At 52.6% G+C, this 42,968-nt stretch carries 44 protein-coding genes (1 of these 44 running past the window's edge); 22 read left to right on the forward strand and 22 right to left on the reverse strand.

The annotated features are described in order from the left end of the window. The 9 genes from ACT6RZ_RS04625 to ACT6RZ_RS04665 all read left to right on the forward strand — a co-directional run. On the forward strand, window positions 1-94 hold the 3' portion of the coding sequence (locus ACT6RZ_RS04625) for an ATP-binding protein (protein WP_444701016.1). The gene continues 1,058 nt to the left of window position 1, outside the view; 94 of the gene's 1,152 nt are visible here — the last part of the coding sequence; the start codon falls outside the window, past its left edge; its stop codon occupies window positions 92-94. A gap of 75 nt (window positions 95-169) precedes the next feature. Beyond that, a complete protein-coding gene (lysS, locus tag ACT6RZ_RS04630) occupies window positions 170-1,714 on the forward strand; it encodes a lysine--tRNA ligase (protein ID WP_444701017.1) in 1,545 nt (514 codons plus the stop codon). A 163-nt stretch (window positions 1,715-1,877) separates the two neighbouring features. Further along, a complete protein-coding gene (locus ACT6RZ_RS04635) occupies window positions 1,878-3,317 on the forward strand; it encodes a porin (RefSeq protein ID WP_444701018.1) in 1,440 nt (479 codons plus the stop codon). A gap of 154 nt (window positions 3,318-3,471) precedes the next feature. Beyond that, a complete protein-coding gene (locus ACT6RZ_RS04640) occupies window positions 3,472-3,663 on the forward strand; it encodes a YezD family protein (protein WP_444701019.1) in 192 nt (63 codons plus the stop codon). Between the two features lie 60 nt (window positions 3,664-3,723). Beyond that, window positions 3,724-5,421 carry an alginate export family protein gene (locus tag ACT6RZ_RS04645; protein ID WP_444701020.1) on the forward strand — a complete coding sequence of 566 codons (1,698 nt, stop codon included), beginning with the start codon at window positions 3,724-3,726 and terminating at the stop codon, window positions 5,419-5,421. Window positions 5,422-5,434: 13 nt separating this feature from the next. After that, window positions 5,435-6,442: a sulfate ABC transporter substrate-binding protein gene (locus ACT6RZ_RS04650; protein WP_444701021.1), complete on the forward strand. Its 1,008-nt coding sequence runs from the start codon at window positions 5,435-5,437 to the stop codon at window positions 6,440-6,442. A gap of 66 nt (window positions 6,443-6,508) precedes the next feature. Further along, the gene (locus ACT6RZ_RS04655; protein ID WP_029146612.1) at window positions 6,509-6,787 is read left to right on the forward strand and encodes a DUF2325 domain-containing protein; all 279 of its coding nucleotides are present in this window, start codon (window positions 6,509-6,511) and stop codon (window positions 6,785-6,787) included. 172 nt (window positions 6,788-6,959) lie between these two features. Beyond that, window positions 6,960-8,621 carry a putative bifunctional diguanylate cyclase/phosphodiesterase gene (locus ACT6RZ_RS04660; protein ID WP_444701022.1) on the forward strand — a complete coding sequence of 554 codons (1,662 nt, stop codon included), beginning with the start codon at window positions 6,960-6,962 and terminating at the stop codon, window positions 8,619-8,621. A 314-nt stretch (window positions 8,622-8,935) separates the two neighbouring features. Next, window positions 8,936-10,519: a putative bifunctional diguanylate cyclase/phosphodiesterase gene (locus ACT6RZ_RS04665; RefSeq protein ID WP_444701023.1), complete on the forward strand. Its 1,584-nt coding sequence runs from the start codon at window positions 8,936-8,938 to the stop codon at window positions 10,517-10,519. 5 nt (window positions 10,520-10,524) lie between these two features. Here the strand turns inward: ACT6RZ_RS04665 and ACT6RZ_RS04670 are convergent, their stop codons facing one another. The 4 genes from ACT6RZ_RS04670 to epsC all read right to left on the reverse strand — a co-directional run bounded on the left by ACT6RZ_RS04670 (window position 10,525) and on the right by epsC (window position 15,773). Then, the gene (locus tag ACT6RZ_RS04670) at window positions 10,525-11,889 is read right to left on the reverse strand and encodes a TAXI family TRAP transporter solute-binding subunit (protein ID WP_444701024.1); all 1,365 of its coding nucleotides are present in this window, start codon (window positions 11,887-11,889) and stop codon (window positions 10,525-10,527) included. A 147-nt stretch (window positions 11,890-12,036) separates the two neighbouring features. After that, complete coding sequence (locus ACT6RZ_RS04675) at window positions 12,037-13,941, reverse strand: family 2A encapsulin nanocompartment cargo protein cysteine desulfurase (protein ID WP_444701025.1); 1,905 nt, start codon at window positions 13,939-13,941, stop codon at window positions 12,037-12,039. Continuing rightward, window positions 13,928-14,842: a family 2A encapsulin nanocompartment shell protein gene (locus tag ACT6RZ_RS04680; protein WP_379054968.1), complete on the reverse strand. Its 915-nt coding sequence runs from the start codon at window positions 14,840-14,842 to the stop codon at window positions 13,928-13,930. Before ACT6RZ_RS04680 ends, ACT6RZ_RS04675 begins: the two co-directional genes overlap by 14 nt. Before the next feature lie 28 nt (window positions 14,843-14,870). Then, window positions 14,871-15,773: a serine O-acetyltransferase EpsC gene (epsC, locus tag ACT6RZ_RS04685; protein WP_444701026.1), complete on the reverse strand. Its 903-nt coding sequence runs from the start codon at window positions 15,771-15,773 to the stop codon at window positions 14,871-14,873. A gap of 405 nt (window positions 15,774-16,178) precedes the next feature. Here epsC and ACT6RZ_RS04690 point away from each other — a divergent pair, with 405 nt between their 5' ends. From ACT6RZ_RS04690 to ACT6RZ_RS04710, 5 genes are all read left to right on the forward strand, one after another. Beyond that, window positions 16,179-17,159, forward strand: coding sequence for a sulfate ABC transporter substrate-binding protein (locus tag ACT6RZ_RS04690; protein WP_444701027.1), 981 nt, complete (start codon window positions 16,179-16,181; stop codon window positions 17,157-17,159). 39 nt (window positions 17,160-17,198) lie between these two features. Beyond that, a complete protein-coding gene (locus tag ACT6RZ_RS04695; protein ID WP_444701028.1) occupies window positions 17,199-18,068 on the forward strand; it encodes an EAL domain-containing protein in 870 nt (289 codons plus the stop codon). Between the two features lie 192 nt (window positions 18,069-18,260). Then, on the forward strand, window positions 18,261-19,091 hold the full coding sequence (cysT, locus tag ACT6RZ_RS04700; RefSeq protein ID WP_379054976.1) for a sulfate ABC transporter permease subunit CysT: 831 nt from the start codon (window positions 18,261-18,263) through the stop codon (window positions 19,089-19,091). A gap of 81 nt (window positions 19,092-19,172) precedes the next feature. Next, complete coding sequence (cysW, locus tag ACT6RZ_RS04705; RefSeq protein WP_444701029.1) at window positions 19,173-20,063, forward strand: sulfate ABC transporter permease subunit CysW; 891 nt, start codon at window positions 19,173-19,175, stop codon at window positions 20,061-20,063. 1 nt (window position 20,064) lies between these two features. Next, window positions 20,065-21,042 (forward strand): sulfate/molybdate ABC transporter ATP-binding protein, encoded by a 978-nt coding sequence (locus ACT6RZ_RS04710; RefSeq protein ID WP_444701030.1) that lies wholly within the window; start codon window positions 20,065-20,067, stop codon window positions 21,040-21,042. An 83-nt stretch (window positions 21,043-21,125) separates the two neighbouring features. On the opposite strand, the gene ACT6RZ_RS04715 is transcribed toward ACT6RZ_RS04710, so the two are convergent. The 4 genes from ACT6RZ_RS04715 to ribA all read right to left on the reverse strand — a co-directional run bounded on the left by ACT6RZ_RS04715 (window position 21,126) and on the right by ribA (window position 23,172). After that, complete coding sequence (locus ACT6RZ_RS04715; RefSeq protein WP_442586071.1) at window positions 21,126-21,341, reverse strand: DUF4287 domain-containing protein; 216 nt, start codon at window positions 21,339-21,341, stop codon at window positions 21,126-21,128. A 58-nt stretch (window positions 21,342-21,399) separates the two neighbouring features. Beyond that, window positions 21,400-21,912, reverse strand: coding sequence for a superoxide dismutase [Cu-Zn] SodC (sodC, locus tag ACT6RZ_RS04720; RefSeq protein WP_444701031.1), 513 nt, complete (start codon window positions 21,910-21,912; stop codon window positions 21,400-21,402). Between the two features lie 149 nt (window positions 21,913-22,061). Next, window positions 22,062-22,445, reverse strand: coding sequence for a phenolic acid decarboxylase (locus tag ACT6RZ_RS04725; RefSeq protein WP_444701032.1), 384 nt, complete (start codon window positions 22,443-22,445; stop codon window positions 22,062-22,064). Between the two features lie 121 nt (window positions 22,446-22,566). Then, window positions 22,567-23,172 carry a GTP cyclohydrolase II gene (gene ribA, locus ACT6RZ_RS04730; RefSeq protein WP_444701033.1) on the reverse strand — a complete coding sequence of 202 codons (606 nt, stop codon included), beginning with the start codon at window positions 23,170-23,172 and terminating at the stop codon, window positions 22,567-22,569. Window positions 23,173-23,364: 192 nt separating this feature from the next. Between ribA and ACT6RZ_RS04735 the strand changes: the two genes are divergently transcribed. The 3 genes from ACT6RZ_RS04735 to ACT6RZ_RS04745 are packed head-to-tail and all read left to right on the forward strand — an operon-like array spanning window position 23,365 to window position 25,723. Further along, window positions 23,365-23,700, forward strand: coding sequence for a PepSY domain-containing protein (locus ACT6RZ_RS04735; protein WP_444701034.1), 336 nt, complete (start codon window positions 23,365-23,367; stop codon window positions 23,698-23,700). Next, window positions 23,700-24,380 carry a response regulator transcription factor gene (locus tag ACT6RZ_RS04740; RefSeq protein WP_444701035.1) on the forward strand — a complete coding sequence of 227 codons (681 nt, stop codon included), beginning with the start codon at window positions 23,700-23,702 and terminating at the stop codon, window positions 24,378-24,380. Before ACT6RZ_RS04735 ends, ACT6RZ_RS04740 begins: the two co-directional genes overlap by 1 nt. Next, the gene (locus tag ACT6RZ_RS04745) at window positions 24,377-25,723 is read left to right on the forward strand and encodes a sensor histidine kinase (protein ID WP_444701036.1); all 1,347 of its coding nucleotides are present in this window, start codon (window positions 24,377-24,379) and stop codon (window positions 25,721-25,723) included. The genes ACT6RZ_RS04740 and ACT6RZ_RS04745 overlap by 4 nt, the downstream gene beginning before the upstream one ends. Before the next feature lie 33 nt (window positions 25,724-25,756). Here ACT6RZ_RS04745 and ACT6RZ_RS04750 read toward each other — a convergent pair whose 3' ends face one another. The 4 genes from ACT6RZ_RS04750 to ACT6RZ_RS04765 form a co-directional block, all read right to left on the reverse strand. Continuing rightward, window positions 25,757-26,083 (reverse strand): PepSY domain-containing protein, encoded by a 327-nt coding sequence (locus tag ACT6RZ_RS04750; RefSeq protein ID WP_444701055.1) that lies wholly within the window; start codon window positions 26,081-26,083, stop codon window positions 25,757-25,759. A 103-nt stretch (window positions 26,084-26,186) separates the two neighbouring features. Further along, on the reverse strand, window positions 26,187-26,651 hold the full coding sequence (locus ACT6RZ_RS04755) for a response regulator (RefSeq protein WP_444701037.1): 465 nt from the start codon (window positions 26,649-26,651) through the stop codon (window positions 26,187-26,189). Between the two features lie 28 nt (window positions 26,652-26,679). Continuing rightward, complete coding sequence (locus tag ACT6RZ_RS04760; protein ID WP_444701056.1) at window positions 26,680-28,647, reverse strand: ATP-binding protein; 1,968 nt, start codon at window positions 28,645-28,647, stop codon at window positions 26,680-26,682. 8 nt (window positions 28,648-28,655) lie between these two features. Further along, window positions 28,656-29,423 carry a LuxR C-terminal-related transcriptional regulator gene (locus tag ACT6RZ_RS04765; RefSeq protein WP_444701038.1) on the reverse strand — a complete coding sequence of 256 codons (768 nt, stop codon included), beginning with the start codon at window positions 29,421-29,423 and terminating at the stop codon, window positions 28,656-28,658. Between the two features lie 140 nt (window positions 29,424-29,563). Between ACT6RZ_RS04765 and ACT6RZ_RS04770 the strand changes: the two genes are divergently transcribed. The 4 genes from ACT6RZ_RS04770 (at window position 29,564) to ACT6RZ_RS04785 (ending at window position 32,668) form a co-directional block, all read left to right on the forward strand. Beyond that, a complete protein-coding gene (locus ACT6RZ_RS04770) occupies window positions 29,564-29,833 on the forward strand; it encodes a hypothetical protein (RefSeq protein ID WP_444701039.1) in 270 nt (89 codons plus the stop codon). Between the two features lie 96 nt (window positions 29,834-29,929). After that, window positions 29,930-30,220: a hypothetical protein gene (locus tag ACT6RZ_RS04775; protein ID WP_444701040.1), complete on the forward strand. Its 291-nt coding sequence runs from the start codon at window positions 29,930-29,932 to the stop codon at window positions 30,218-30,220. 142 nt (window positions 30,221-30,362) lie between these two features. After that, a complete protein-coding gene (locus ACT6RZ_RS04780) occupies window positions 30,363-31,949 on the forward strand; it encodes a SulP family inorganic anion transporter (protein WP_444701041.1) in 1,587 nt (528 codons plus the stop codon). 74 nt (window positions 31,950-32,023) lie between these two features. After that, window positions 32,024-32,668, forward strand: coding sequence for a carbonic anhydrase (locus ACT6RZ_RS04785; protein WP_444701042.1), 645 nt, complete (start codon window positions 32,024-32,026; stop codon window positions 32,666-32,668). 79 nt (window positions 32,669-32,747) lie between these two features. Here ACT6RZ_RS04785 and fdx read toward each other — a convergent pair whose 3' ends face one another. From fdx to ACT6RZ_RS04835, 10 genes are all read right to left on the reverse strand, one after another. Then, on the reverse strand, window positions 32,748-33,089 hold the full coding sequence (gene fdx / locus ACT6RZ_RS04790) for an ISC system 2Fe-2S type ferredoxin (protein WP_444701043.1): 342 nt from the start codon (window positions 33,087-33,089) through the stop codon (window positions 32,748-32,750). A 1-nt stretch (window position 33,090) separates the two neighbouring features. Continuing rightward, complete coding sequence (gene hscA / locus ACT6RZ_RS04795; protein ID WP_444701044.1) at window positions 33,091-34,980, reverse strand: Fe-S protein assembly chaperone HscA; 1,890 nt, start codon at window positions 34,978-34,980, stop codon at window positions 33,091-33,093. A gap of 5 nt (window positions 34,981-34,985) precedes the next feature. Then, a complete protein-coding gene (hscB, locus tag ACT6RZ_RS04800) occupies window positions 34,986-35,498 on the reverse strand; it encodes a Fe-S protein assembly co-chaperone HscB (RefSeq protein ID WP_444701045.1) in 513 nt (170 codons plus the stop codon). An 88-nt stretch (window positions 35,499-35,586) separates the two neighbouring features. Continuing rightward, window positions 35,587-35,910, reverse strand: a complete 324-nt coding sequence (gene iscA, locus ACT6RZ_RS04805; RefSeq protein ID WP_379055016.1) for an iron-sulfur cluster assembly protein IscA — start codon at window positions 35,908-35,910, stop codon at window positions 35,587-35,589. Between the two features lies 1 nt (window position 35,911). Further along, window positions 35,912-36,295 (reverse strand): Fe-S cluster assembly scaffold IscU, encoded by a 384-nt coding sequence (iscU, locus tag ACT6RZ_RS04810; RefSeq protein ID WP_379055018.1) that lies wholly within the window; start codon window positions 36,293-36,295, stop codon window positions 35,912-35,914. 307 nt (window positions 36,296-36,602) lie between these two features. Continuing rightward, complete coding sequence (locus tag ACT6RZ_RS04815) at window positions 36,603-37,820, reverse strand: IscS subfamily cysteine desulfurase (RefSeq protein ID WP_444701046.1); 1,218 nt, start codon at window positions 37,818-37,820, stop codon at window positions 36,603-36,605. 25 nt (window positions 37,821-37,845) lie between these two features. After that, on the reverse strand, window positions 37,846-38,991 hold the full coding sequence (locus ACT6RZ_RS04820; protein ID WP_444701047.1) for a cysteine desulfurase family protein: 1,146 nt from the start codon (window positions 38,989-38,991) through the stop codon (window positions 37,846-37,848). Window positions 38,992-39,007: 16 nt separating this feature from the next. Next, window positions 39,008-39,478, reverse strand: coding sequence for an Rrf2 family transcriptional regulator (locus ACT6RZ_RS04825; protein WP_444701048.1), 471 nt, complete (start codon window positions 39,476-39,478; stop codon window positions 39,008-39,010). Window positions 39,479-39,608: 130 nt separating this feature from the next. After that, window positions 39,609-40,343, reverse strand: coding sequence for a serine O-acetyltransferase (gene cysE / locus ACT6RZ_RS04830; protein ID WP_444701049.1), 735 nt, complete (start codon window positions 40,341-40,343; stop codon window positions 39,609-39,611). A 146-nt stretch (window positions 40,344-40,489) separates the two neighbouring features. Continuing rightward, window positions 40,490-41,227 carry an RNA methyltransferase gene (locus tag ACT6RZ_RS04835; RefSeq protein ID WP_444701050.1) on the reverse strand — a complete coding sequence of 246 codons (738 nt, stop codon included), beginning with the start codon at window positions 41,225-41,227 and terminating at the stop codon, window positions 40,490-40,492. 112 nt (window positions 41,228-41,339) lie between these two features. Here ACT6RZ_RS04835 and ACT6RZ_RS04840 point away from each other — a divergent pair, with 112 nt between their 5' ends. Beyond that, window positions 41,340-42,155: an inositol monophosphatase family protein gene (locus tag ACT6RZ_RS04840; protein ID WP_444701051.1), complete on the forward strand. Its 816-nt coding sequence runs from the start codon at window positions 41,340-41,342 to the stop codon at window positions 42,153-42,155. Window positions 42,156-42,968 lie beyond the last annotated feature (813 nt).

A 42,968-nucleotide genomic window follows, 5' to 3' on the forward strand; every position in this document is an offset into this window, starting at 1 on the left:
ACACGGTGGTTATGTCAAAGCGGCCAATCTGTCACCGGTCGGCTTTATGGTGCGTATCCATTTGCCTTACGCCAACCGCTCTTCTGCTGGCTGAAATCGCACGTATTCCGCTGCAACAATGTTAAAATAAGCGGTTTTAAAGATCACTCAGGCCAACAGCCGGATAACTATGACAGCACAATCATCCAATCAACCTTCAGCGGCCCCTATTGAAGCAGCCGTTGACGAAAACCATGTTATCGCAGAACGCAGGGAGAAACTGCGCCTGATGCGTGAGCAGGCCGCGGCCACGCAGGCTGCTGTTTTCCCCAACGATTTCAAACCCGAGCACAAAGCCGCCGATTTACAGGCCGCCTATGCCGAAACCGATAAGGAGACACTGGACCCGCAAGAGATCCCGGTGGTGGTCGCTGGACGTATGATGTTGAAGCGCGTGATGGGTAAAGCCAGTTTTGCGACTATCCAGGATAGCAGCGCACGTATTCAGTTATATGTCGCGCGTGATGAGATCGGCGAAGAGTTGTATGAAAGCTTCAAGCATTGGGATATGGGTGACATTCTGGGCGCCAGCGGCCGTCTGTTTAAAACCCGCACTGGCGAGTTGTCTGTGCATGTCACTAGCCTGCGTTTACTGACCAAGTCCTTACGCCCGCTGCCGGAAAAATTCCATGGTCTCCAAGACCAGGAGATCAAATACCGCCAGCGTTATGTCGATCTGATCACTTCTGAAGAAACGCGCGAGACCTTCAAGGCCCGCTCAAAAGTAGTGAATGCGATCCGCCAGTTCATGAATGAAAACGAGTTCCTCGAAGTGGAAACGCCTATGCTGCACCCGATACCCGGTGGTGCATCTGCCAAACCATTTATCACCCATCACAATGCGCTGGATATGCAGATGTTCATGCGTATCGCGCCCGAACTTTACCTCAAGCGCCTGATCGTCGGCGGGTTTGAGCGTGTGTTCGAGATCAACCGTAACTTCCGCAATGAAGGCCTGAGCGTACGCCATAACCCTGAATTCACCATGATGGAGTTTTACGCTGCTTACACCGACTATCACTGGCTGATGGATTTTACCGAGCAATGCATACGCGCTGCAGCGATCGCAGCCAGAGGCACAGCGGTGCTCAGTTACGCTGGTAAAGAAGTCGATTTGAGCAAACCGTTTGAACGCCTGACCATCATAGGCGCCATTCAGAAATATGCGCCACACTACACCTTGGATCAATTGAATGATGCGGCCTTTGTGCGACAAGAGTTGCTCAAGTTTGGCGTCAAGGCATTTGACCATGCCGGTTTGGGTTCTTTGCAACTGTCTCTGTTTGAAGAGACCGCCGAGAGCCAGCTCTGGCAACCTACCTATATTATTGATTACCCGGTAGAAGTCTCGCCGCTCGCACGTGCTTCAGATAAACAACCTGAGATCACTGAGCGTTTTGAGCTGTTTATCACCGGCCGCGAGATCGCCAATGGCTTTAGCGAGCTCAACGATGCAGAAGACCAGGCCGCACGTTTCCTGTCACAAGTGAAAGCCAAAGAAGCGGGCGACCAGGAGGCGATGTACTACGATGCCGACTTTATCCGTGCGCTGGAATACGGCATGCCACCGACTGGCGGTTGCGGCATAGGCATAGACAGGCTGGTGATGCTGATCACCGATAGTGCCAGCATCCGTGATGTGATCCTGTTCCCGCATATGCGTGCAGAACAATAAGGTATTCATGATGTTAAAAAACCACCTCAGGGTGGTTTTTTTATGCCTAGTCAACGGACTAGTTTTTCTTTAGTACCAAGACATATAGATGTCATCAAATTGTCATATTAGCTGTTCAAAATACGCCCCGTTGCATAGGTGAATATTCAAACAGGGAAAAGATATGAATTCAAAATTACGTCACATCGTGTTGTCCGCCCTAGCGGGAAGCATGCTAGTTGGCTTAACGTTGCCTGCCATGGCAGACTCAACGGTAGATCTGGTACAGGCTTTGGTGAGTAAAGGGGTCTTGACTGAAGAGGAAGGCGCTTTGCTGAGCAAAGGCCGCAGTACCGAGGTCGAAGTGCAAAAGAAAAAAGAAAGCAAAAGCTGGACTAGCCGCGTAAACCTGCGTGGTTATGTGCAGGTGCGCAACACCACCATGCTGGGTGGTGATGATGGCATTAACTTATGGTCAGACCGCTCTGTAGGTGATGATAAGTCACTGGGCGATGCGGATAAAAACTTCCTGATCCGTCGTGCACGTCTGATCATCTTTGGTGACTTTGGTGATCACCTGAGCTACTACATCCAGCCTGACTTCGCCAGCACGGCAGGTACAGGTAATAACAACTTTGCCCAATTGCGTGATGCGTATGGTGATGTTTACATTGATAAAACACGTGTACACCGTGTGCGTGTCGGTCAATCCAAAGTGCCATATGGCTTTGAAAACCTGCAATCAAGCTCGAACCGTTTAGCATTGGATCGTAACGATGCCTTGAACAGTGCGGTGCGTGATGAGCGTGACCTGGGTGCTTTCTACTACTACACACCTACAGATATCCAGGCTTTGTTTGAAGATATCAACAAGCAGGGTCTAAAACACTCAGGCAACTACGGTATGTTTGCACTTGGTCTTTACAATGGCCAAGGCGCCAACCGACCAGAACAAAACGACAATTACCATGTAGTGTCACGCTTTACTTACCCATGGAAAGCGGAAAGTGGCCAGATCTTCGAGGCCGGTATTCAGGCTTACAGAGGTGAGTACGTTTCGTCAACTGGTGCATATAGCCGCCGTAACGCTGCCGGAGCACTTGCAACAGCGACCCCTACATTAGGTACAGGTACACCGCTGTCAGGAAGAAATGGCATTGAAGATGAACGTGTAGGTATCAGCTTTATCATGTATCCACAACCGTTCGGTATTCAGGCTGAATGGAACTGGGGTAACACGCCAGGTCTGGATATCGCCAAGAACGTGATTGAGAAGAAAAGCCTGAACGGTGGTTATATACAGGCAATGTACAAGATCGATAACTTCCAGTTCTTGAGCACCAATGGCACTTTGATACCATTCATTAAATGGCAATATTTTGATGGTTATAACAAAGCTGAAACCAACTCTCCAGAAAACCACGTCAATGACTGGGAATTGGGTGTGGAATGGCAATTGGCTCCAGAAGTTGAAATCGCCATGGTCTACCACCGTATGAATCGTACCAACCTGGTGACGGGTGGTCGAAATGCAGCTACGCCAGCGACTAATTTGCCAGCTCGCGAAGATTACGAACATTTCAAGGCTGATGCCTTGCGCGTTCAACTGCAATACAACTTCTAAATCCTGATTTAGCAGCAAACATCGAATCCCGCCGTCTGGCGGGATTTTTTTATTCTATATATAACAAATTGGAATATAAAAATAATAAATAATTATTTTTTAAAATATACATAGTCTGAAATAATCCTGCTCATTCATTCAAGCGAGATGCACCATGTCGTCAACTCTGACCAAACCGGATATTCAATATGACGAAGCTGTACTGGCGGCTGTCAATGCAGCGATCATTGCTGTGCAGCGTGATACTGGTTATGGCTCTATAGAGGTCACGGTGCATGATGGTCGCGTGACTCAGATCGAGCGCCGCGAAAAAGTGCGTTTCGAAACAGGCAAACCGAAAAAGTAATTCATGATTTTTAAGGCGCTGACCAGTCCGCTGGAAGTTTATATCACTAGGGAGATTTAAATGTATTTAAAAAAAATTACGCTCGCAATGGCTGCGACGGGATTATGGTGGGCAAGTGGTATCGCGGGGATTGCGCAGGCTTATGCTGCGGAAGATGCTACCTCCACACAAGTAGAAGATGCTGAACAAAAGAAAAAAGTTGAGGCACGTCTGGCTGAGATCAAAGCCGAGGAAAAAGCAGCCGCCAAGGCGGCTAATGGTTATTACGTTGAGCGTCGCAGCTACGGTACACAAAAAGAAACCGAGCCACCACGCTATGTAAAACAGCTGAACAAAACCTGGTTGAAAGACTATGACGCGTTTGCTGATGTCGACTGGCTGGATGTAGGCCTGGAATACCGTGCACGTTACGAGTATAGGGACAATGACTTCCGCCGCCCACGCGAAAACCTGGATGAGCCACTCTTGCTGCGCACACGTGCCTATGTAGGTTTGAAAAACATCCTCGACCCTTTCCGTTTTGCGGTCGAGGCACAGGATTCACGTCGTAACAACAGTGACTATACCCGTAGCAACGATACGCGTGACGTCGACAAGGCAGATTTTGTACAAGCTTATTTAGAGCTGTATTTCAAAGAAAGTATCTTCGGTAAGGATGACCTGGGTAACAGCCGTCCATTCTGGGTACGTGGCGGACGCCTGGCCTGGGAAAGCCTGGATCGTCGCCTGATCGCGCGTAACGAATGGCGTAACACCACCAACACCTTCCAGGGTGTGCGTGCCAATATCGGTGAGAAAAAGAATGACTGGCAACTGGAAGCGTTTGCCGTGCAACCGGTACAACGTTTTACCGACAAACTGGATGAAGTGGATCACTCACAGAATTTCTACGGTGTGATCGGTGACTGGCGCCGTTGGTCTGAATACGTGACCATACAGCCGTATTACTTCTTGCTGAGACAAAATGGCGACGACGTGGTGTTTGACACTAACGGTAATTCACTGAGTGACCGCCGCTTTATTACTGCCGCCGCACAGAATCAGGCCAGGATAGACCGTGAGATTCACACTGGTGGTATCCGCGTATTCGGTGTGCTGCCAGGCACGCAGTGGGATTATGACGCTAGCTATGTCAAGCAATGGGGTGACCAGCAACGTTTCATCAGTAATACCATTGGTTATGTGAAGGTTGACCACGATGCTTTTGCCTATAACGCAGAAGTGGGTTACACCTTTAATAAACTGTCATGGAAACCACGATTCAGTACTTCGTATGGTGTTGCTTCCGGCGATAAGAGCCCGGCGACAGGCAATGATTTAACTGATAACGGCCGTTTTGACCGCCTGTTCGGCTTTGCCCGTCCATGGTCTAACAACGATTACATTCAGATGGAAAACATCCGTGCTGCGAAAGTGCGCGTGGAATTCGATCCGAAAGTGCCTTTCCTGGACAATGTGAAAGTGGATACAGGCTTTAGCTGGTACCAGCTGGATGATGCAAGTGACCGTTGGGCTGCCGGTGCCAACCTGCGCGACCGCACAGGCAGTTCTGGCCGGGATTTGGGTCAAGAGTATGACTTGCGCGTACGTTTCCCTATCAATCAATATGCAGCATTAAACCTGGGTTATGCGCACTTCTGGGCCGGTGATTTTGTTCAGGATGCAGTAAAAACAGGGACTAACCCTAACACATTCGATCAAAACCGTTCCAAGAGTTCTGACTTTTTCTACACAGAATTAACCCTGTACGGCTTCTAAAAAGAGGATAGATATGAAACTGAACCAAACATTTAAACAGGCAGTGTTGATCGCTGCGCTGGCCTCGCCGTTCGCGGCCTGGGCAGCGGATGTCAACCTGCTGAATGTGTCATATGATCCGACGCGCGAGTTGTATCAGGATTACAACGTCGCGTTTGCCAATTACTGGAAAGCCAAGACTGGTGACAACGTCATTATCAAGCAGTCACACGGTGGTTCCGGCAAGCAGGCACGGTCAGTGATCGATGGCTTGCAGGCAGATGTGGTGACTTTGGCCTTGTCTTATGACATTGATGAAGTCGGCGCAAAAGGCAAGCTGTTCCCGGCTGACTGGCAGAAACGTTTGCCGCACAACAGCTCACCTTACACGTCTACCATCGTATTTCTGGTGCGTAAAGGCAACCCGAAAAACATCAAGGACTGGGGTGACCTGGTCAAACCTGGTACTTCTGTGATCACGCCTAACCCTAAAACATCAGGTGGCGCGCGCTGGAATTACCTGGCTGCTTATGCTTACGCACTCAAGCAGAACAACCAGGACGAAACCAAGGCCAAAGATTACCTGAAGAAGCTGTTCAAGAATGTGCCAGTGCTGGACAGCGGTGCGCGTGGATCAACCACTACCTTTGTTGAGCGCGGTATCGGTGATGTGTTGCTGGCCTGGGAGAACGAAGCTTTCCTGGCACAAAAAGAGCTGGGCCCGGACAAGTTTGACATCGTGGTGCCTTCACTGTCTATCCTGGCCGAACCGCCAGTCGCTGTGGTGGACAAGAATGTAAAACGCCACAACACCCAGGCAGTTGCCGAGGCATATCTGCAGTATTTATACAGTGAAGAAGGCCAGGAGATCGCGGCGAAGAACTACTATCGCCCGACTCTGGAATCTGTCGCTAAAAAATACGAGAAACAGTTCCCAAAAGTGAATCTGATCAAGATCGATGAAACATTTGGCGGCTGGCAGAAAGCGCAAAAAACACATTTTGCCGACGGCGGCGTGTTTGACGAGATTTACCAAAAATAAGCTGTGACCCCTGAAAAAGGCATTTACCCAATGCCTTTTTCTTTTTCTCTTATAAGGAGAGTATGTATGTCAAAAGCATTAGTCATCGGTGGTGACCGTATAGAAGGCATTAAACAGGTATTACACGCGCAGGGCATAGACAAGATCGATCACTGGACGGGCCGCAAACCTGGCGACGTCAAACGTGAGCTGCCTGCCAATGTGAATGTGATCGTACTGGTGACCGGCTGGTTGAATCACTCCATGATGTACCGTATCAAACATGTAGCGCACAAGCGTGGCTTGAAAGTCGTATACACACGTAACAGTGCTGATGGCATGCAGCGTGTGCTGGAAGCAGCCTGAGCGTTCACAAGCTCACTGTTTAAATTTTTTTACATTTATCTTTGATTTAGTCTAAATTTATCCTCCTTATTAACCGATAAACAATTAGTGTTTTAAGGTTAAATGGCATTACTCATCGGTATTTTGTGTGGCACGCACAATCTTGCAACGTATGAGTTCACAAGGGTAAATAATGAGTCAAAACGGGATTGGCGACAAAACAGCGCCACTCAATGAAAATGCCACGCAGCGCCAGTTCATGCGCCATCGTCTTGTACGTAAAGTACAGGACAATACGCATTTCCTGGCCATGACCAGCATGGTATGTGGCTTGTTGGGCTTCCCGCATTACCTGCTGGACGTGGATAACAACGTCTGGCTGGCACAATTACTCACTTATCTCACCTTTATTCTGGTGAGCTATAACCTGCTGCTGGAAAATGGGCGGACTAACCTGGCCATGCTGACCATGTCGCTGGTCACTGTCAGTTTATTCGTCGTCCAGCTCTCGCCGTATGCGGCCGATTTCAATGACACTGCGCACCTGTTGCGTATGACCAGTGATATACAGGTGCATCATTTCACGCGTGTGCTTGAATATGCGGCCGGCGCATTGCTGGCCTGCCTGATCGCCACTTCTTATCTGTTTCAGCGCTCGGGCTGGTTAGCGACTAGCCAGGCGATCCTGTATGTGGCGGTGATGATCCCGCTGATCCCCTTGTTAGGTTTCTTCTGCGGCGTCGCCCAGCCTTACGGCATCATGTCACCACTGACCACGCTAAGCGGCTTGTTGTGTGCCTTCAGCCTGCTGGCAAAACACGCTTCGCACCCGCCCATGAGCTATTTATTGCTGATGGACGACAACGGCAAGCAGATACGTTTCAGTATCGTGTTTCTGAGTTTTTTTGCCATCATGCTGGCCAGGGCCGGAGTGGAGTTCGGTGACAGCATGCTGCGCGCGCTGCCCGTCGTGGTAGTGGTGTCTATACTCGCCATCATCTATACCATGACCGCTACTTATTACCGCAAAGGGCAGAGCAGCGAACATGTGGTACTGCCTGCTGCAGATATGGATTTTGCCAGCCAGGTCGAAACCGCACTGGATAACAATCAGTTTTATATGGTGTATCAACCGCAGATCGATTTCGAGACTGGCAAGTTAAAAGGGGTAGAGGCGCTGGTACGCTGGCGACATCCGGTCAAAGGCATCATTTCGCCGGACAAGTTCATCCGCGTGGCTGAACTGACCGGCCTGATCGTGCCTTTGGGCAATTGGGTGATGCGCACTGCGTGTGCCGAGGCCGCGAAATGGAACAGTGACCCGCTGCTGGGCGATATTGAAGTGGCGGTGAATGTGTCGGCGCTACAATTGAAATCCGGCACCCTGGTCGACGATATCCTGCAGATACTCAAAGAAACAGGCCTGGCACCGCAACGCCTGGTGGTCGAGCTGACGGAGAGCGCTTTTGTGCAGGACGATGGCCAGAACGCCAGCATGATGCACAAGTTAAAAGATGTCGGCATCAAACTGGCGATCGATGATTTTGGCACCGGCTATTCCTGCCTGTCTTATCTGCGCGATATCCCTGGTGACTATCTGAAGATAGACCGTTCATTTGTCATGGAACTGCCAGGGCATGATAAAGCCGAGGCGGTGATCCAGGCCATAGTCAGCCTGGGCAAGAGTCTGGGTTACCGTATTATCGCCGAGGGCGTTGAAACCGAGGCACAGTCTAAATTCATCAAGGCCATAGGCGGCGACATCGTGCAGGGCTTCTTGTACTCGCGTCCGCTGGAAGCCGAAGCACTGCAATACTGGGCGGCTGAAAACCTGCCTGCCACGATTCCTCATTAATCCTCACCAGCTTTCAATCAGCGGTTTGTGGCAACGCATCCTCTTGCGGCGTTGCCAGCTGCCGTATCTGGTGTTTGTTCGCCTGTCATATGTGTTGTCACAATTATGTTTTACATCAATGCTAATTAAATGAAAAGGAAGATGAATCCAGTGCTACTTGCCCGATAATTCCCTGCTGCCAGCGGCTATAGTTTAGAAAACCATCGGTCAAGCCGAGGATAAAAAACGTCAGGGATAGGGGGCATCATATGTCAGTTTCCAGTATTGACTGGTTAGCTGTGAATGTTCAAGAGTGTGGCACGCAACGGCAGTATATGCGCCATCGTTTTTTGCGTAGTGTGCAGAAGCAGGCACCATGGCTGGCGATTGCCAGTATTGTCACAGTGTTTCTGACATTTCCTTTTATTACTTTTCCCAACGAGTACGGTTTTTGTATCGCCCTGAGCCTGGGATATCTGATTTTTATTACCGTCAGCTTGCGTACGCTGCTAGAAACATGGCGTAAGGACAGACTGACCAAAATCATCTCTGCTTCAGTCATACTGCTGTTCCTGGCTGAAATATTTCTGGTGGTCAGCAGCCACAGGCACATCGATTTTGACCTTGCCAGCGCTTATCCTGATGCCGCCAGCCTTGATCAGTTGACCACAGATCTAGTGATGGCGGCTTTAGTCATGTTTGCGTCTATCCTGTGCCATATTCAATGGAGCAAATGCAGCCAGGCATTGCTGTGCATTGTGATACTGATGCCGGTGAACGGTTTGCTGGCTTCGTTGTATGGCATCCCTGACGCCTATGGGCAACTCTCGCCACTGGCCAGCCTGGGTGGGTTGTTGTGCGCGTCTGCCTTGCTGGCCAAGCAAATCTCGCAAACTTCCATGAGCTATCTGTTATTGCTGGATGACTCAGGCAAACATTTGCGCTGGATCGTCTGTATTTTATTTCTATGCTCGATTGTCCTGGGTGGTGTCGGTGTCTACTTCAAGCATGACCCGCGGGTCACACCGATCATTATTACGATTGCGCTGATGGCCATTGTCAGCATCATGACCACCACTTATTACCGTAAAGGCGTAGTCCACGAACAAGTATTACCGCCAGAGGACCTGGCTTTTGCCAGTGAGCTGGAAGCCGCGATCGCACATGAGGAGTTCTACCTGGTGTATCAGCCGCAAATTGATTTCCAGAGCGGCAGGATGGTGGGCGTAGAAGCGCTGATCCGCTGGCAGCATCCGCAACATGGCGTCATTCCGCCAAACAGATTTATTGGCGTGGCAGAGTTGACAGGTCTGATCGTGCCTATGGGTGCATGGGTGCTGAAAGCGGCCTGCCAGCAAGTCGCTAACTGGAGAAATCACGAGCTGGCGGATGCCAAAGTATCGGTGAACGTTTCACCTCTGCAACTCCAGTCTGAAGGGTTCACTGAGTATGTGGCGCAGGTGTTGCGTGAAACAGGCCTCGCTGCCGAGAGGCTGGTGATTGAGCTCACCGAGAGCGCGTTTGTGCATTCTGATTGCAAAAGCATGGAGAATCTCAAAGCCCTGAAACACATAGGCGTCAAACTGGCGATAGATGATTTTGGCACCGGCTATTCCTGCCTGGCCTATCTGCGGGATATTCCCGGAGATTACCTGAAAGTGGACCGTTCTTTTGTCAACGATGTACCAGGCAAGGAGCGTTCAGAAGCGGTCACCAGTGCCATCGTGGTGCTGGGCAAGAACCTGCATTACCAGATAGTCGCCGAAGGGGTGGAAACTGAAGCACAGGCCAATTACCTGAAAGGGCTGGGCTGTGATTTTGTGCAGGGCTTTTTATATGCCAAACCCATGCCGGAACAGGAATTGCAGCAATGGGTGCAGGCGCGGCCTGATGTCCCGTTTGCGGGTCATCAGGCCTGACGGGCTTACTGCTGGTCCATTACATTTTTTTCTGGCTCATTTTTTTGAGGCGTATATTTTTCATGCTGCAATTTTGATCTGACCAGCTCTATATGCGCGCGTAACTCGTAGGCATATTGCGAGAAAGGCACTGGCAGCTGCACGTTGATGACCTTGGATTCGATCTCATTTAATTTCTCTACGAACAGGCGCTGGTCTTCTGCCGTTTTAATTTCTCTCAGTTGCGTATCCAGGTAACGCAGTTCGCCGTAGTAGCGGAATAGTTTGCGTTTGACCAGCCAGACATAAATCATAGGGATGATCTTGGTCAGCGGGATCAATAACGCCAGTAACGGCAGGATCACGATCAGAGTACGGTTCACAAAGGTGGCCGCCCAGAACGGCAGGTATTTGTCTATGAAAGGCAGGCCGGACTTATAGAAGTTGAGCGCCTGCGTGCTCAGGGGGAAATCGGTGTCCTTGGCTGAAGGGAACTCATCTTTGGCGTTGAACAGGCCGGCGCCGCCATGCACCTGCGCAATGACTTTCATCATTAAATAAACCAGCGCCGGGTGCATATCCTCTTTCACCACCAGGGTCGCTGTCGGTGCCACCATGTGTACATCATGGGCGGGGATGTTATGCGCCAAGTCCATGGCACCTTCAGGCAAGACCAGATGATGCAGGAACGAGAATTTGCGCGAGAACGCCTCTGCAGTGTCCATACTGAGCAGGGTGAGCTGCTTATCTTCCACCATGCTGCGTATCACATACGAAGTCGGCACATCGACAAAAAACGCCGCATCGAGTTTGCCTTTGCGCAATGCTTCTGCGGCTTCTTCGCCGCCTGTTTCAATCAGTTTGCTATTCTCTGCGGTGACACCACTCTCGGCCAGCAGAGTACTCACCAGGGTGTGAGTGCCATTGCCGCTGTAACCGACAGCGATCTTTTTGCCTTTTAATGCCGAGAGATGCGTGGTTTCCAGCTTGCAACGGCAGAAGATCCATACCGGCTGGTAGTAAAGGCTGCCCAGGGATAACAAGGTGCCAGCGCCTTCGGCATGCGCTTCACCATCCTGGATAAAAGCGATATCCACTTCGGAGTCAGGGTCCTTGAGCAGGCGCAGGTTCTCTTTATCGCCAGAAGTAGGGCGGGTCTCCAGGGTGATACCTTCCTGCTTGAGGAACACGCCATAGATAGAAGCGAACGCATTGTAATTGATATCGTTATTGCCGGTCGCGATGACGATCTTGCGCGGCGGGGCTGGGTCTATGAACTTATAGGCGACAAATAGCGCCAGGCAGATCAGTATGATAGAGGGCAGCATGGCGCCCAGGATCTCGCCGGTGAAGATAGCGGTGAATTTATTATTGCGCGGATCGAATTTCATCTGTCATGGGCGGTTCATCTGCAAGCAGATGAATCAGGGTGTTGTCAGGATGGTATTGATTTTACAGAGGCTGGCACAGAATGTCACAACTGATGAGGGTGGGCCCCTAAAAGAAAAAATGCAGCCAGTCGCCTGGCTGCATTCTTATTAAGGCTGACGCGATGAAAGCCGTCGCAATACCACTATCATGCGATCGATCTCTTCATAGGTGTTATAAAACGCCACTGAAGGCCGCACGGTGGTTTCTACCCCAAAACGACGCAAGATAGGTTGTGCACAATGATGGCCGGAACGCACGGCGATGCCTTCCTCGTTCAGTGCAGCACCTACTTCTTCGCTCTGGTAACCTTTTAACGCAAAAGACAGCACGCTGGCCTTGTTTTTGGCAGTGCCTATCAGGCGCAGGTGCGGAATATCGCTCATGGCTGCTGTGGCGTATTCAAGCAGGGCATGTTCGTAGCTGGCGATGTTTTCAATGCCTATACGCTCAACATATTTAAGCGCCGCACCCAGCCCCACTGCATCTGCGATATTGCCGGTACCTGCCTCAAATTTGGCCGGCGCTGCATGATAGACGGTTTTTTCAAAGGTCACGTCCTGGATCATGTTGCCACCGCCTTGCCAGGCAGGCATGTCTTGCAATACATCCGCTTTGCCATACACCACGCCTATGCCGGTCGGGCCGAATATCTTGTGGCCTGAGAAGACAAAGAAATCCGCATCCAGGGTCTGGATGTCTATGCGCATGTGCGAAATGGATTGCGCGCCATCGAGCAATACTTTGGCGCCGGCTCTGTGTGCCATGGCGATCATTTCCTGCGCAGGCGTGACGGTGCCCAGCGCATTAGACACTTGCGTGAACGAAACCAGCTTGGTTCTTGGGGTCAGCAGTCTCTGGTACTCTTCCAGCAGGATCTGGCCGCTGTCATCCACCGGGATCACTTTCAGCACCGCACCTGTCTCCTGGCACAACTGCTGCCAGGGCACGATATTGGCATGATGTTCCAGATTGGAAACCACGATCTCATCACCGGCACCCAGGTGTTTTTTACCCCAGGTTTTGGCGACCAGATTGATGCCTTCAGTCGTTCCACGCACAAAGATCACCTGATTCACCGATGGCGCATTGATAAAGCGGCGCACGGTTTCGCGTGCATCTTCATAGGCATCGGTGGCACGGGCTGCCAGCTCATGCGCAGCACGGTGAATGTTGGAGTTTTCATGCTGGTAGAAATAACTGACCCTATCGATCACCACTTGCGGTTTTTGCGTGGTGGCTGCGTTATCAAACCAGACCAGTGGCCTGCCGTTGACTTTTTCATTCAGGATAGGGAAATCACGGCGCACGCTAAGCACATCAAATGCCGGATGTGTTGAAGCAGGTAAGCCATGAGTCAGCGCAGGCTGCTCGGCTTGCAGAAAATAAAACGACTGTCCGCCTGAGGCAGGCTTGCTGACCGGGGCTTGCGCCGCTGGCACGGACGCGGCAGGGGTGGCAGCGCCCCCCAGCCAGCGATTCAGCTCCTGCTGGTAGGGGATCTCAATGCCGATATCGGCGAATTGGCCAGGTAGCAGATAAGCCGGGTCGGCATGCAGCACATCCAGGTGGTTAGGGTCACTGGCCAGTGTCTCTATGCCAGGCACATAGGTTAATTGCTGCGCCTGGGCTTCAAGTGTCACGGGTTGTATGCTGGATTGCGCATAACTGGGCGAGGTGATATCCCTGCTGTTGCCCCCGGTGACAGTCGCCACTTGCGTGGAGAGTGAGTCTGTCGCCGGCACTTTGGCTTGCGCCTGGGCCGGTGTTGCCAGTGATTGCGCGAATTGGGCCGCTGCAAAAGGCGCAGTGGCCGGGAAACCTTCAGCATATAACTCATTGACCAGCTGGTTAAGCGTGTCTATATCCAGTGAGCCGGTCTGTTGCAGCTCGCGGCCTACACCGAGTGCCGCCGTCATTTTGGGATGCTCGCCCGGAAGCGAGGCCAGAATGGCCTCAGGCTCAAAGCTTGCCAGATCCAGTGCCTGATGAGTGTTTGGATTACTTGTAGTCATAGTAGTGGTCAACTCCGACATCTTCCAGTACGGCAATCGCATCTTCAGTTAACACTGCCAGTGAGCAATAGAGTGAAACCAGATAAGAAGCGATCGCTTTGTGGTTAATGCCCATGAAGCGCACCGACAGGCCCATGCTTTGTTGACCAGGCAGGTTAGGTTGATAGAGACCGATCACGCCCTGTTTGCTTTCGCCCACGCGTAACAGCAGGATCTTGGATTTGCCATTGACGATAGGCAGCTTGTCACTCGGGATCAGCGGGATACCGCGCCAGGTGATGAACTGTGAACCGAACAATGACACGGTCGGTGGCGGCACGCCACGACGGGTACACTCACGGCCGAATGCAGCGATCGCTTTCGGGTGCGCCAGGAAAAACGCCGGTTCTTTCCACACTTTGCTCAGCAACTCATCCAGGTCATCCGGGGTAGGCTGGCCATTACGGGTTTTCACGATCTGTGATTTGGCGACATTGTTAAGCAAACCGTATTCTTTGTTATTGATCAGTTCGCTTTCCTGGCGCTCTTTCACCACTTCTATGGTCAGGCGTAACTGCTCTTTGATCTGGTTGTGCGGGCTGCTGTAAAGGTCAGAAACACGGGTATGCACATCCACCACCGTGTTGACTGCATTCAACACATACTCACGGCCCCACTCTTCGTAATCGACAAAGGTCGCCGGCAGGTCTTTTTCGTCCTTGCTGGAACAATCAACCGTGATCGCAGCCGGATCTTTTGCCTTGTTAACGCGGTAAATACCTGCTTCTACCGGCACCCAGTTCAATAAATGCACCAGCCAGCGCGGGCTGATGGTACTGAGCATAGGTACCGATTTGGTAGCATTGGCAAGCGTCCGTGCGGCGACATCGCCTAATGCACTCTGTGATGGCTGTTGTGACATGTATTCTCCTTATTGATAAAGCTAAAAATCAGGCTGCGGCCGGAATGGGCTTAGCATCCGAATGCGCCTGTGTGACATGACTATTGGCGGGCACGTTGCGGGTCACCCACACGTTACCGCCAATGACTGAATGTTTACCTATGGTGACGCGCCCCAGAATGGTGGCCCCGGCATAAGCCACGACATAATCTTCCAGGATAGGGTGGCGCTCGAACTTTTTCACCAGGTGGCCGTTGGCATCTTTAGGGAAATTCTTGGCGCCCAGGGTGACAGCCTGATACAGGCGCACATGGTTGCCGATAATGGCGGTTTCGCCTATGACGACGCCGGTGCCATGGTCGATAAAGAAATGATCACCTATATGCGCACCAGGGTGGATATCTATGCCGGTCTGCGAGTGGGCGATCTCAGTGATCAGGCGGGCAATGATGGTCAGGCCCAGCCCATGCAGCACATGGGCGATGCGATAGTGGATCAGTGCCAGGATACCGGGGTAACTGACCAGTATTTCATCGACACTGTCCGCCGCCGGATCGCCCTGATACGCGGCTTCGAGGTCGGTATCCAGCTGCAGGCGTATACGAGGCAAGTGCTCTGAGAACTGGCCGGTGAGGCTGTGCGCCTGTGGCCGGAACTGGGCGGCGGGTTCACTGGGCGCTTTAAACGCCAGTTCCAGGCGGATCTGGTGCTGTAATTCACGCAGGGCTTTGTCCAGCGTGGTGCCTACATAAAAGTTGATGGCGTTAGCCTGGATATCCGGGTCGCCAAGGCGGTTAGGGAATAGCGCGGCCGCCAGCCATTCCACGCATTGTCCCAGTGCCTTGCGTGAAGGCAGTTTGGGTGGTTGCGATAGTCGCTGCCGCTGTTGCAATGCGCTTTCCCTGATATTGGCCAGTTGCTGCACGATGTGTTCGATCGCGATTTCTTGCATCGTCAATTCGTCCTGTCAGTATGCTTTGTTGACTGCTCAAAAACAAAAAAGCCAGTTGCATCATGAGTGCAAACTGGCTTCCAGTGGTCTAGACAGCTGTATATGCGCTCACTATAAAATAAACTGGTGTAAATGAACAGGGTTCGAGTCAAATAATTATTAATTATTTGCTTATTCCATTTGGTTATTAGTAAAGATATATATGTAAAACCGTTGAATCAGGCATTGCTATAAATCAGCTAGGCTATAAAGCTACTCCTCTGCGTGGCGGTTTGCAATAAAATAGCAGTAAAATAAGCTAGCTTTTTTAATATATTTTTAGGTTATAAATATATTATTTTTTATTCTTTTTAAAAATATAAATAGGTCTGTATAGTGCAGACCAATTCATCTTAGGAGCAGAATATGTCATCTTTGTTACGCAGTGCCGTTCTGGCCGTATTGTTCAGCAGTGTGTCACTGCAAGCCGCCGAAATATTGAATGCATCTTATGATGTGACGCGTGAGTTCTACAAAGACTTTAACCCGGCGTTTGTACAATACTGGAAAGAAAAAACCGGTGAGACCGTGACTATCAATCAATCCCATGGTGGCTCTACCAAGCAGGCACGCTCAGTCGTCGATGGCTTGCCGGCAGATGTGATCACCATGAACCGCAGTGCCGATATCGATATCCTGGCGCAAAAAGGTAAATTGATCCCGGCCAACTGGCAAACACGCCTGCCTAACAATAGTGTGCCCAGCGCTTCACCTACCGTGTTTCTGGTGCGCAAGGGCAACCCCAAGCATGTGAAGGACTGGGATGACCTGATCCGTCCGGGTGTGAGTTCTGTGATCCCTAACCCGAAAACATCCGGCAATGGTAAATACAGCTATCTGGCGGCCTGGGGTTATGTCACGCAAAAAGGCGGTGATGCAGCCAAGGCCCGCCAGTTCGTGACCGAGTTGTTCAAACATGTGCCAGTACTGGATACCGGCGGCCGTGGCGCGACCACCACCTTTGCCCAGCGCGAGATCGGTGATGTACTGGTGACGTTCGAGAACGAAGTGTATCTGCTGCAAAAAGAGCTGGGCGAAGACAAGTATGAGGTGGTTTATCCTTCAGTCACCGTGCTGGCCGAGAACCCGGTCTCTGTGGTCGACAAAGTGGTGGATAAAAAGGGTACCCGCAAACAGGCACAAGCTTATCTCGAATACCATTTTTCACCCCAGGGCCAGGCCATTGCCGCCAAACACTATTTGCGTCCGCAAGTGGCTGATGCGGCACAGCCGGCATTTAAAAAGATCCGTACCTTTACGGTAAAAGAAACATTCGGCAGCTGGACCGAGGCCGAAAATACACATTTCAGTGATGGCGGCATTTTTGACCAGATCTACCAGAAATAAACGCAACAGCATTAACGCAGCATAGTATAAGGAGGGATGATGACCCAGCGACAACCACATCAGGAACCAGAACATGTAGTGCAGTTACGCGCCGAGTTAAAGCAGGTGCTGGCGCTGGATCTGGAAGAGTTAGGGCTGATAGAAGCCAATACCGGTGAATACGAAAGTACCTTTATCGGCGTGCACCTGAAAACGGCTTTTCAGCCTATCTATGACGCCAAGCAAGGGGATATCTACGGCTACGAAGCCCTGATCCGCCCCTCATTGTTTGGCACGCTGGGCAGTACCCCGGAGTTTGCATTCACCTATGCCGAACAATCCGGCAAGCTGGTGCAGTTTGATCGCGTATGCCGCTCGCAGCATGTGCTCAACTTCCGCGCCATCCACCAGGAGAACGGCTTGCTGTTTCTCAATGTGCATCCTAAATTGCTGCTGGAAGTCAGTGCACACGGCAAAGTGTTCGAGCAGATATTGCACCAGTATTCAGTGCCAACCGACAGGGTGGTGCTGGAGATCAATGAGTCACTGATAGACCAGGACAAACACCTGATCGCAGCGATAGAGAACTACCGTTCACTGGGCTACAGGATTGCGTTTGACCATGTAGGCAACCACCAGAGCAAGCTGTATCGTTTGTGGGGCGCGCAGCATGACTTTATCAAGTTTGATATCTCTGTCATCCACCAGGCAGCGCAGCAACCGGCATTGGCCAAAGCATTGGGCGGGCTGGTGCATGCCGTGCAAGATCTGGGCAGTACGCCAGTGATCGTCGGCGTGGAAACGCAACAGCAACTGGATATCGCGATCGCCTCTGGTGCGACCATACTGCAAGGTAATTTCCTGGCTGAGCCGGTGGTCGCCAAGGTATTGAACGACCAGTTCCAGCATCGCTCGCCTAAAGTGGCGTAAACACTGCCTTGCATGATCATTAAGCTGGGTTAAACACTATAATGTCAGGCTGCCGGCGTGCTTTTGCCATCAGGCGAAACAGGCCGGCAGTACTGATATAACAGTCAATTATAAATTAATGATTAAACATTCTTTTGTGAATAATAAGAATCCGGCTACATTAGCCCCTGTTCAAACCGGTCACGAGTCAATATGACAACTAGAAAAAAACATTTATTGCCCGGCTTTGGCCTGTCACTAGGCTACACCCTTGTATATTTAAGCCTGATCGTATTAATCCCATTGGCAGCCGTTTTCCTGCGCACCACCGAATTGAGCTTTAGCGAGTTCTGGGCAGTGGTGACTACGCCGCGGGTGCTTGCCACCTACCGCTTAACCTTTGGTGCGTCGCTGTTAGCGGCGCTGATCAACCTGGTGTTCGGCCTGCTCACGGCCTGGGTGCTGGTGCGCTACCAGTTTTATGGCAAAAAGATCCTGGATGCGCTGGTCGACCTGCCGTTCGCCTTGCCTACCGCTGTGGCGGGTATCTCGCTGACGGCGATCTATGCGCCGAATGGCTGGCTGGGTCAATGGCTGGAACCGCATGGCATCAAAGTCGCTTTCACCCCCCTGGGCGTGGTGGTTGCGCTCACATTTATCGGTTTGCCGTTTGTGGTACGTACCGTGCAGCCAGTGCTGGAAGACTTTAGTACCGAACTGGAAGAAGCCGCCGCCAGCCTGGGTGCTAATCGCTGGCAGACCTTTTTCAAAGTGATACTGCCGGCCATCTGGCCTGCCTTGCTGACCGGTTTCTCATTGGCTTTTGCCCGTGCCGTGGGTGAGTATGGTTCGGTGATCTTTATTGCCGGTAACATGCCTATGATTTCAGAGATCACGCCGTTGATGATCATCACCAAGCTAGAGCAATATGATTACGCTGGCGCCACTGCGATCGCGGTGGTGATGCTGGTGATCTCATTTGCCCTGCTGTTGCTGATCAATCTGTTGCAATGGTGGAGCAGCCATAGGCATGGTGGTAAATAATGCACCATGGACGATGGCAGCGCAGTGGGTCGCGCTTGCTGTCGTCAGGCTGCTTGAATGTTTAACTGAACGATAAAAACTATGCATAAAACACAATTTGAACAATACCAGGGCAAAGTGGCTTATAAACGTGCCACATCAGAACCGGCCTGGGTGCGCTGGGCGCTGATCATTACGGCATTGCTGTTTCTGGCCTTATTCCTGCTGATCCCGCTGGCTGCGGTCTTTTCAGAGGCCTTGCGTAAAGGCTGGGGTGTCTATCTGGCAGCCATTACCGATTCAGATGCCTTGTCGGCCATGAAACTGACGCTGATTGCCTCTTTAGTCGCGGTGCCGTTGAACCTGGTGTTCGGTGTGGCGGCAGCCTGGGCCATCACCAAGTTTGATTTCCGTGGCAAGAGCTTTCTGATCACGCTGATAGACCTGCCATTTGCGGTGTCGCCGGTGATCGCTGGTTTGATCTTTGTGCTGATATTCGGCCTGCAGGGCTGGTTTGGCGAATGGCTGATAGATCATGATTACAAAGTGATCTTTGCCGTGCCCGGCATTATTCTGGCCACCATTTTTATCACCTTCCCGTTCGTCGCCCGCGAGCTGATCCCGTTGATGGAAGCACAAGGCAAGGAAGAGGAAGAAGCGGCACTGGTGCTGGGCGCTTCCGGCTGGAAGATACTCTGGCATGTGACCCTGCCAAATGTGAAGTGGGGGCTGATCTACGGCGTGATCCTCACCAATGCCAGGGCCATGGGTGAATTCGGTGCGGTATCGGTAGTGTCCGGGCATATCCGCGGCATGACCAACACCATGCCATTGCATGTAGAGATCCTCTACAACGAATACAACTATGCGGCAGCGTTTGCAGTGGCCTCACTGCTGACCTTGCTGGCACTGGTAACGCTGGTTTTGAAAACCTATGTCGAATGGCGGGCATCACATGATGCAGCAACACAGGAAAAGGAAGTGACGGTTTAATATGGGCATCACCATACAACAGATTAGCAAGGGTTTTGGTCAATTCAGCGCACTGCGTGATATACACCTGGAAGTGCCCAGCGGCGAACTGGTCGCCTTGCTCGGGCCATCAGGCTGCGGTAAAACCACACTGTTACGCATCATCGCCGGCCTGGAAACGCCGGATAGTGGCCAGGTGCTGTTTGATGGCGTAGATACCACCCACGCCGATGTGCGCGAGCGCCAGGTCGGCTTTGTGTTCCAGCATTATGCACTGTTCAGGCATATGACAGTGTTTGAGAACGTGGCCTTTGGCCTGCGTGTGCGCCCCAGTGAAACGCGGCCTTCCAATGCCGAGATCAAGAAACGCGTGCATGACCTGCTGAAACTGGTGCAACTGGACTGGCTGGCAGACCGCTATCCACCGCAGCTTTCCGGTGGCCAGCGTCAGCGTATCGCCCTGGCACGCGCCCTGGCGGTAGAGCCAAAAGTATTGTTGCTGGATGAGCCGTTCGGTGCGCTGGATGCCAAAGTGCGTAAAGACCTGCGCCGCTGGTTGCGCCGCTTGCATGACGAGCTGCATGTCACCAGCGTTTTTGTTACTCACGACCAGGAAGAGGCGCTGGAAGTCGCTGATACCATAGTGGTGATGAACCACGGACAAGTCGAGCAGGTGGGTTCACCACAATCTGTATACGACAACCCGTCTACGCCATTTGTGTATGAGTTTCTCGGCAATGTGAATGCATTTGAGACCCCGCAGGGCAAAGGTTTTGTGCGCCCATATGAGATCGCAGTCAGCCGTGAGCCGGCGTTGAACAGCATTGCCGGTGCCCTGACTTATGTGCATTCAGTCGGTTCATTGGTGCGCCTGGAGATCAAGCGTAGCGATAACGAGCAGTATGTAGATGTCGAGTTGGGCCGCGATGTGTTCAATCAGCTGAATTTCAAGCAGGGCGAGACGGTATACCTGAAACCTACGCAATTGCGCGTGTTTTAATCAGCACTAACATGAGAAAGGCGTAACGGTGATCGTTACGCCTTTTTTGTTTTCAGAACCACTTAAAATCTGATTCTTTAATCCTAAGCTTTATTTTTTGCCAGGTGGTGCGCCACCAGGGCATTGGCATGACCGTGCCCCAAACCATGGGCTGATTTGAGCAGCGTGACCAGTTCCATATGCTTGAGATCGCCCGCGTGACGCAATATATCAAACCAGTGTTCAACCGGTTGGCCATACTTTTGCTCTATCGATGGAAAGTAGGAAGCAGGGCCTTTGATCTTATCTGCGTCTGACATGCTATGCCTTGGTTTTTCTGTGAGTCATGGGATGAAAGTGGCGACTGCTTAACAGGCTTTATTTAATCACGCCACAGGCAAACCGTGCACCACCACCGCCCAAAGTTGCCGGATGGTCGGAGTGATTGTCACCGCCTACATGTACCATCAGCGCGCGGCCGCTGACATCACTCAGTTTCAGCCGCGGTGCCAGCACCGGCTGCGTGGCAGTGCCATTGGCGTTGACATAAAGCGCAGGCAAGTCGCCCAGATGGCCATCACCCCACGGCGCAGCGTGCTTGTTGCTGTTCTCCGGGTCGTAGTGACCACCGGCCGCGCCGGCGGCTGCGACTTTGCCATCTTTCTCCTTGGGCTCGCAGCTAGGGTTCTGGTGTATATGAAAGCCATGCGTACCGGCAGGCAGGCCTTGCAACTCAGGCGTAAACACCAGGCCATATTTGGTTTCAGAAATAGTGACTTTCCCCGCGTTGGCACCTGCCCCTTTTTCATCCACTACATTTAATGGCACCACGATGTCTGCCAATGCCGCACTTGAAGCAAGCGCCAGGGTGAATGCAATGATACTTTTCATATTTTCTCCTTGAGAGGAAAGCTTATTAGTAGGAAACGTTGGCACATAGTGTTTTGCCTGTGGCTAACACGATCCAGGCAAACAAATAAAAACTGTCTGCCAGTCTGATGTCAGCTGCACATGAAAAGTTCTTGGTGATCAACTTTCGGTTATTTCTCGCGCACGATATTGCCAGAGACAACATAGCGTTCTTGACCGTCAATAATCGTGGAGTAAACCTTCAGGGTGTTTAAATTAATCACCTGCGACACCTGTATCCCGGTTTTCTCCGTCCAGCTGACAAAATAAATCTGCTCTGCGACTTTGAAGCGCTGGGGTTTCTCTATGCCTTTCGCGCCTTTTTCCGGGCCCTGGATACACTGCCATGCCAGGGAGTCAGCGCCATTCACGACCACGCGGTAAACACTGCCGCCGTCATACTTGAATAGAAACCGGCCTGTATATGGCTCTTGCGCCAGTACACTACCGGCAAAACACGAGTTGAAAAAACCCAGCATGCATAAGCCCAGCATGAATAAGCGGATATATTGCAATTGTTTTGCCCTTTATAGAATCAGCCAGCTATTGACTCGGCCATCTATTGACTCGGCCATCTAAGATATGCCGAATTTCAGCCGGCGTCAAAGTCGCTGTGCTGCTTGCTGTGGCCGGGTGTCAGCCCATCAGGTCCGGGATGATATGGCCTAGCTTGGTCGACTTGGTTTGCAGGTATCTCAGGTTTTCAAGGGTAGGCTCGGTCAGCAATGGCACCTGCTGATGCACAGTGACGCCCAGGGCTTCCAGCGCGGACTTTTTACCCAGGTTATTGGTCAGCAGGCGTACAGAATCAATCTCGAAGAACGACAGCATCTCGGAAGCCGCTTCATAGCTGCGGCTATCTACCGGCAGGCCAAGCGCTTCATTGGCTTCTACCGTATCCAGCCCCTGGTCTTGCAGCGCATAGGCGCGCATCTTGTTACTCAGGCCTATGCCGCGCCCTTCATGGTTTTTCAGGTATAACACCAGCCCGTGGCCGTGTTCCTGGATCAGCCGTTGCGCATGATGCAATTGCTCGCCGCAATCGCAACGGGTAGAGGCGAACACATCGCCGGTCAGGCATTCGGAATGCACGCGTACCAGCGGGTTTTGTGAACGTGTGATGTCGCCGCAGGTCAGTGCAATATGTTCTACATCGGTACGCTGGTCATGGAACACGTGCAGATCGAAATCACCATACTGCGTAGGCAGCCTGGCGCTGGAACTATGGGTTAGGAATTGCATGTTTTTAACTGGCAAAATAGTTTAAATCTTCAATGCGTTATTGTAGCGTTTACATGCAGCTTCGTATGTTTTTTTTACGGTTAAAACCACAACGAAAAACTGGGCAGGCGTGACTATTCAGCTTGGTTTAAGCCTATTACTGTTACACTTTTAGCCATGATGGATGCTGACCAACCAGGTTTGAGGAAAGATATGCGCAAGTTTTCGACCAGCGCCCGTCGCTGGCTGCTGGCGGCTTGCCTGGCACTCGGTGTGGCTGCGAGCGGCTGGTTGATGCCACTGGCAGGTTCCGGCGAGAGCCCGGCCAGTGCCGGGCAACTGTCTGCCAAAGGCCAGATCTTAAGCCTGGAGAAAATCTCCAAATTGGCCAGGTCGTATAAAGCGGGCGAGATCCTGGAAGTGGAACTGGAGAAAAAACATGGCCGTTACATCTACGAAGTGGAGATACTGGATACGCGTAGCCAGGTTTGGGAACTGAAGCTGGATGCCAAAACTGGCCAGCTGCTAAAAATGGAACTGGATGACTGATGCGTCTGTTGCTGGTGGAAGATGATGCTTTGCTGGGCGCCAGCCTGCAACAGTCGCTGAAAGCGGCCGGTTATGCCAGCGACTGGATACAGCAAGGTGAGGAGGCCAGAGTGCAAGGCAGCCTGGAACCGTATGATGTGGCTATCCTGGACCTGGGCTTGCCGGGGCTGCCCGGCCTGCAGGTGCTGGCCGCCTGGCGCACTCTGGGCCTGAGTATGCCGGTGATCGTTTTGACTGCCCGCAGCCACTGGCAGGAGAAAGTGGAAGCCTTTAACCTGGGTGCCGATGACTATGTCACCAAGCCATTTCATATCGAAGAACTGCTGGCGCGTATTAGCGCCGTGCATAAGCGCAGTATAGGCATAGTCAGCGGTGATCTTGCCGCACAAGGCTTGCGCCTGGATGAACATACGCAGACCGTCTGGCTGGGCGCGCAGTCTTATGCCCTGACCGGCACCGAGTTCCGCCTGTTACGCTATTTCATGCTGCATCCGGGGCGCATACTGTCTAAAAGCGAGCTGACCGAACATGTGTATGCCTATGATGCTGACAAAGACAGCAATGTGCTGGAAGTGTATGTGAATCGCCTGCGCCAGAAGATAGGGGTAGACAAGATCCAGACCAGGCGCGGGCAGGGTTATGTGTTCGGCGGCAGCGAGCCTGAAAGTGCGCGCGCATGAAGTCGCTACGCCGGCAGCTCTCACTTGGCCTGACGCTAAGCCTGGTCGGCCTGCTCACCCTGCAGTGGGCAGTGGTGACATTCACCATAGACCATCTGATACAGTCGCAGATGACTGAACGCATGCAGCAGGAGGCAGAAGGCCTGCTGGCAGGCGTGACTGTCAATGCCCGCGGCCAGCCGGTACTCGAGCAGCGCCTGATGACCGCCAGTTACCAGCGCCCGTTTTCCGGTCGCTATTTTGTGCTGATGACCGATGCGGCGCATAAACTGCAGTCGCGTTCAGCCTGGGATATAGCTCTGCCGGTCACGCCTCTGACGGTAGGCGAACAGCAGGTGTCGCATATCAGCGGCCCCGAAGACCAGCCTTTGTTGCTGTTAGGTCACGGCTATCGCAAACAGCAGCGCAATATCACCATTTATGTCGCTGAAAGCCTGGTTGAACTGCAACATAGTTTGCGTGTGTTCCATGGTATCTATGGTGCACTGTCGTTGCTGGGCCTGCTGGCGCTGCTGGTTTTGCAGCGCTGGATAGTGCTGAACAGCCTGCATCCCTTGCACGAGATCAAGGAGAACCTGGCGCGTGTCGCCAGCGGTGAATTGCAGCAGATCAATGCCCGTGGCCCGGCAGAAGTGATGCCGCTGGTGAACGAGTTCAACCGCATCCTGAAAAGCGCCAGCCAGAAAAGCAAGCGTTCGCGCTTGTCCATAGGTAATCTCGCCCATGCACTCAAAACCAGGCTGGCACATCTGCAATTACTGTTTGATAGTGAATCCAGGATAGGCATCACGCAACTGCGCCAGGCCATGAAAGCCTGCGCAGAAGAGATACACCACGATGTGGAGCGTGAGCTCAAACGCGCGCGGCTGATGGGCGATGTATACAGCAGCCAGCAGACCGATCTAGAGGTCGAAGTGCCAAAATTAGTGTCTACCCTGCAAAAGATCTACAGTGAAAAACAGGTGGCCTTTGCCTGGCAGCACGATAGCCAGACCAAGCTGATGCTGGACCGCGAAGACATGCTGGAACTGCTGGGCAATCTGCTGGATAACGCCTTCAAATGGTGTAAAGGCCAGGTACAGTTAAATATCCAGGCCGAGTCGAATGTCACGGGTCAGCCCGGCATCAGTATAGTGGTGGAAGATGACGGCCCCGGCAGCAGCGCGCCGGAACTGGACAGTCTGTTGCAACGTGGCATGCGCATGGATGAATCCAAGCCTGGCAGTGGTTTGGGCCTGGCCATCGTGCAGGATATCGTGCTGCATTACCATGGCAGCATAGTGCTGGACCATTCCGCGCGGCTGGGCGGTTTGCGTATACAGTTGCGTCTGATGCCCGCTTGACGCAGGCATCAGGCGCCAGACGTGATGCGCAGATCAGAACCAGTCGCGATTGATGCTGTTCACTTTGCCGGTTTTGGCGTCGATATAGACTTCCCATTCCGCACCATTGGCATCTACGATCTCCACTTCGTAATCGTAGCCGGATTTGAATTTTCGGCGTTCCAGTTCCACCTCTTTAACCACACCGGGTTTGGCTGCTAACGCTTTAGCTTGTGCTTCTTCCCATGAGATAAAGCCAAATGCTTTTGCGGTTGCTGTCATTTTCTGGATATCGTCGCCGTCATCATCGGCCATGGCGGGTGGGCTGGCCAGCATGGTGCACAGCAGGCTGAGCATCAGCACGCGGCTGGATGTTTGCATAAGGTTATTCATCGTGATCTCCGTATTTTTAAGTTATCGAATCATCACGATAGTCTGCTTGCCTTAATTCACGCTGAATTTTGCAGGTGACTTTTGCCGCTTATCAGGGGTTATGCGTATTCATGCCAGGCAAATGCAGGCTGGGTTGATGCATTTTCAGCTGATTGAACAGCCAGCGGGTTTCCAGCAGGTTCCACACGCGCAACATGGCTTCCATATGGTCAAAAGGCTTGGTCAGGAAGTCTTTGGCACCCAGCGCCAGCGCTTTGCGGCGGGTGGCGATCGTGGCATCCGCAGTCAACACCAGTACCGGCAAGAAATCATGCGGGCCGACATGGTGCGACAACTGGTCCAGCACGGCAAAGCCATCCAGTACCGGCATCATCAGATCCAGCAGGATCAGGTCTGGCTGAAAGGCATTGACCAGGTCCATGGTTTTGGTCGGGTCTGTGGTGCTGATCACCTGCTCAAAGCCCTCTTTAGTCAGCAACTCTTCCAGCAGCCGCAGGTTGGCTTCGGCATCGTCTATGATCAGGATCTTGGAGGCGCGCAATTGTTCAATATTCATGGCGTTCAATTTTCATGGCGTTCTGTACTCACGGTCTGGGTTCTGGCAGTATTTTCAGCAGTAACTGGTTAAAGCTGGCGACATTCAACGGCTTGGTGAAATAATGGGTGATGCCAAGTGCGTTCAGGCGCTGCACGGTCTCCGGCAAGGCGTCGGCACTCAGTATCACCAGCGGTATCTCGCGCAGGTCATCGCGCCGTGACTGGATATGCTGTATCAGCGACTCACCCGAGCCATCGGGCAGGTTGAGGTCCAGTAGCAACAGGTCAGGCGTCATGTCACGCAGCCAGACCATGCTTTCCTGCAGGCTGGCGGCGATATGCAGCTTGATATGCCTGTGCTTGGTCATGATGGCTTCCATCAGGGCCTGGTTGCTGGGGTTGTCTTCCACGTACAGCATATGGCGTTTACGCGCTGGGGCGGTCGCATAAGCCTGCACATCGGGCGCTATGGCAGATTCGGCTGCTGCCTGTGTCTGCAGGTCGTCCTCGCTGGCAGGCAGGCTGAACCAGAACATGCTTTTATCTTCGGCCACGCCTATCTGGCCGCCCATGGCGTCCATTAGCTGCTTGCTCAGCACCAGCCCGAGGCCGGTGCCTTCGGTCACCGTGCGTTCTGCGCCCAGGCGGTCAAACGGCGTGAACAGGCGCGAACGCAGTTCTGCCGCTATGCCTGTGCCCTGATCCTGCACCTCGACGCGGATTTGGCCTTGCTGGCGATAGGCGCTGACGGTGACTGTGGTATTTTCCGGCCCATATTTCAGTGCATTGGCCAGCAGGTTGAGTATCACCTGCAACAGGCGTTGCCGGTCGGCGCGCACTTTCAGGCCAGGTTCAAAGCGGGTCACTATGCTCATGTCGCGCACTTTTTCCAGTGGCTTGAGGTAGTGGTAGGCTTCTTCCAGCAGGGGGTTGAGCGCGATCACCTCCATAGACATGCCGATATCACCGCTTTCTATACGCGAAATATCCAGCACCTCATTGATCAGTTTGAGCAGATGCTGGCCGGCATTGTGGATCAGAGTGGCACTGTCTTTCTGGCGGCCGTCCGGCAGGTCATTTTCCAGTATCTGCGCGAAGCCGAGGATAGCGTTGAGCGGCGTGCGCAGTTCGTGGCTGGTGCGCGACAGGAAATTGCTTTTGGCGGCACTGGCTTCTTCGGCTTCCACGCGCGCCAGATGTGCTTCCTGCGCGCTTTTTTTCAGTAACTGCGAGGCATGCTCCAGCTCCATGGTCAGTTCGCCCAGCTCATCCTGGCTGATACTGGGCAGCGCCAGCGGCTCGCTTTTAACCAGGTGGATGGCGCTGTCACGTATGGTCCTGACCCGCGCCACTATGGTTTGGGTGAACACCCATACACCCAGCAGCGAGCCGAACACCCCGGCGATCACCGCCATCAGGGTGATGCGCAGGTTACGCTTGCGCTCATAAATGACTTCTTTTTTATCCTGGTCTACGATGCGTGATTCGCGCAAACTCATCTGGTCCAGATGGGTACGCAGCTGGTTGAGCGCCGCCCCTTGCGAGCTGAATTTGCGTATCAGTTCTTCGTTGGCTTCTTTCTCGGTATTGCTGGCCAGCGCGGCCAGGTCATTCAGGTTTTTTTGTACCAGCGGGTGTATCACCAGTAGCAGTTTCTGTTGTGCCTGGTCATCCAGCCGCAGCTCCAGTGAGTTCAGCAACTGCGGCATGGCCTGCTTGGCACTTTCATAGCCGGACAGGAACTGGCTGTTATCGGTAAGCAGGTAATCGCGCACCCCGGTCGAAGCTTCCAGTAACTGGGTTTGCAGGGTCTGGATATCTTGCTGTATCTGCAAGGCATTCTGCACGCGCCGTTCCAGCAGGGCAGCCTGTTGCTCACTTTCAAAGATCAGTGCCAGCGAAGCCAGCAAAACCGTCAGCGGCAGGGTGTTGAGGATGATGCCCTTGATGGTCAAAGGCGCGTCTTGCCATAGTTGGTTCAGGTAACTGAAGATCTTCAGGTGACGGAAAGGCATGTCAGTGATCACAATCCATCACTTTTAAACCCGGCTTCTACGGCCTTGACGGCGGCCTGCGTGCGGTCATTCAGATCCAGCTTGCTGAGTATGCGTTCGATATGGATCTTGACTGTGCCGGGCGAGATGCCGAGTTTGGCGGCTAACAGGGCATTGCTGGCGCCGGAAGGTAATAAAGCGAATACCTCGCGCTCGCGTGGCGTCAGTTTTTGCATATAACTATCATCGATCACGCTGCTGGCCTGGGCCTGGCCATACAGGGCAAAACCCAGCATGCCGCACAGGCTATACAGGATCTGCAAGCTGTTCTGGCTCAAGGGGTTGCCTGTGACCAGCGCCAGCAAGCCGACTGCGCGTTGCTGGCAGGCGATAGGCAACTGGTAGCAATGGATATTCGCCTCTACTGGCGTGGGCAATGTCCACAGGCTCGGTACATATTGCGCGTGCACTTCAAAACGCACAGGCTCTTTTAGCCATTGGCCCAGCGCGCCTAGCATGGGTATGCGCGCGCCGACCGGGAAGCTCTTGCCACGCTGCGCCAGTATTTTCAGGGCGCCGCCATGTTGCTGGCTGATCAGGCCATGCTGTGCGCCGAATTGCAGGCAGATCTCATCGAGCAACCACTGCAATAACTCGGTAGACCAGCCGGAAACGAATAATTGCTGGCCGAATTTTTCGAACAGTTTGTCCTGCGCCATCTGCGCCTGGTTCTGTTTGAGGGCGCTGCGCAGGGCAAATGCACTCTCGGCTGCTGGGGTGGGGCTGTCATTCGGCATATGCCGTTAAGTATATACCGAACTACCTATATCGGTAGATTTTTTGTTGCCATGGCAGGTGCAAAATGCGAACCATGATGAATCAGTTAAAACACAAACGAAATATGAATGTCCAACCAACAATGACAAGGAGAAACAACATGCGTAACGTATATGCTGCAGTATTAATGGTATTTGGTCTGGTAGCTGTGTCACCAGTACATGCACAAGATGAAGAAGTGGCAGTGGAATCTAAAGTGCATCATCAGCAGTTTCTGAGCAAACGCCCTTACCAGGCACCAGTAGTGGTGGCGAACAAGGCTGATGCTGAACAGGGCTGGGTAGGTGCTTCAATGACAGCGGGTCAGGAGCAGAAAGAAAAACACCTGCAATTATTGAGAATGCACTCTATCGGCAAGCGTCCGCTGTAGTCAGAGTCGCGTAAGGTTGCTGGCACATAATGTTGCCAGGCCTTATGCAGGACGCATCAAGGCTAAGGCTAAGATCAAATGATAAAGGAGTATGAAATGAGCAGATTATTATTGGTATTATTGGTTTCATTCGGTTTGCAGGCGAATGTTCATGCAGATGAAACACAAGCGCAGGATAATGATGTACGTACTTTGCATCACAAGAACTTCAGCAGCCAGCGTCCTTACAGCAAAACACCTGTTGCCAAACAGCAGAGTGCTGAAGATAAATGGGAAGGCGCAGGCATCGTGACTGACAAGCCGGACAAAGGGTTTGATAAACACCAGCAACTGCGTTTAAACTTTATCGGCAAACGTCCTTACGTTGCTGATACACCCAGAGACTGATTGTAAAGCCAGTTCAGTTTTAAAAGTTCTCACTACCCCGCACGCGTGCGGGGTTTTGTGTATGTGGCATAATTAGAAAATTAATTATAATTAACGATAATAATATAACCAAAAATTGTTTCATTTGTGAAGGAAAAACACTATGTCCGCTGCACCATCAAGGTCGAATTTTTTCGACCTGTTTAAGCATTTTAACCGGGACTTGCCGGCTTCTATCGTCGTGTTCTTTGTCGCGCTGCCGCTGTGCCTGGGTATTGCGCTGGCTTCTGGCGCGCCATTGTTCTCAGGTGTGATCGCCGGCATAGTCGGCGGTATCGTCGTCGGCCTGGCCAGTGGCTCGCAACTGGGGGTGAGTGGCCCGGCTGCCGGTCTGGCGGTGATCGTGATGGCCGCGATAGGCAATCTTGGCTCTTATGAAGTGTTTCTCGCCGCTGTGGTGTTGGCTGGTGTATTCCAGTTTTTACTCGGGCAGTTCAAGGCCGGGTTCATCGCCTATTTCGTGCCTTCCTCAGTCATCACCGGCATGCTGACCGGCATTGGTTTGCTGATCATACTCAAGCAGATCCCGCATGCCTTTGGTTACGATGCTGATTTCGAAGGTGACGAGTCATTTGATGCATTTGACGGCCACAATACCTTCAGCGATATCTTGCAGGCATGGGACTTGCTGACGCCAGGCGCGGTGCTGATCGCTGCGGTTTCTTTCGCCATCCTGATCCTGTGGGACACCGTGCTGACCAAAAAACACAGGGTATTCCAGTTGCTGCAAGGGCCTATCGTGGTGGTGCTGGTCGGTATCCTGTTCAACATCGCCTTTATGCGCGGCTGGTTGAATTTCACGCTGGCAGAAGACCAGATCGTACGTTTGCCGGTGGCGGGTAGCCTGGGCGAGTTCACCAGTTTCTTTACCCACCCCGATTTCAGCCAGATCGCGCAACCGCTGGTGATCAAAACCGCTCTGGTCATGGCGATAGTCGCCAGTCTGGAGACCCTGCTGTGCGTAGAAGCAACTGACAAGCTGGATGTATTAAAACGTGTGACACCGACCAACCGTGAGCTTAAGGCGCAAGGGCTGGGCAATATCGTATCCGGCCTGATCGGCGGTTTACCCGTCACCCAGGTGATAGTGCGCAGTAGTGCCAATATCACTTTTGGCGCGCAAACCAAAGTCTCTGCCATCCTGCATGGTTTCTGGTTATTGTTGAGTGCCATCACCATCGCCAGCTTTCTCAACCTGATCCCGCTGGCCAGCCTGGCGACTATTTTGATCATGGTCGGCTACAAACTGGCTAAACCCAGCCTGTTCAAGCAACTTTATGCCCTGGGTTGGGAACAGTTCATTCCGTTTATTGCCACCATAGTGGCGATCGTATTCACCGATCTGCTGACCGGGATAGGCCTGGGTTTAGTAGTGGCGATCTTTTTCACCCTGCACCACAGCTATCGTAACTCGCATTACATCAAGCAGACACGCACCACTAAAGATGGTCAGGACGTGTACGAGCTGGCGTTGGCCGAAGAAGTGTCTTTCTTTAACAAGGCCAGCATCCTGGAAGTGCTGGAAGCGATCCCGCCGAATAGCAAGGTCATCATCGATTGCACCAACAGCAAAGCGATCGCCTACGATGTGGTGGAGTTCATCCATGGCTACCAGCAACATGCCAAGCTGAAAAACATCACCGTAGAGACCATTGCGTTCAACCCGCCCAAGCATCTGCTAGGTCATTAAGCAGAAGCAGGCGCATTAGTCAGAAGCAGGGCCCGGGTGCCCTGCCTATACAATAATTCATTAGAGGATATAGCATGTACAAACACCCATTACTGGACCGTGACAAAATGACACCGCGTGAAGCGCTGGATATACTGATAGAAGGTAACCGCCGTTTTACCTCAGATGTCGAAGATGAAAAAGACTTCAAGGCACTGATACAGATCACCAAGGACAAGCAGCATCCGTTCGCCTCTTTCCTCAGTTGCAGCGATTCGCGTGCACCGGTAGAGTTGCTGTTCGATCAGGCACTGGGTGATATCTTCAGTGTGCGCCTGGCTGGTAATATCGCCTCAGACAAAGCCATGGGCAGCCTGGAATTCGCCAGCAAATACCTGGGCAGCAAACTGATCGTGGTCATGGGCCATACCTCTTGCGGCGCGGTGAAAGCCGCATGTGATGACTTTAAAGATGGCCATATCGGCGAGATCATCAACCTGATCAAACCGGCGATCCGTCATGAAAAAAGCGTGACCGATGCAGCACAACGTAATTCCAAGAACCCTGACTTTGTAGAAAAGATCAACGAATTAAGTGTCAGGTACCAGATAGATACCATCATACGCAGCAGCGATATCGTGGATGACATGATACAAAGCAAGCAGATCGCCATCGTCGGTGCCATCTACGACATCTCTAACGGCAAGGTAAAATTCCTGGATGATACTTACGTCGGCTAGTTCAGCGTCGTTTAGTCCAAGAGTAGCGTATGAATAAAAAAGCCGATGTTCACATCGGCTTTTTTATGCATCTATTTTTTTACTGGTGGCCTTCTTTGGCCAGGTTGATACTGTATTTGGGGATCTCCACCGTCACATCGGCTTCCTGCAGAATAGCCTGGCAGGAGAGGCGCGAGAAGGGCTGCAAGCCCCAGGCGCGGTCCAGCATGTCTTCTTCGTCTTCTTCAATCTCGTTCAGGGTCTTAAAGCCTTCGCGCACCACGACATGGCAAGTGGTACAGGCGCAGACACCGCCACAGGCGCTGTCGATATCAATATCATGATTATGTAGCGCGTCACAGATTGAGGTGCCTTGCGCAGCCTCTATCACTGCGCCTTCTGGGCAGAGTTCAGCGTGCGGAAGTATGGTGATTTTAGGCATATTACAGTTCCAGTGAGTCCAGGTTTTTACCCGCGAGGGCTTTTTGTACAGAGGCGTCCATGCGTTTGGCGGCAAAGTCTTCAGTCGCATGGTTCAATGCTTCGGTGCCATGTTTGATGGCCAGGCTGTCGCTGCCCTGGCACAAGCTGTGCAAGGCATCCAGATGCGCCTGTATGCTGTCACGCTCTGCCTGGGTGAGCAAGGTGGCGCCATCTTCAGCCAGCGCCGCCTGTATCGCTTCTATCAGGCGTTGTGCATCGACAGTGGCTTCACGCAACATGCGTGCGGCCTTGTCACTTTCGGCGGCGCCGAATGAATCCCTGAGCATGCTGGTGATCTGGTCTTCATTCAGGCCATAAGAGGGCTTGACCGTGATATTGGCTTCAACGCCGCTGGTCTGCTCGCGCGCAGTGACAGAAAGCAGGCCATCAGCATCGACCTGGAAAGTCACGCGTATGCGTGCGGCACCGGCCGCCATGGCCGGGATGCCACGCAACTCAAAGCGGGCCAGTGACCTGCAATCGGCGACCAGTTCACGTTCACCTTGCACCACGTGTATCGCCATTGCGGTCTGGCCATCTTTATAGGTGGTGAAATCCTGCGCGCGCGCGATCGGCAGCGTCGAGTTGCGGGGAATGACTTTTTCCACCAGACCACCCATGGTTTCCAGTCCCAGTGACAAAGGCGTCACATCCAGCAGCAACAGGTCTTCTTCGCTGCGGTTGCCGGCCAGCACATTGGCCTGTATCGCGGCGCCCAGGGCAACGACTTTGTCGGGGTCGAGATTGGTGAGCGGCTCCTGCTGAAAGAACGCCTGCACTGCATGGCGTATATGTGGCATGCGCGTGGCGCCACCTACCAGCACCACGCCATTGATGTCTTGCACGCTCAGGCCGGCATCGCGCATGGCTTTGCGGGTAGGGCTCAAGGTCTTGCTGACCAGATTGTCGGTCAGGCTGATAAATTGGGTCACGGTCAGCGTTTCATCAACCAGCGCACCATTGCTGAGTTTGCACAGGATATTCGCTTCATGATTGTCGGTCAGCCATTCTTTGGCCTGGCGCGATTTGGTCAGCAGCAAGCGCGTGTCGCCCTCAGTCAGCGGCTTGAAGTCGTCCGTTTTGCTGCGCACCTGGTCCAGCACCCAGCAATAGATACGGTGATCGAAATCATCACCGCCCAGCGCTGAGTCCCCGTTGGTGGCGAGGACTTCAAAGATGCCTTTGCTCAGACGCAGGATAGAGATATCGAAGGTGCCACCGCCAAGGTCATAAATCACATAAATGCCTTCGGCGGCATTATCCAGGCCGTAGGCGACCGCAGCAGCAGTGGGCTCGTTCAGCAAACGTAATACATTCAGGCCTGCCAGTCTGGCGGCATCTTTGGTCGCCTGGCGTTGCGCATCGTCAAAGTAAGCTGGTACGGTGACTACCACGCCTGTGAGTTCGCCGCCCAGGGCTTTCTCGGCGCGTATCTTCAACGTTTTCAGGATATCAGCCGAGATCTCTACCGGGCTTTTCAGGCCGGCCCGGGTTTTCAGCTCCAGTATGCCTTGCGAAGAAGCATTCTCGACAAAATGGTAAGGAATATGCGCTCTGTCGGTGATATCGTTTAAAGCGCGGCCCATAAAGCGTTTGACCGAGACTATGGTATTGACCGGGTCCTGGCTTTGCGCTGCCTGTGCCTCGTGGCCAACGATGACTGCATCCTGCAGATAACGCACCACGGAAGGCAGCAGGGCATGGCCATGCTCATCATGCAGTACCGTACTCATGCCGCTGCGCACCGTCGCCACCAGCGAGTTGGTCGTGCCCAGGTCTATGCCTGCCGCCAGCTTGTGCTGGTGCGGGGCAGGGGACATACCGGGTTCGGAAATCTGTAATAAGGCCATGAAACTTAATCTTCCAACTGAGCGATCAATGCATGCACATCACCACTCACTTTATCAATAAACTGCAGTTTGCGGACTGTCATGGCGGCCTGGTCAGGCGCCTGGGTGATCTGGTCTGCCACCAGCTGTTGCAGGGCTTGCGCTTGCGCTTTCATGTCTGCCAGCAGCGCATCCAGCGCGGCGATATCTTTGGCAAACCTGGCATCGTCCATCGCTTCGCGCCATTCCATCTGCGCCATCAGGAAATCAGCAGGCATGGCGGTGTTATTCTCTTCGTCAGTCGTGACCCCCGCCAGTTGCAATAAATACCTGGCGCGCGCGGTCGGCTGTTTCAGTGTCCTATAAGCTTCATTGGCTAAAGTGGCTTGTTGCATGGACTGCATGCGCTCTGCCGCAGAGGCATTCACAAACCGGTCCGGATGCACTTCAGCCAGCAATTTACGGTAGTTTGTATCCAGCGTCGCTGGCTCGATATCGAACTGCTGTGGCAGCTGGAACAAGGCAAAGTAATTTTGCATGGTGAGCAATGGAAGCAAAAAAGATTATGCGAGGTCTGGCGTTAAGTCAGACCAGGCCAGCAGTGATAGCAGCAACTCAAAACCCGGCTTAAACCGTGAATGACTCGCCGCAACCACACTCATCTTTCACATTCGGGTTGTTGAACTTGAAGCCTTCGTTCAAGCCCTCCTTGGTGAAATCCAGCTCGGTGCCATCGATATACACCAGGCTTTTCGGATCTACGATCACTTTCACCCCATAACTTTCAAACATGCTGTCTTCCGGCTGCATGTCATCGACAAATTCCAGTGTGTAAGCCATGCCGGAACAGCCGGTGGTTTTCACGCCCAGGCGCAAGCCTATCCCCTTGCCACGGTTGGCCAGGAATTTTTCTACGCGTTGAGCTGCAGTTTCTGTCAGGGTGATCGCCATCTTATTTACCTTGTTTGGATTTCAGGTCAGCAATCGCAGATTTAATCGCATCTTCTGCCAGCACTGAGCAGTGGATCTTGACTGGTGGCAACGCCAACTCTTCAGCAATGGCCGAATTCTTGATTTCCTGCGCCTGGTCCAGTGTCTTGCCTTTTAACCATTCGGTCACCAGTGAGCTGGAAGCGATCGCAGAACCGCAACCATAAGTCTTGAACTTGGCGTCTTCGATCACGCCAGCCGTATTGACCTTGATCTGCAGCTTCATCACGTCGCCGCAAGCCGGTGCACCCACCATGCCGGTGCCTACCGTAGGGTCGTTTTTATCCAGAGAACCAACGTTACGTGGGTTTTCGTAGTGGTCCAGTACCTTGTCGCTATATGCCATTTCACACTCCTCGAAAAATTAAAATGCTTCACAAACTCTGCGTTGGTTCGGCTTGCCGTACTAAACGTACTGTCTGCGCCTCACCGCCTTGATTTTGTTTCGCCTTTTAATTTTTAATTAAATTGCCTATGTTTCCTAAAAATCTTGGTTAGCAGCACCAACTTCGGCTTGCCGCCTTGATTTCGTATCGCGTTTTAATACATCAAAAAATTGAAGATCTGATTGTCTGGCAAGGCGGAGGATAGCGCCGTTTAGTTTTTCTAAACAAGCTATCTGACAACGCCGCCAGGCGGTCAGAGATCAATTTTTAATGTTCGGCCCATTCTACTTTGGACAGATCAATGCCGTCTTTAAACATCTCCCACAATGGCGAGAGTTCACGTAACTTGTCGATCTTGCTCTTGAGCAGGTTGATCGTGTAATCCACATCGGCTTCGGTAGTGAAGCGGCCTATGCTGAAGCGGATAGAGCTATGTGCCAGCTCATCTGAACGGCCTAATGCACGCAAAACGTAGCTAGGCTCCAGGCTGGCTGAAGTACACGCAGAACCAGATGACACCGCGATGTCCTTGATCGCCATGATCAGTGACTCGCCTTCAACAAAGTTGAAGCTGACATTGAGGTTATGCGGTACGCGGTTGTCCAGGTCACCGTTGACGTAAGTTTCTTCTATATCCAGCAGGCCGTGCAGCAGGCGGTCACGCAAGATGCGGATACGCTCGTTCTCACTGGCCATTTCTTCACGTGCGATGCGGAAGGCTTCGCCCATGCCGGCGATCTGGTGGGTAGCCAGGGTGCCGGAACGCATGCCGCGCTCATGACCGCCGCCGTGCATTTGCGCTTCAATACGGATACGTGGCTTGCGACGCACGTATAGTGCACCTATGCCTTTAGGACCATAGGTTTTGTGCGCAGAAAAGCTCATCAGGTCGACTGGCAGTTTTTCCAGGTCTATCACCACTTTGCCGGTTGCTTGCGCGGCGTCTACGTGGAAGATCACATTATTGGCACGGCAAACATTGCCCAGTGCTTCAATATCCTGGATCACGCCGATCTCGTTGTTCACCAGCATGATGGAAGCCAATACTGTATCAGGGCGGATAGCGGCCTTGAACGTCTCTATATTGATCAGGCCATCCGCTTCTGGTTGCAGATAGGTGGCTTCGTAACCTTCACGCTCAAGTTCACGCACGGTATCCAGTACCGCTTTGTGTTCAGTCGCTGCCGTGATGATGTGCTTGCCTTTGCCGCCGGCATAAAAGTGGGCGGCGCCTTTGATGGCCAGGTTGTTCGACTCGGTGGCGCCCGAGGTCCACACGATCTCGCGTGGGTCGGCATTCACCAGTTTGGCCACTTCTTCACGTGCGTTCTCAACCGCTTTTTCGGCTGTCCAGCCATATGGATGGCTGCGTGAAGCAGGGTTGCCATAGTCTTCGGTCAAAAAAGGGATCATGATTTGCGCAACACGCGGGTCTACCGGTGTGGTCGCAGAGTAATCCAGGTAAATCGGCTTTCTATCAGACATGTTTCATGCTCTTTCAATAAAAATCTTATGCCGCAACGGCACTTAATCCTTTTAAGCGTTTCACTTCTTGCTGCAACGCTTTTAAAAATCCCTGTATTTCAGCTTCGCTATTGCTGTCACTGACGCTGACGCGCACTGCACCGCGTGCCAGGTCTGCTTCTACACCCATAGCCAGTAATACATGGCTGGGTTCTGTGCTGTCACTGGAACAGGCTGAACCGCTTGCCACGGCAAAGCCGGCTTTATCCAGTGCCGTTACCAGCGTTTCACCCTCGATATTGGGGATGGCAAAAAAACTGGTGTTAGGCAACCTGCTGGCCTGCTGGCCAAACATAGTCGCACCCAATGCCTGCAGGCCGGCTTCAAGCTGCCCACGTAAGTTAGTTTGGGTCGCGCTACGCGTTTTCAATGTCTCTACTGCTATTCTGCAAGCTGCCGCAAAGCCTACGATACCTGCCACATTCTCGGTGCCACTGCGCAGGCCACGCTCCTGGCCACCTCCATGCAGCAGCGGGGCGATATCCACGCGCTTGTCCAGTATCAGAGCACCTACACCCACCGGGCCACCTATCTTGTGGCTGGAGATGGTCATGGCACTGACACCCAGCGCACTAAAATCTACCGCCAGCTTGCCAAATGCCTGTACTGCATCGGTATGGCACAAGGCACCATGCGCTTTTGCCAGTGCAGCGAGTTCGGCGATCGGTTGTAGCGCACCAGTCTCATTGTTGGCCAGCATGGCTGAAACCAGGCCGGTGCGGGTTGATAACTTTTGTTCGGCATCTGCCAGGTCTATCACACCGTTTGCATCGACCTGCAGCGTTTGCACCTGCCACTGCTGCCAGGCTAAGGATAGTGCCGGGCGCGATACGCAAGGGTGCTCAATGGCACTGACCAGCAATTGCGCAGGCGCCAGGTTGGCCGCTATGCCTTTGATGGCGAAGTTATTGGCTTCGGTGCCACCTGAGGTAAACACCACCTGTGATGCCTGCACACCTACACAGTCCGCGATCTGTTTTCTGGCTGCTTCAACCGCATCGCGGGCATTGCGGCCAAATATGTGGCGGCTGGTGGCGTTGCCTGTTGTTTCAGTCAACCACGGCAGCATGGCCTGTAAAACCTGAGGTTTCAAGGCGGTTGTGCTGTTATGGTCAAGATAAACCGTGCTCATGCGTATCTGTTCAGCCTTAAGCTGCAAGTGTGGCGTCAGAACCACATTTGCGTGGTGAAAAATGCACGGTGCCCGCGCCTTTTTTCTTCTGCATCTCAACCATGTCGGCCAAACTCACGCCAGACAGGTAATCCAGTATCTTGCCATTCAGCGAAGCCCAGAGTTCGTGTGTCATGCAGCGACCTTCATCATGGCAATCTTCATTGCCGCCACACTGGGTAGCGTCTATCTGCTCATCCACTGCGGTAATAATGTCAGAGACTGATATCTCGGCATGCGCCTTGGCGATGCGGTAACCGCCACCTGGGCCACGTACACTGGAAACCAGGCCTTGCTTGCGCAACCTGCTGAACAACTGTTCCAGGTAGGAGAGGGAGATACTCTGACGTTCGCTGATACCAGCCAATGTGATCGGTTTGTCAGCCTCATAAAGCGCTATGTCCAGCATGGCTGTGACTGCAAAACGTCCTTTAGTGGTTAATCGCATCTATGTAACACCTTTTAAAACAGACTCAAATTGTATAATAACCTACTAATTTAGTCAATTATTATGGGCGAAAAGTTCAACGATTAAATCCTGCTGCAACCCGCATGGCTATTGGTGTTGGGAATGGTTCTTATTCAGGTTTCTTGGCGAAAGCTTCACCGACACCAGACTCGGTTTCGGCATCACTGAGCTTGGCTAGCTGCGCTTTCAGTTCTGCCAGTTCTGCTTCCTGTTTGTGCGCATGGTCTAGCAGGCTGTTGATGGCATTGATCATGGGGTCATTCTCATCGTTGCCGACGGCATAGGCGCTAAAACCCATTTTTTGCGCCGCATTTTGCCGCTGCTTGGTTTTTTCTTCTTCCAGGATACGCGCCGGGATACCGACTGCTGTCGCCCCTGGTGGCACATCTTTGACCACGACGGCATTGGAGCCTATCTTGGCATTTTTGCCTATGGTGATAGGGCCCAGCACTTTCGCACCGGCACCTATCACCACGCCGGTTTCCAGCGTCGGGTGGCGTTTGCCTTTATTCCAGCTGGTGCCGCCCAGGGTGACGCCGTGATACAAGGTGCAGTCATCGCCGATAATGGCGGTTTCACCTATCACCACGCCCATGCCATGATCGATAAACACGCGGTGACCTATCACTGCGCCGGGGTGTATCTCTATGCCGGTGATCCAGCGCGCGAAATGCGATAACAGGCGACCGAACCAGTATAGGCGGTGGGTCCATAGCCAGTGGCTGAGGCGGTGGATGATCAGGGCGTGTACGCCCGGATAAGTCGTCAGGATCTCAAAATGGGTGCGTGCCGCGGGGTCGCGGTCAAACACAATCGAGATATCTTCTTTGAGGTGATCAAACATGCGCGCATTATGCCATAAGTTGTTGCGACTACTGCAAAGCCGGCGCTGGCCTGTCGCAAGGTCGCGCCCGCAGCAGCCAGGCTGCCCGGTGGATCACGCGCAACCATAAACTGGCTGCGCTCGGCGTGATGGCCTAGCTTGAGTGGCTAATATTTGTCATGCTTTTTAGGGTTGACCGACAGCGTGAGTATGCCGCGCAGCAGATTCACCTCTTCTTTTTCCAGCCGGGTGCGGCCGTATAAACGGCGCAGGCGCTCAAACAGTTTTTTTGGCGCGCGCGGGTTGATATAGCCTATGTGTTCCAGCACTTCACGCATATGCTCGTAAAAGCGTTCCAGCTCATCTTGTGTTGCCAGCTCGGCAGGTTTTTCCTGATAATGCAGTTCACCGCTGGTCATCGCCATACGCACTTCATAACTCATGATCTGCACCGCCTGGGCCAGGTTGAGCGAAGTGTATTCCGGGTTGGCGGGAATGGTGGCCAATACATGGCACAGATCAGCTTCAGCGTTGCTGAGTCCGCTCATCTCGGTGCCGAAGACCAGCGCGACCTGGCTGTGCCCGGCAGTGGTGTTCACCACTTGTGCCGCTTCACGCACTGTCATCACCTGTTGCGACAGTGAGCGCTCCTTGCCGCTGACACCGATCACAAACTGGCAGTCGGCCAGCGCTTCTTCCAGCGTTTGTGTCACCACCGCATCTTCAAGTACGCCGGCTGCATTCACCGCCAGTGAGGTCGCCTCAGGGTCGGGGAAGTGTTTGGGTCGCACCAGGTAAAGACGGTCCAGCCCCATGGTTTTCATGGCGCGGGCAGTCGAGCCTATGTTGCCGGGATGGCTGGTCTGGCAAAGTACAACACGGATATTCTTAAAGAGGCTGGTCATGGGTCTGGCTGCTTGAGGTCATAAAACTGAGGCCTAATCATTCAATTCATTTTGTGAACGCATGATTAAACGTTAAAATGCTATTTTATCAGTTGAACCTCCCAAACACAGCATGCATCCTACCCTAAATGTCGCCATTCGCGCCGCGCGTGAAGCAGGCAAAATCATTAACCGTGCCGCCCAGGATATTGGCGCCTTAAAAATCGAGCAAAAGGATACCAACGACTTCGTCAGCGAAGTCGACCGCGGGGCTGAACAAGCGATCATCGATATCTTGAAAGATGCCTATCCAAAACATGGTTTTTTTGGGGAGGAGAGTGGTAAAACCAATTCTGAAGCAGAAAGCATCTGGATTATCGATCCCCTGGATGGCACCACCAACTTTTTGCATGGTTTCCCGGCTTACTGTATTTCCATTGCTCTGCAAGAAAAAGGCGTGCTCACACAAGCGGTTATTTATGACCCGGTGCGTAATGACCTGTTCACTGCCACCAGAGGCAGCGGTGCATTTTTGAATAATCGTCGTATCCGTGTGACGCAGCGTGCCAGATTACAAGAAGCTTTGCTATCTACTGGCTTCCCGTTCAAGGATTTCAGCTACCTTGAAACCTATATCAATATTTTCCGCGACATGGCCAAGAAGACCTCAGGTCTGCGCCGTCCAGGCTCTGCGGCACTTGACCTGGCTTATGTAGCGGCAGGCTTTTCTGATGGTTTCTTTGAGATCAACCTGTCACCCTGGGATATTGCTGCCGGCGCTTTGCTGGTGCAGGAAGCGGGCGGGATAGTCGGCGATTTTGAAGGTAACGAGAGCTGGTTGCGCACTGGCAATATTGTCGCGGCCAACCCTAAGGTGTTTGGGCAGATGTTGCAGGTGATCGCGCCGCATTTGACGGAGCGGATCAAGACACCGACATTGGAGGCGTAAGTCTGGTCAGTGTTGGAAAAAACCCGGATAGTGATATCCGGGTTTTTTTATGGATGGCTTGGGCGCGAAGCTGGCTCGCCATGTAAGGACGAATTAAGGCACGGTGGGTGACTGACGTGGTTTCATTCGAGGGTTTGTGATGTATGTGCTGTGAGGTTTTGATTGGTGTTTTTGGGTGGTTCAGCACTTTGTTTCAGTGCTCGATTTCAGCATTTTATTTCGCCCCTCGGCGAGTTACTTTTCTTTGCTTGCCCAAAGAAAATGTAACCAAAAGAAAGGGCACCCTAGCTTCCGCTTGTTTCCTGCGTTGCTCACCTCAGGACTTTCGTCCGTTGCTTTGCCGGACTTAGGCATAAGCGGTCACGAAACTCGCCCTAGCGGCCTGCACAGAACGCAGGCCACCGCGGAGCTCAGACAATCGCTCCCTTCCTCCTTATTTTGACTCCGCTACTCGGCGCGTCAGATAGGGGCCCGTTTAAAACCACCACGTTTAGATGTTGGTGAAGCTCAAACTGCACAGGGCGCTTAGTAACCCTCTTAACTTCCAAGATTAAAACCAACCCACCCACCAATTCTTTTGGTTTGTTGGTGGGTTTTGTTTCATTTTGGTTTTTTGTTTTGTTTTATTTCACTGGTCGCGCGGGAATAAATGCGGCGGGTCTCGTTTAACTAAGAGCGTGTGGTTTTAACGGGCCCCTATCTGACGCGCCGAGTAGCGCAGTCAGCGTGGGAGGGGTCGGCCAGCGTCTGTTCGAGTTCCGCGGTGGCTTGCGCAGTGTGCAAGCCGCTAGGGCGAGTTTCGTTGGACGCCCA

Source organism: Methylophilus sp. (assembly GCF_052437885.1).
Classification (GTDB): Bacteria; Pseudomonadota; Gammaproteobacteria; order Burkholderiales; family Methylophilaceae; genus Methylophilus.

What these genes read in the sequence shown, in the direction of transcription:
- ACT6RZ_RS04695 (WP_444701028.1), top strand. Translation starts at nt 17,199, where the DNA reads ATGACCCAGCGACAACCACATCAGGAACCAGAACATGTAGTGCAGTTA.
- cysW (WP_444701029.1), top strand. Translation starts at nt 19,173, where the DNA reads ATGCATAAAACACAATTTGAACAATACCAGGGCAAAGTGGCTTATAAA.
- ACT6RZ_RS04780 (WP_444701041.1), top strand. Translation starts at nt 30,363, where the DNA reads ATGTCCGCTGCACCATCAAGGTCGAATTTTTTCGACCTGTTTAAGCAT.
- cysT (WP_379054976.1), top strand. Translation starts at nt 18,261, where the DNA reads ATGACAACTAGAAAAAAACATTTATTGCCCGGCTTTGGCCTGTCACTA.
- ACT6RZ_RS04760 (WP_444701056.1), bottom strand. Translation starts at nt 28,647, where the DNA reads ATGCCTTTCCGTCACCTGAAGATCTTCAGTTACCTGAACCAACTATGG.
- ACT6RZ_RS04820 (WP_444701047.1), bottom strand. Translation starts at nt 38,991, where the DNA reads ATGAGCACGGTTTATCTTGACCATAACAGCACAACCGCCTTGAAACCT.
- ACT6RZ_RS04835 (WP_444701050.1), bottom strand. Translation starts at nt 41,227, where the DNA reads ATGACCAGCCTCTTTAAGAATATCCGTGTTGTACTTTGCCAGACCAGC.
- sodC (WP_444701031.1), bottom strand. Translation starts at nt 21,912, where the DNA reads ATGAAAAGTATCATTGCATTCACCCTGGCGCTTGCTTCAAGTGCGGCA.
- fdx (WP_444701043.1), bottom strand. Translation starts at nt 33,089, where the DNA reads ATGCCTAAAATCACCATACTTCCGCACGCTGAACTCTGCCCAGAAGGC.
- ACT6RZ_RS04770 (WP_444701039.1), top strand. Translation starts at nt 29,564, where the DNA reads ATGCGTAACGTATATGCTGCAGTATTAATGGTATTTGGTCTGGTAGCT.
- lysS (WP_444701017.1), top strand. Translation starts at nt 170, where the DNA reads ATGACAGCACAATCATCCAATCAACCTTCAGCGGCCCCTATTGAAGCA.
- ACT6RZ_RS04745 (WP_444701036.1), top strand. Translation starts at nt 24,377, where the DNA reads ATGAAGTCGCTACGCCGGCAGCTCTCACTTGGCCTGACGCTAAGCCTG.
- ACT6RZ_RS04840 (WP_444701051.1), top strand. Translation starts at nt 41,340, where the DNA reads ATGCATCCTACCCTAAATGTCGCCATTCGCGCCGCGCGTGAAGCAGGC.
- ACT6RZ_RS04750 (WP_444701055.1), bottom strand. Translation starts at nt 26,083, where the DNA reads ATGCAAACATCCAGCCGCGTGCTGATGCTCAGCCTGCTGTGCACCATG.
- ACT6RZ_RS04775 (WP_444701040.1), top strand. Translation starts at nt 29,930, where the DNA reads ATGAGCAGATTATTATTGGTATTATTGGTTTCATTCGGTTTGCAGGCG.
- ribA (WP_444701033.1), bottom strand. Translation starts at nt 23,172, where the DNA reads ATGCAATTCCTAACCCATAGTTCCAGCGCCAGGCTGCCTACGCAGTAT.
- ACT6RZ_RS04755 (WP_444701037.1), bottom strand. Translation starts at nt 26,651, where the DNA reads ATGAATATTGAACAATTGCGCGCCTCCAAGATCCTGATCATAGACGAT.
- ACT6RZ_RS04680 (WP_379054968.1), bottom strand. Translation starts at nt 14,842, where the DNA reads ATGTCACAACAGCCATCACAGAGTGCATTAGGCGATGTCGCCGCACGG.
- ACT6RZ_RS04765 (WP_444701038.1), bottom strand. Translation starts at nt 29,423, where the DNA reads ATGCCGAATGACAGCCCCACCCCAGCAGCCGAGAGTGCATTTGCCCTG.
- ACT6RZ_RS04645 (WP_444701020.1), top strand. Translation starts at nt 3,724, where the DNA reads ATGTATTTAAAAAAAATTACGCTCGCAATGGCTGCGACGGGATTATGG.
- iscU (WP_379055018.1), bottom strand. Translation starts at nt 36,295, where the DNA reads ATGGCATATAGCGACAAGGTACTGGACCACTACGAAAACCCACGTAAC.
- ACT6RZ_RS04650 (WP_444701021.1), top strand. Translation starts at nt 5,435, where the DNA reads ATGAAACTGAACCAAACATTTAAACAGGCAGTGTTGATCGCTGCGCTG.
- ACT6RZ_RS04665 (WP_444701023.1), top strand. Translation starts at nt 8,936, where the DNA reads ATGCGCCATCGTTTTTTGCGTAGTGTGCAGAAGCAGGCACCATGGCTG.
- ACT6RZ_RS04785 (WP_444701042.1), top strand. Translation starts at nt 32,024, where the DNA reads ATGTACAAACACCCATTACTGGACCGTGACAAAATGACACCGCGTGAA.
- ACT6RZ_RS04635 (WP_444701018.1), top strand. Translation starts at nt 1,878, where the DNA reads ATGAATTCAAAATTACGTCACATCGTGTTGTCCGCCCTAGCGGGAAGC.
- ACT6RZ_RS04815 (WP_444701046.1), bottom strand. Translation starts at nt 37,820, where the DNA reads ATGTCTGATAGAAAGCCGATTTACCTGGATTACTCTGCGACCACACCG.
- ACT6RZ_RS04710 (WP_444701030.1), top strand. Translation starts at nt 20,065, where the DNA reads ATGGGCATCACCATACAACAGATTAGCAAGGGTTTTGGTCAATTCAGC.
- ACT6RZ_RS04740 (WP_444701035.1), top strand. Translation starts at nt 23,700, where the DNA reads ATGCGTCTGTTGCTGGTGGAAGATGATGCTTTGCTGGGCGCCAGCCTG.
- cysE (WP_444701049.1), bottom strand. Translation starts at nt 40,343, where the DNA reads ATGTTTGATCACCTCAAAGAAGATATCTCGATTGTGTTTGACCGCGAC.
- ACT6RZ_RS04640 (WP_444701019.1), top strand. Translation starts at nt 3,472, where the DNA reads ATGTCGTCAACTCTGACCAAACCGGATATTCAATATGACGAAGCTGTA.
- ACT6RZ_RS04670 (WP_444701024.1), bottom strand. Translation starts at nt 11,889, where the DNA reads ATGAAATTCGATCCGCGCAATAATAAATTCACCGCTATCTTCACCGGC.
- ACT6RZ_RS04675 (WP_444701025.1), bottom strand. Translation starts at nt 13,941, where the DNA reads ATGACTACAAGTAATCCAAACACTCATCAGGCACTGGATCTGGCAAGC.
- ACT6RZ_RS04715 (WP_442586071.1), bottom strand. Translation starts at nt 21,341, where the DNA reads ATGTCAGACGCAGATAAGATCAAAGGCCCTGCTTCCTACTTTCCATCG.
- ACT6RZ_RS04735 (WP_444701034.1), top strand. Translation starts at nt 23,365, where the DNA reads ATGCGCAAGTTTTCGACCAGCGCCCGTCGCTGGCTGCTGGCGGCTTGC.
- ACT6RZ_RS04690 (WP_444701027.1), top strand. Translation starts at nt 16,179, where the DNA reads ATGTCATCTTTGTTACGCAGTGCCGTTCTGGCCGTATTGTTCAGCAGT.
- ACT6RZ_RS04660 (WP_444701022.1), top strand. Translation starts at nt 6,960, where the DNA reads ATGAGTCAAAACGGGATTGGCGACAAAACAGCGCCACTCAATGAAAAT.
- ACT6RZ_RS04825 (WP_444701048.1), bottom strand. Translation starts at nt 39,478, where the DNA reads ATGCGATTAACCACTAAAGGACGTTTTGCAGTCACAGCCATGCTGGAC.
- epsC (WP_444701026.1), bottom strand. Translation starts at nt 15,773, where the DNA reads ATGCAAGAAATCGCGATCGAACACATCGTGCAGCAACTGGCCAATATC.
- iscA (WP_379055016.1), bottom strand. Translation starts at nt 35,910, where the DNA reads ATGGCGATCACCCTGACAGAAACTGCAGCTCAACGCGTAGAAAAATTC.
- ACT6RZ_RS04655 (WP_029146612.1), top strand. Translation starts at nt 6,509, where the DNA reads ATGTCAAAAGCATTAGTCATCGGTGGTGACCGTATAGAAGGCATTAAA.
- hscB (WP_444701045.1), bottom strand. Translation starts at nt 35,498, where the DNA reads ATGCAAAATTACTTTGCCTTGTTCCAGCTGCCACAGCAGTTCGATATC.
- hscA (WP_444701044.1), bottom strand. Translation starts at nt 34,980, where the DNA reads ATGGCCTTATTACAGATTTCCGAACCCGGTATGTCCCCTGCCCCGCAC.